This is a genomic window from Vibrio sp. 1457, from assembly GCF_033340195.1.
GTDB classification, from domain to species: domain Bacteria; phylum Pseudomonadota; class Gammaproteobacteria; order Enterobacterales; family Vibrionaceae; genus Vibrio; species Vibrio alginolyticus.
Window position 1 is genome coordinate 1 of sequence record NZ_JAWOWA010000004.1, and the last position, 57,671, is coordinate 57,671.

53 protein-coding genes (1 of these 53 running past the window's edge) are annotated in these 57,671 nt (G+C 44.2%); 16 read left to right on the forward strand and 37 right to left on the reverse strand.

What is annotated here, in order from left to right; all coding sequences use genetic code 11:
• Positions 1-156 precede the first annotated feature (156 nt).
• Positions 157-573 carry a lysozyme inhibitor LprI family protein gene (locus tag R7Z41_RS05280; protein WP_020838908.1) on the reverse strand — a complete coding sequence of 139 codons (417 nt, stop codon included), beginning with the start codon at positions 571-573 and terminating at the stop codon, positions 157-159.
• 148 nt (positions 574-721) lie between these two features.
• Positions 722-1,198, reverse strand: coding sequence for a GNAT family N-acetyltransferase (locus R7Z41_RS05285; protein WP_086459309.1), 477 nt, complete (start codon positions 1,196-1,198; stop codon positions 722-724).
• A gap of 234 nt (positions 1,199-1,432) precedes the next feature.
• Between R7Z41_RS05285 and R7Z41_RS05290 the strand changes: the two genes are divergently transcribed.
• Positions 1,433-2,395 (forward strand): integron integrase, encoded by a 963-nt coding sequence (locus R7Z41_RS05290; protein ID WP_017636093.1) that lies wholly within the window; start codon positions 1,433-1,435, stop codon positions 2,393-2,395.
• Positions 2,396-2,438: 43 nt separating this feature from the next.
• Here R7Z41_RS05290 and R7Z41_RS05295 read toward each other — a convergent pair whose 3' ends face one another.
• The 8 genes from R7Z41_RS05295 to R7Z41_RS05330 all read right to left on the reverse strand — a co-directional run bounded on the left by R7Z41_RS05295 (position 2,439) and on the right by R7Z41_RS05330 (position 10,327).
• On the reverse strand, positions 2,439-2,912 hold the full coding sequence (locus tag R7Z41_RS05295) for a DUF2947 domain-containing protein (RefSeq protein ID WP_017636094.1): 474 nt from the start codon (positions 2,910-2,912) through the stop codon (positions 2,439-2,441).
• A gap of 13 nt (positions 2,913-2,925) precedes the next feature.
• Positions 2,926-3,513: an HD domain-containing protein gene (locus R7Z41_RS05300; RefSeq protein WP_005376917.1), complete on the reverse strand. Its 588-nt coding sequence runs from the start codon at positions 3,511-3,513 to the stop codon at positions 2,926-2,928.
• A gap of 1 nt (position 3,514) precedes the next feature.
• Positions 3,515-4,099, reverse strand: coding sequence for a ribosomal protein S5-alanine N-acetyltransferase (rimJ, locus tag R7Z41_RS05305; RefSeq protein ID WP_005388271.1), 585 nt, complete (start codon positions 4,097-4,099; stop codon positions 3,515-3,517).
• Positions 4,100-4,135: 36 nt separating this feature from the next.
• Entirely contained in the window at positions 4,136-5,680 is a 1,545-nt protein-coding gene (gene tyrR, locus R7Z41_RS05310; protein ID WP_017820442.1) for a transcriptional regulator TyrR, read from the reverse strand.
• A 100-nt stretch (positions 5,681-5,780) separates the two neighbouring features.
• Entirely contained in the window at positions 5,781-6,821 is a 1,041-nt protein-coding gene (locus R7Z41_RS05315; protein WP_065274660.1) for a YcjF family protein, read from the reverse strand.
• A complete protein-coding gene (locus R7Z41_RS05320) occupies positions 6,818-8,194 on the reverse strand; it encodes a YcjX family protein (protein ID WP_065274661.1) in 1,377 nt (458 codons plus the stop codon). Before R7Z41_RS05320 ends, R7Z41_RS05315 begins: the two co-directional genes overlap by 4 nt.
• Before the next feature lie 255 nt (positions 8,195-8,449).
• Entirely contained in the window at positions 8,450-8,635 is a 186-nt protein-coding gene (locus R7Z41_RS05325) for a hypothetical protein (RefSeq protein WP_005376906.1), read from the reverse strand.
• Between the two features lie 174 nt (positions 8,636-8,809).
• Positions 8,810-10,327 carry a fumarate hydratase gene (locus R7Z41_RS05330; protein ID WP_005376905.1) on the reverse strand — a complete coding sequence of 506 codons (1,518 nt, stop codon included), beginning with the start codon at positions 10,325-10,327 and terminating at the stop codon, positions 8,810-8,812.
• A gap of 270 nt (positions 10,328-10,597) precedes the next feature.
• Here R7Z41_RS05330 and pabB point away from each other — a divergent pair, with 270 nt between their 5' ends.
• Positions 10,598-11,962 carry an aminodeoxychorismate synthase component I gene (gene pabB, locus R7Z41_RS05335; RefSeq protein WP_186584874.1) on the forward strand — a complete coding sequence of 455 codons (1,365 nt, stop codon included), beginning with the start codon at positions 10,598-10,600 and terminating at the stop codon, positions 11,960-11,962.
• Positions 11,963-12,327: 365 nt separating this feature from the next.
• Here pabB and R7Z41_RS05340 read toward each other — a convergent pair whose 3' ends face one another.
• Positions 12,328-14,028, reverse strand: coding sequence for an ATP-binding protein (locus tag R7Z41_RS05340; RefSeq protein WP_206970694.1), 1,701 nt, complete (start codon positions 14,026-14,028; stop codon positions 12,328-12,330).
• 7 nt (positions 14,029-14,035) lie between these two features.
• The gene (locus tag R7Z41_RS05345; RefSeq protein ID WP_005388282.1) at positions 14,036-14,575 is read right to left on the reverse strand and encodes a heme NO-binding domain-containing protein; all 540 of its coding nucleotides are present in this window, start codon (positions 14,573-14,575) and stop codon (positions 14,036-14,038) included.
• A gap of 231 nt (positions 14,576-14,806) precedes the next feature.
• Between R7Z41_RS05345 and R7Z41_RS05350 the strand changes: the two genes are divergently transcribed.
• The 5 genes from R7Z41_RS05350 to R7Z41_RS05370 all read left to right on the forward strand — a co-directional run bounded on the left by R7Z41_RS05350 (position 14,807) and on the right by R7Z41_RS05370 (position 20,954).
• Positions 14,807-15,406, forward strand: coding sequence for a CoA pyrophosphatase (locus R7Z41_RS05350; protein ID WP_005376901.1), 600 nt, complete (start codon positions 14,807-14,809; stop codon positions 15,404-15,406).
• A gap of 345 nt (positions 15,407-15,751) precedes the next feature.
• Positions 15,752-17,005 (forward strand): aromatic amino acid transport family protein, encoded by a 1,254-nt coding sequence (locus tag R7Z41_RS05355; RefSeq protein ID WP_225477575.1) that lies wholly within the window; start codon positions 15,752-15,754, stop codon positions 17,003-17,005.
• A 97-nt stretch (positions 17,006-17,102) separates the two neighbouring features.
• A complete protein-coding gene (locus R7Z41_RS05360; protein WP_005376899.1) occupies positions 17,103-18,464 on the forward strand; it encodes an L-serine ammonia-lyase in 1,362 nt (453 codons plus the stop codon).
• Positions 18,465-18,676: 212 nt separating this feature from the next.
• The gene (locus R7Z41_RS05365; protein WP_017820447.1) at positions 18,677-20,392 is read left to right on the forward strand and encodes an EAL domain-containing protein; all 1,716 of its coding nucleotides are present in this window, start codon (positions 18,677-18,679) and stop codon (positions 20,390-20,392) included.
• A 94-nt stretch (positions 20,393-20,486) separates the two neighbouring features.
• The gene (locus tag R7Z41_RS05370) at positions 20,487-20,954 is read left to right on the forward strand and encodes a GNAT family N-acetyltransferase (protein WP_025767296.1); all 468 of its coding nucleotides are present in this window, start codon (positions 20,487-20,489) and stop codon (positions 20,952-20,954) included.
• A gap of 89 nt (positions 20,955-21,043) precedes the next feature.
• Here the strand turns inward: R7Z41_RS05370 and queD are convergent, their stop codons facing one another.
• Complete coding sequence (gene queD, locus R7Z41_RS05375; protein ID WP_005376896.1) at positions 21,044-21,406, reverse strand: 6-carboxytetrahydropterin synthase QueD; 363 nt, start codon at positions 21,404-21,406, stop codon at positions 21,044-21,046.
• 293 nt (positions 21,407-21,699) lie between these two features.
• Here queD and R7Z41_RS05380 point away from each other — a divergent pair, with 293 nt between their 5' ends.
• Entirely contained in the window at positions 21,700-23,325 is a 1,626-nt protein-coding gene (locus R7Z41_RS05380) for a methyl-accepting chemotaxis protein (RefSeq protein WP_213870738.1), read from the forward strand.
• A 189-nt stretch (positions 23,326-23,514) separates the two neighbouring features.
• A complete protein-coding gene (asnS, locus tag R7Z41_RS05385) occupies positions 23,515-24,915 on the forward strand; it encodes an asparagine--tRNA ligase (protein WP_017636101.1) in 1,401 nt (466 codons plus the stop codon).
• A gap of 91 nt (positions 24,916-25,006) precedes the next feature.
• On the opposite strand, the gene R7Z41_RS05390 is transcribed toward asnS, so the two are convergent.
• Both R7Z41_RS05390 and R7Z41_RS05395 read right to left on the reverse strand, forming a co-directional pair.
• Positions 25,007-25,231: a hypothetical protein gene (locus R7Z41_RS05390; protein ID WP_017636102.1), complete on the reverse strand. Its 225-nt coding sequence runs from the start codon at positions 25,229-25,231 to the stop codon at positions 25,007-25,009.
• A 98-nt stretch (positions 25,232-25,329) separates the two neighbouring features.
• Positions 25,330-26,721, reverse strand: a complete 1,392-nt coding sequence (locus tag R7Z41_RS05395) for a PLP-dependent aminotransferase family protein (RefSeq protein ID WP_062730527.1) — start codon at positions 26,719-26,721, stop codon at positions 25,330-25,332.
• Between the two features lie 258 nt (positions 26,722-26,979).
• On the opposite strand from R7Z41_RS05395, the gene R7Z41_RS05400 reads away from it, so the two are divergent.
• The 3 genes from R7Z41_RS05400 (at position 26,980) to R7Z41_RS05410 (ending at position 29,278) form a co-directional block, all read left to right on the forward strand.
• Positions 26,980-27,210, forward strand: coding sequence for a hypothetical protein (locus R7Z41_RS05400; protein WP_017636104.1), 231 nt, complete (start codon positions 26,980-26,982; stop codon positions 27,208-27,210).
• Between the two features lie 245 nt (positions 27,211-27,455).
• Complete coding sequence (locus R7Z41_RS05405) at positions 27,456-27,755, forward strand: hypothetical protein (RefSeq protein WP_005376885.1); 300 nt, start codon at positions 27,456-27,458, stop codon at positions 27,753-27,755.
• 332 nt (positions 27,756-28,087) lie between these two features.
• The gene (locus tag R7Z41_RS05410) at positions 28,088-29,278 is read left to right on the forward strand and encodes an amino acid aminotransferase (protein ID WP_017636105.1); all 1,191 of its coding nucleotides are present in this window, start codon (positions 28,088-28,090) and stop codon (positions 29,276-29,278) included.
• Between the two features lie 89 nt (positions 29,279-29,367).
• Here R7Z41_RS05410 and R7Z41_RS05415 read toward each other — a convergent pair whose 3' ends face one another.
• A complete protein-coding gene (locus R7Z41_RS05415; protein WP_054574733.1) occupies positions 29,368-30,009 on the reverse strand; it encodes an outer membrane beta-barrel protein in 642 nt (213 codons plus the stop codon).
• A 314-nt stretch (positions 30,010-30,323) separates the two neighbouring features.
• Between R7Z41_RS05415 and R7Z41_RS05420 the strand changes: the two genes are divergently transcribed.
• Both R7Z41_RS05420 and R7Z41_RS05425 read left to right on the forward strand, forming a co-directional pair.
• Positions 30,324-32,213: a DUF294 nucleotidyltransferase-like domain-containing protein gene (locus tag R7Z41_RS05420; RefSeq protein ID WP_053306567.1), complete on the forward strand. Its 1,890-nt coding sequence runs from the start codon at positions 30,324-30,326 to the stop codon at positions 32,211-32,213.
• A gap of 8 nt (positions 32,214-32,221) precedes the next feature.
• Positions 32,222-32,941, forward strand: coding sequence for a 3'-5' exonuclease (locus R7Z41_RS05425; protein ID WP_005376881.1), 720 nt, complete (start codon positions 32,222-32,224; stop codon positions 32,939-32,941).
• A 72-nt stretch (positions 32,942-33,013) separates the two neighbouring features.
• Here the strand turns inward: R7Z41_RS05425 and R7Z41_RS05430 are convergent, their stop codons facing one another.
• Both R7Z41_RS05430 and R7Z41_RS05435 read right to left on the reverse strand, forming a co-directional pair.
• Positions 33,014-34,897, reverse strand: a complete 1,884-nt coding sequence (locus R7Z41_RS05430) for a methyl-accepting chemotaxis protein (protein ID WP_005376880.1) — start codon at positions 34,895-34,897, stop codon at positions 33,014-33,016.
• Between the two features lie 230 nt (positions 34,898-35,127).
• Entirely contained in the window at positions 35,128-36,699 is a 1,572-nt protein-coding gene (locus tag R7Z41_RS05435; RefSeq protein WP_005376879.1) for a BCCT family transporter, read from the reverse strand.
• A 387-nt stretch (positions 36,700-37,086) separates the two neighbouring features.
• Between R7Z41_RS05435 and R7Z41_RS05440 the strand changes: the two genes are divergently transcribed.
• Positions 37,087-37,563 (forward strand): MarR family winged helix-turn-helix transcriptional regulator, encoded by a 477-nt coding sequence (locus R7Z41_RS05440; protein WP_005376877.1) that lies wholly within the window; start codon positions 37,087-37,089, stop codon positions 37,561-37,563.
• Positions 37,564-37,603: 40 nt separating this feature from the next.
• Here R7Z41_RS05440 and R7Z41_RS05445 read toward each other — a convergent pair whose 3' ends face one another.
• From R7Z41_RS05445 to R7Z41_RS05470, 6 genes are all read right to left on the reverse strand, one after another.
• Entirely contained in the window at positions 37,604-38,242 is a 639-nt protein-coding gene (locus R7Z41_RS05445; protein ID WP_005376875.1) for a response regulator, read from the reverse strand.
• Positions 38,235-39,590, reverse strand: coding sequence for a cache domain-containing protein (locus tag R7Z41_RS05450; protein WP_005376873.1), 1,356 nt, complete (start codon positions 39,588-39,590; stop codon positions 38,235-38,237). Before R7Z41_RS05450 ends, R7Z41_RS05445 begins: the two co-directional genes overlap by 8 nt.
• Positions 39,591-39,741: 151 nt before the next feature.
• Entirely contained in the window at positions 39,742-41,028 is a 1,287-nt protein-coding gene (locus tag R7Z41_RS05455; protein ID WP_005376871.1) for a TRAP transporter large permease subunit, read from the reverse strand.
• Between the two features lie 12 nt (positions 41,029-41,040).
• Entirely contained in the window at positions 41,041-41,580 is a 540-nt protein-coding gene (locus tag R7Z41_RS05460; RefSeq protein ID WP_005376869.1) for a TRAP transporter small permease subunit, read from the reverse strand.
• Positions 41,581-41,695: 115 nt separating this feature from the next.
• Positions 41,696-42,787: a TRAP transporter substrate-binding protein gene (locus tag R7Z41_RS05465; protein WP_054577022.1), complete on the reverse strand. Its 1,092-nt coding sequence runs from the start codon at positions 42,785-42,787 to the stop codon at positions 41,696-41,698.
• A 414-nt stretch (positions 42,788-43,201) separates the two neighbouring features.
• Positions 43,202-43,606 (reverse strand): hypothetical protein, encoded by a 405-nt coding sequence (locus R7Z41_RS05470; protein ID WP_005376863.1) that lies wholly within the window; start codon positions 43,604-43,606, stop codon positions 43,202-43,204.
• Positions 43,607-43,879: 273 nt separating this feature from the next.
• Between R7Z41_RS05470 and R7Z41_RS05475 the strand changes: the two genes are divergently transcribed.
• A complete protein-coding gene (locus R7Z41_RS05475; protein ID WP_005376857.1) occupies positions 43,880-44,545 on the forward strand; it encodes a DUF2982 domain-containing protein in 666 nt (221 codons plus the stop codon).
• Between the two features lie 18 nt (positions 44,546-44,563).
• Here R7Z41_RS05475 and R7Z41_RS05480 read toward each other — a convergent pair whose 3' ends face one another.
• The 13 genes from R7Z41_RS05480 to nrfD all read right to left on the reverse strand — a co-directional run.
• Positions 44,564-45,220 carry an MBL fold metallo-hydrolase gene (locus tag R7Z41_RS05480; RefSeq protein WP_005376855.1) on the reverse strand — a complete coding sequence of 219 codons (657 nt, stop codon included), beginning with the start codon at positions 45,218-45,220 and terminating at the stop codon, positions 44,564-44,566.
• 129 nt (positions 45,221-45,349) lie between these two features.
• The gene (locus R7Z41_RS05485; RefSeq protein ID WP_225477571.1) at positions 45,350-45,898 is read right to left on the reverse strand and encodes a DUF882 domain-containing protein; all 549 of its coding nucleotides are present in this window, start codon (positions 45,896-45,898) and stop codon (positions 45,350-45,352) included.
• Positions 45,899-46,064: 166 nt separating this feature from the next.
• Entirely contained in the window at positions 46,065-47,606 is a 1,542-nt protein-coding gene (locus R7Z41_RS05490; protein ID WP_005376852.1) for a murein L,D-transpeptidase, read from the reverse strand.
• Positions 47,607-47,759: 153 nt separating this feature from the next.
• Positions 47,760-48,842 (reverse strand): DUF1513 domain-containing protein, encoded by a 1,083-nt coding sequence (locus R7Z41_RS05495; RefSeq protein ID WP_025998733.1) that lies wholly within the window; start codon positions 48,840-48,842, stop codon positions 47,760-47,762.
• Positions 48,823-49,860, reverse strand: coding sequence for an imelysin family protein (locus R7Z41_RS05500; RefSeq protein WP_017636116.1), 1,038 nt, complete (start codon positions 49,858-49,860; stop codon positions 48,823-48,825). Before R7Z41_RS05500 ends, R7Z41_RS05495 begins: the two co-directional genes overlap by 20 nt.
• Before the next feature lie 10 nt (positions 49,861-49,870).
• Positions 49,871-51,253, reverse strand: a complete 1,383-nt coding sequence (locus tag R7Z41_RS05505; RefSeq protein WP_206970697.1) for a di-heme oxidoredictase family protein — start codon at positions 51,251-51,253, stop codon at positions 49,871-49,873.
• A 92-nt stretch (positions 51,254-51,345) separates the two neighbouring features.
• A complete protein-coding gene (locus tag R7Z41_RS05510) occupies positions 51,346-52,608 on the reverse strand; it encodes an imelysin family protein (RefSeq protein ID WP_206970698.1) in 1,263 nt (420 codons plus the stop codon).
• A gap of 174 nt (positions 52,609-52,782) precedes the next feature.
• A complete protein-coding gene (locus tag R7Z41_RS05515) occupies positions 52,783-53,379 on the reverse strand; it encodes a GTP cyclohydrolase II (protein ID WP_025767283.1) in 597 nt (198 codons plus the stop codon).
• Between the two features lie 271 nt (positions 53,380-53,650).
• Complete coding sequence (locus R7Z41_RS05520; protein WP_020480909.1) at positions 53,651-53,827, reverse strand: hypothetical protein; 177 nt, start codon at positions 53,825-53,827, stop codon at positions 53,651-53,653.
• A 146-nt stretch (positions 53,828-53,973) separates the two neighbouring features.
• Positions 53,974-54,384, reverse strand: a complete 411-nt coding sequence (gene nrfF / locus R7Z41_RS05525) for a heme lyase NrfEFG subunit NrfF (protein ID WP_053306573.1) — start codon at positions 54,382-54,384, stop codon at positions 53,974-53,976.
• Entirely contained in the window at positions 54,371-54,904 is a 534-nt protein-coding gene (locus R7Z41_RS05530) for a DsbE family thiol:disulfide interchange protein (RefSeq protein WP_017636120.1), read from the reverse strand. The genes nrfF and R7Z41_RS05530 overlap by 14 nt, the downstream gene beginning before the upstream one ends.
• Complete coding sequence (locus R7Z41_RS05535) at positions 54,882-56,789, reverse strand: heme lyase CcmF/NrfE family subunit (RefSeq protein ID WP_225477569.1); 1,908 nt, start codon at positions 56,787-56,789, stop codon at positions 54,882-54,884. The genes R7Z41_RS05530 and R7Z41_RS05535 overlap by 23 nt, the downstream gene beginning before the upstream one ends.
• Before the next feature lie 9 nt (positions 56,790-56,798).
• Positions 56,799-57,671, reverse strand: the 3' portion of a protein-coding gene (gene nrfD, locus R7Z41_RS05540; protein WP_225477567.1) for a cytochrome c nitrite reductase subunit NrfD. The gene runs 99 nt beyond the window's last position; the window shows 873 of its 972 coding nt (coding positions 100-972); its start codon lies off the right edge, out of view — the gene reads right to left on this strand; the stop codon is at positions 56,799-56,801.

Consider the following 57,671-nt stretch of genomic DNA (forward strand, 5'->3'; position numbering starts at 1 on the left):
CTCATTTTTCCTCAAACAGCTAACGCCCTGTTAAGGGGTGAGCAACGCAATACCGAAGCCGCCGCATACCACCTTAATCACTAAAAACAACGCATAGTAAAAATGCCACGCGTTGCGAATCCCTCTTGAACAGTTTGTTATGTGCGTGGTTGAAACCTACTCTACACTTGGCTCCGGTAAAGCTGGTGGTGCACTGTCCATATAAGTTAAAAAGTTTTCCCATAACTCGTGCGTTCTTTGCTTAGTTAACTTAGTTTTGCACGATATCGCCATAATTCCACGAATAGTCCCATCACGCCATTGCGTATAAACCGAATCACAGTGAGAGGAGATATATGCTTGCCAATCCTGTTGCGCAAGCTTAATTGCTACGATCAGTTCTGGGTCATGAGAGTTATGCTCGAAACTAGCGCTTAGATATTTGTCTAATTTAACTTGTGCTGACTCTAGTTCAATAGCGGCACATTGGTTTATCTCAATTGTGGTCATCGCATTATTACAGTCAGTGGGCTCTTCTTCAGCAAGAGCACCAAATGAAAGACTAGCTAATATGATGATTAGACACTTATTCATCGTTTTCTCCGAAAGCACATAACGCCCTGTTAAGGGGTGAGCAACGCGATACCGGAGCCGCCGCATACCACCTTAAGCACTAAATTCAACGCATAGTGAAAATGCCACGCGTTGTGAATCCCTCTTGAACAGTTTGTTATACGATGCCTCACACCAAGCGCTGAAACTGACCGTTTTTAGCTTTGAAACCTAGCTTATTAAACAAAGCTTGAGACCGAAAGTTACCCTCATCAATATCTGCATACAGTCTTTCAATGCCCAAAGATTTAGCATGAGAAAATAATAAACTAAGAGCTTCCGACATATACCCTTGTCGCCAGTACGATGAATTTAGTAAGCATCCGACCTCACAGGAATCACTGTTATCACTAAAACTATGTAAGCCGCAGGTTCCAATAACTTTGTTTGTCGCTTGATCCATAATCGCCCATTCCAACGATTCACCTGATTTCTCCAGCCGGACGACGCTTTCTAGCATCTGAACTATCATATCTTTCGATGTAAAAACTGGGTCTGAGGCAAATTCCATTGTTTGAATATCACCATAAATTTCAAACAAATCATCAGAATCATTCGTTTGAATTGACCTCAAAACAATTCTACCTCCGTGTAAATCAGGCTTCATTTCTCTCCTTAATCGTATAACGCTTTCTATACGGCGACTTGCCGTCTTTCTGGCAGGCTACCGCCTTCTTTCTTATCAAAAGCGCTATCAATCGTAGCACTTATCTGTATGAAACAAATAGAAAAACAGTATGAATATGTGTGGTGGCGCGCGCAATTAGGCGGCGCACAGCACGCTAATTTCAAAAGTGGTGATACATTAACGGAACTGTGTAAATAAACAGGTTAATTTATCATGAAAAGTCAGTTTTTACTTAGTGTAAAAGAGCACATGCTTACTCGTCATTATGCGAATAAAACTATCGAAAGTTATCTATTTTGGATAAAACGTTTTATCACTTTTCACCAGCTCGCCCACCCATCAACACTAGCAGAAGATGATGTCATTCAATTTCTGAGTTACTTAGCGGTAGAAGAAAAAGTTGCGGTAAAAACGCAAGCTTTGGCGCTGAACTCAATATCATTTTTATATCGTGATTATTTTAAAACCCCACTATCACTTGATATGAGATTTCAGAAATCCTTGACCGAAAAGAAACTTCCCGTTGTGTTAACCAGGGAGGAGATCCGAAGATTCGTTCAGCATATCGACCCGAGGTATAGACTCCATATTCAGCTACTTTACGGCTCCGGGCTTCGAGTTATGGAATGTTTACGCTTAAGAGTTCAAGACATCGATTATGATTATGGTGCAGTTCGCGTTTGGCAAGGAAAAGGAGGTAAAAATCGTACAGTCACATTAGCCAAAGAACTACATGAACCACTCAAAGCTCAAGTTAATTTAGCAAGAAACTACTACTTTAAAGATAGGCACATGCCTGGTTATGCGGGCGTATACATCTCTGAAGGTTTACGACGTAAATACCCAAAAGCGGAGCTAGATTTTAACTGGCACTTTTTGTTTCCATCAACAAAGTTAAGCGCAGATCGAGACACTGGTGAATTGAGAAGGCATCATATCAATGAAAGCGCAATACAAAGAGCAGTAAAGCGCGCGGCAAGCGACGCAAGCATTGAGAAAACTGTAACTTGCCACACACTAAGACACAGTTTTGCCACGCACTTATTGGAATCTGGCGCAGACATTAGAACTGTTCAGGAACAATTAGGGCATACTGATGTAAAAACCACGCAGATCTATACTCACGTTATCGAGCGCGGGGCTGGTGGTGTGTTGAGTCCATTATCCAGCCTTTAGAAAAACAAAGCCACCTCGAAAGGTGGCTTTGTTTTATAACTCTTTATTGACGAACACCGAGTTTCACATTGCCTTTTGAATCAAACCAAAGTGCTTGCGAACGGCGACGTCCTATTAGTATCGGACCATCGTCATAAAAGAGAAAGTTCTTCCAGTGCTTTTTAAAAATAGACCATTTCGTTTCGATGACATTGTACTTCTCGTAGCAAAAGTAAACGGTTACATCGTCTTGCCAATCGATATGTGCCTCAGCTTCCGCTGGCATGTCAGGATCATCCGACTCCCACGCAGCCATCCAATCCACAGTTTCAGACCAATTCGCCTCATTCATTGGCCAGTCTTGGGAACTAAGTCTATCCATATCAGGGCTTTGAGCACTGATATTTTCTTTCCAAAATTGTGCTGAGCGGGCTTGGCTCATCGGCTTAATAAAAGCCAAATCTTCTTCTGGCACAGGCATCGACTGATGCGTAAAAATCCATTTTCTTTGGTATTCGTCCAAAGGCAAATAAGACATTCAGTCTCCTTTATTACGATTTCAGCCAACCTTTCTCTGTGGCTTCTTCAATCAACTCTTTCGCTTTGTCCCATAAGGTAACAGAGCCAAATTCAATTCGTTTATTAATGGTAAGTGCTTGTTCGCGTGAGACACCATGTTCCTTCCAACTCTGACCATTATTATGGTAGTTCAAGAGCATTGGAATTAACCGATCGAGTGCTTTTGCATACTTAGCATCATCGGTCTGCGCGGCTTCAAATTCATGCCAAAGCGCCAATAGCTCTTGCTCCTGATCGCTGGGTAACATACCAAACAAGCGCTCTGCGGCTCTAATTTCTTTTTCTGCTTGCTCTTGAGACGCAGCAGTATCATAAACAAAGGTATCGCCCGCGTCGATCTCTACTACGTCATGTATCAATAACATTTTCATCACTCGGCAAATATCAACAGGTGCATTCGCATGCTCTTCCATCAATATTGCCATCAGTGCGACATGCCAACTATGCTCACCACTATTTTCGAGGCGCCCTTCAGCACTTTTAACTCGAGTTCGGCGCAAAATGCTTTTGAGTTTATCGAGCTCGATTACAAGTGCTAACTGCTTTTCCAATCGTTCCATACTATCGCCCTTCTGGCTGCCAATTCGGATTAATAAGCGACGTTAGGACGTGGTCTTGCCACTCACCATTAATCAAAAGGTAATCTTTTGCATACCCTTCTCGGTTGAACCCTACATGCTCTAGCACAGATTCACTACGTTTATTGTGAGGCATGTAGCCAGCTTGAATACGATGCAGTTTCTGGACATTAAACATGTAGTCGCAAGCCATGGTTAATCCACGACGCATATAACCATGCCCTTGCGCTTTTTCAGCGAGAGAATATCCGACGTTACAAGAATAAAAAGGGAAACGACTCAAACTACTAAAGGATATCGTACCTAGCATTTCACCCGAAGAGGCTCTGACTAAAAGGCAATAATACCCCAATCCCATTCGATGCAGCTCATTGAGCTTGATAAGCTTTTGCAACCAACCGTTCACTGAGAAAAAAGCCTCTTCACGTTTCGGTTCAAACGGTTTCAGGTATTCTCGGTTCGCTTGAAAATATTCGGCAATCATATCTGCGTCACCGATTTCAGCGGTACGAAGAAGCAAGTCACCGTCCAACTTATGAACGGCGATAGATGAGCTGTTATCTTCCATTACAAATGATTAATTCCGTCTTTTCGTTCAATTCGATTAATTCTTACGTATACCGTAATCACGCAGTTTATTAGCGATTGAGGTATGCGATACATTCAAGCGCTTAGCAAGCTTGCGGCTTGATGGGAATGACTGATACAAACGTTCCAGAACTTGAGATTCATAATCACGCATGATCTCATCCAAAGAACCGTCGATGTTAAGCGTTGCACTACCAGCGCCGACTGACTGAGGCTGAGGTAAATTGAAGTGATCCGCGTTTAGTATATCACCATCCATTTCCGTGAGCGCTCGAAGAACCATGTTATCCAGCTGGCGCATGTTTCCTGGCCACTGATAATTTGCAAGGGCATCAACTAGACCATCATCAAACTCTGGCTTATCAATCCCAAGCTGTTGAGCATGTTTCGCCACAAACAACTCAAGCAATGGTGCAACGTCGTTTGAGCGCTTACGTAACGGAGGAATGCTGAGCGTAAGTACGTTGAGACGATAATACAAATCTTCACGGAACATTCCTGCTTCAGAAAGCTCGGCAAGGTTATGTTTTGTTGAAGCGATGATACGAACATCGACATGCATCTCATCTTCTGCACCGACACGACGGAAATTACCATCCTGTAGAAAACGTAACAGCTTGATTTGAAGGTGCGAACTCATTTCACCGATTTCATCAAGAAATACCGTGCCGCCATTTGCTTGCTCAAAGATGCCTTTGTGGCCTTGTTCATGATTGAATGAACCCGGCGCATGACCAAAAAGTTCGGTTTCTGCTACATCGTCAGGCATCGAAGCACAACTCAAAACTAGGAATGGCTTGCTCGCGCGGCTAGAACGGCTGTGGCAAGCTTTAGCAAGCATTTCTTTACCGGTCCCCGTTTCGCCCTCAATCAACAATGGTTGGTCAAGCACAGACAGCTTCTTAGCTTGGTTCATTAGTGCTTTATGACGGTTCGATATACCAACAAAGTGTTCAAAACCCAGAGGATTATGCAGCGGTAGCGCTTCTTCAATTCTGGCAACTTGCTGACTAGAGCGAATCGTCATTAGAGTACTCGCTAGAGTCGAGTTTTGCGCTTCGTCTCGGATATAAACGGGCATCAACTCTAGAACATAGTCCAAGCCATCAATCACAAGGTTTTCCCGCGTTCGACCATTAACACCTTCAGACCAACGAGAGAAACGAACACTTGGTAACAAAGCACCGATTTGAGTACCAATCACTTCTTGCTTGTGAAGGCCAAGCAATGAAAGTGCAGACATGTTTGCCATGTCTACGGCACCTTTAAGATCAATGGCAAAAACCGGATCGGGCAAGTTATCAACTAACGAGAGCAGCTCCGTATTGTGGCGCTCCATCGGCATAAACTGGATTTTACGTACGTCTTTCACCCCCGGAATACGGCGGATTTCAGCCATCAGCTCACTAAACGTATCAAAATCAATATCCGGGCAATTCAAATAGATAATACCGCTAATATCGATTTCGATACCACGCAAGTCGATGCTTTTAGACGCTAAAATATCGAGCAGTTCTCGGGTCAAGCCGAGTCGATCTTCACATAAGACTTCAAGACGCACTTAAAATATCCCAATTCACAACTGTCAGGAAAAGTTGACAGTAGTTTCTATCATGCTTGGAATGGCGTCAAGCAATCCTATCCATCAAAGTTGATATTCGTTACGGTTTCATCGTAATTGATGCAACTTTCGCCGCCACAGCCTTGCGTATGGTGCCCAACTTAACCTGACGGTCAGGATACCAGGGTAGTGGACGCAATAAGGTCATCGCTTTCAAGCCCAAACGTGCCGTTAGAATACCAACACCTAGTCCCTGCCCCGCACGAGCAGAAACTTTGCCAGCAAGATCCATCGACATCAAATCCATACTGGCATCAATAGCGATCTCACTGGCACCAGCCGCCGCCATATTGACAAATACCGCTCTTAGTAACTTGATGCGAGATGCATAACCTAGCTCTACCCCATATACCTTGGAGAGGTTGTCGATCATTTTGAAATTTCGCCAAGCCACCAGCAACATATCAGCGGCAGCCAGAGGGCTCACGGCGACTAGGGCCGCACACTCGGTTGCGTGCTGTGATACGATTTTCGTTGCCAACTTGTCTTGTTGGCTCACCACCATCGAGTCATACATATCAAGAATTTCAGCGTCACTATGAGCAGGGTTAATACTGTTCTGCCAACGATCAAAGCCCGGATTCTCTGCCATCACACCACTTTGTTCTGCTACGGTTTCGCAAAAGGCTTTCCCTTTCCCAACGCTCTCACTATTAACAAGTGCTTCTGCTTCTTCTTGAACACTAAAATGATTTCGTAGTTTTCGCAGTTTCCAAAGCTCTTTACCCATAGCTCCTAAACCAAGCGAAGCGATCGCAGCAATAAACCCCGTCCAGCTTAAGGCTAGCCAATCAGAAGCCTGAATTGCGGTTATAACCGAGTCCACCGCTTGCCAGCCAACCAGACCAGCAAAAGTTGCAAATGCGCCAGTCGCGAGCCATTTTCTGCCCGATTTTGGACGAATGACATGCTCGAGTTGCAATTCCTGTTCGGTCTCCTGGTGCGCTTCTTTAACTTCAACAGGTACAAATGTTTCTTTTTCGCCGAATGTTTGCTGCGCCGTCAATTCCGGTTGATTCGATTGCTGCTCTTTTTCCATTACCTTTTCAGAGAAAACTTGTTTTTGCTTCAACTCACTCATTTCAATTTATCTCCAATCAGGTAATCCAATGCTTTGTCTAAGCGTATGTGCTTCACTGGCTCATCATTCGGTGAGGGCATCGGACGAAACGACGTAAAATCAAACCCGTTGTTTTGCCAATACGCTGCATTTGGTAGCTTTTTCGGCACCTCTCCGGGAAACATAGTCATCGGCTCACCACCCAATGTTGTTCCTTGTAACGCCGGGATGGTCTTATCTCCAGAGGAAATAAACCCCGTCGTGGTTGCTTGGATGGAAGCGATACTCATGCAGCTCATCTCAATATTCTCGTAGGCTGCCGTTTGCCATGCTGGATGCACCATTTGTTGGAGCAGAGACACCAAATTTGGGTGCTGATCGGGCGTGATATGATCCGCTTTTGTAGCAGCAAACAACACTTTGTCGATTTTTGGTGAGAACAAACGACGCAAAAAGCTACTACGACCATAGCGGAAGCTATGCATGATCTGTTCTAGCGCTTGGCGCATGTCGTAAAACGCTTCATCACCGGCATTGAGAGGCTGCAAACAATCCACCAGTACAATCTGGCGATCGAAGGTCGCAAAATGATGCTTATAAAACGCTTTCACGACTTTCTGTTGGTATTCCTGAAAACGGGCTTCTAACATCGCTAAGTTACTGCCCTTGGACGCTTTGCTTTCCGAATCAACACGACACGGAAAAAACTGTAGCACCGGCGCGCCTGCTAGCTCACCAGGTAATACAAAGCGGCCAGGCTGAACCCAATGAAGGCCAGCGTCTTTACAGGCATGAAGGTACTCGGTGTATGTGTGTGCAACTTTCTCAAGTAGTTTCTCATTCACTTCTGCAAAGAGATCCACTTTCTCCAGTTCAGAAAGCCAAGCTTTGGCTAAATCGCCACGCTGGCCTTTAAGTGCATCAAACTGAGTTTGCGACCACGTTGCAAAGTCCATGTCCAATAAAGGCAGGTCGAGCAACCACTCTCCTGGATAGTCGATAATATCAACATTTAAAATTGCGGTTTTACTCAACAGCTTTTTCGTAGTTTTATTTGGTTTGTACTTGAGCGCTAAGCGAATCTCACTCACATCACGTGTCGGTACTGGCCACTGAGGTGGAGTGGCATGAATTTGGCTCATCGCCTCATCGTAAGCAAAGCGTGGCACCATCATATTCGATTGAGGCTCACGCTTCGCCCCAATAAGGCGCTTATCTCTAGCCGCAGTCAAAAGAGGCAAATTGTCATGGGTTGCAGTATGAAGAAGCTGATTCACTAATGACGTGATGAATGCCGTCTTACCGGCACGAGAAAGTCCGGTGACAGCAATTCGAACATTAGAGTCCATACCTCTGTTGATAAAGTCATTAACTTCTTTCTTTATTCTCTTCATTACGCTTCTTTATCTTACTCCACTTTAAAACAACGTTGTCAGCGACTTCGAATTTCGATCTATGAATACTGTTCTATCCCGAATTCTATGAGTTTAACTTTATATACCTTAATAAAAGATGAACAAAACATCCGGCTTAATGCTGTGTTAAAAAAGAAAAGCCCCTGAGTGGTTCAGAGGCTTACTTAATCTACAGCATTAGTAACTCTATATGCGCTGATTACTATGTTAAACAGGAACCCGCTTTCTTTAAGCCTAGTCGTCTTCGATTAACTTATAGATAACAAATAGAGCGATTTCCAAAATCAACCACAACACACATGTGATGGTCACGTACTTTTCATCAAAGATGCTGATACCGTGAAGAATCAAGTCATAGCCAACAAAGCCACCTATCACTACAGCAAGAATAATTTGTAGAATCTGAATAAAACGAGGCATGCCGTCTCCTAATTATTGTTCGCATAACGTTTGATTGCTATGCCTAAAGGTTTATATCCTTAATTATATAGACAAAAAGTGCAGGTTTCGCTGCACTTTTGTCAATTGTTTGCTAGGTAAATCAGCACCTTGTCACATTCTCTCTACTGAGACGCAGCAAGATTGCCCTTTGCCTTATGCTTCCATCTCTTGAATTTTCACTTTCCAAGTGTCTGGACCAATTTGGTGCGCGTTAACACCATTTGAGTCGACGGCCACTGTTACTGGCATATCTTCAACTTCAAATTCGTAAATCGCTTCCATACCTAAATCTTCAAATGCGACAACGCGAGCTTTCTTGATCGCTTTCGCCACCAAGTACGCAGCGCCACCTACAGCCATTAGGTAAACCGCTTTGTGATTCTTGATAGATTCAACCGTTGCAGGGCCACGCTCAGCTTTACCGATCATGCCCATGATGCCGGTCTTTTCTAGCATCATGTCGGTGAATTTATCCATACGCGTTGATGTTGTTGGGCCAGCAGGACCAACGACTTCATCACCAACTGCATCGACAGGGCCTACGTAGTAAATGAACTTACCGTTGAGATCTACGCCTTCAGGTAGACCTTCACCGTTATCTAGCATGCCTTGAATACGTTTATGCGCAGCATCACGACCAGTCAGAATTTTACCTGATAGAAGAACCGTTTCGCCTGTCTTCCACTCTTGTACTTCTTCTTTAGTAATTGTGTCTAAGTTTACGCGACGCGTATTTTCGCCCGCTTCCCAAGTGATATCTGGCCAATCTTCTAGTTTAGGTGGTGTTAGCTCTGCTGGGCCGCTACCATCAAGCGTGAAGTGTACGTGACGAGTCGCCGCACAGTTCGGGATCAAACAAACAGGCTTAGAAGCCGCGTGCGTTGGCGCAGTTTTGATTTTAACGTCGACAACAGTCGTCAAACCGCCAAGACCTTGCGCACCGATACCAAGTTTGTTCACGCGATTGAAGATATCCAAACGAAGCTCTTCTTCTGCGTTTTGTGGGCCACGGTCAATAAGTTCTTGAATATCGATGTGTTCCATTAGAGATTCTTTTGCCAATACCGCTGCTTTTTCAGCCGTACCGCCGATACCAATGCCAAGCATGCCAGGAGGACACCAGCCCGCCCCCATTGTTGGTAGCGTTTTTTCTACCCACTCAGCAATATCGTCAGATGGGTTTAGCATCACCATCTTAGTTTTGTTTTCGCTACCGCCGCCCTTCGCAGCGATCTGAATTTCAACTTTATCGCCCGGAACCATGTTGATATGTACGACGGCAGGCGTGTTGTCTTTGGTATTAATACGTTTACCAGCAGGGTCCATTAGTACTGACGCACGCAACGGGTTATCAGGGTTCGTGTACGCTTGTCGAACACCTTCATCTACCATCTGCTGAACCGTCATGTCGGTCGAATCCCATTGCACGCCCATACCGATGTTGACGAAACACGTCACAATACCAGTATCCTGACAAATTGGACGGTGACCTTCTGCGGACATTCGGGAGTTAATTAAGATCTGAGCAATCGCGTCTTTAGCGGCTTGGCTCTCTTCGCGGTGATAGGCTTTTTCAAGAGCTTGAACAAAGTCTAGCGGGTGGTAGTAAGAAATATACTGTAGCGCATCAGCGACACTGCTGATCACATCCTGCTTGCGTATTACCGTCATTACATGCCTCGTTATAGTTATGCTTCCATTATTGGCTTGGCTTCAATCGTGTTTGTTGAGCTTATTGCTCTTTTGAGCTTCGTTTTTTATAAACAATTGTCGAACGGCTGATATCGACACACGAAATGCTGAAGTTGCCTACTTGTAAACCATCTCAAAACCCTATGAATAGAGGGAGTTTGGCTATACAGAGGAATATGATACTCTTGCTGCCCATGACATGCCATGCAGTGAACGATCTCTTTGTCACAAATTACACAAATGAACAACATGGACAATCAATTCATTGATTTTAAAGCGCTGGAATACGCACCAGAGTTTACTCTTCACCTTTTTTCTCGCATTCAACACCTACCTTGGGCGATGTTGCTGCGTTCTGCATCAGAAACGCATATCGATAGCCGCTTCGATGTGTTGGTCTCCAACCCAATTGCAACGTTAGAAACCACTGCCGACAACACACAAGTTGAAACGCCATCGAATGCCTATTCAACTCAAGATGACCCATTTGCGCTGCTTCATCAGTTGCAAGAACAGTGGCTTCCTCACGTAGAGTTAAATAAAGAATTGGATCTGCCTTTTGTCGGCGGTGCGCTCGGTTACTTCAGTTACGATTTAGGTCGCCGCGTAGAAACGATGCCAGAAGTGGCAGAAAAGGACCTCAACACGCCGGATATGGCGGTAGGTCTGTATGAATGGGCCGTTGTTGTTGACCACCACCTAAAAAAAGCATGCTTAGTCGGTCAGAACATCGAGCAAGCTTGGCAATGGTTAAACGAGCAAAAAGCAGAACAAACCGTTGACTTCGCTTTGTCTGGTGATTGGCAGTCAAACATGACGAAAGAGAGCTACGCCACTCGCTTTGACAAGGTGCAAGAATACTTGTTGAGCGGTGACTGTTATCAGATCAATTTGGCGCAGCGCTTTAACGCACCGTATCAAGGCAGCGAGTGGCAAGCGTATCTGAAATTGGAGTCCGCCAACCAAGCGCCATTCTCAGCGTTTATCCGTATGCCTGAGTCTTCGATTTTGAGTATCTCTCCAGAGCGCTTTTTAGAGCTCAAAGATCGCGTCATTGAAACGAAACCAATCAAAGGTACTCGACCACGCAGCGAAGATCCAAAGCAAGATAACGCTAATGCTCATGACTTGCAGACAGCGGAAAAAGATCAGGCAGAAAACCTGATGATTGTCGATTTGCTGCGTAATGATATTGGTCGAGTTGCATCACCGGGTAGCGTTCACGTTCCAAAGCTGTTCGATATTGAAAGCTTCCCTGCCGTGCATCATTTGGTGAGCACCATTCGTGCAAATTTGGATGAACAATACGCTCCTGCGGATTTGCTGCGAGCGTGTTTTCCAGGCGGTTCAATTACGGGCGCACCTAAAGTTCGCGCAATGCAGATTATTGAAGAACTGGAGCCGCATCGACGCAGCGCGTATTGCGGCAGTATTGGCTACATTTCACGCCATGGTCGTATGGACACCAGCATTACTATCCGAACTCTTGTAGCGGAAAAAAACAAACTTTACGCTTGGGCTGGCGGCGGCGTCGTGGCAGATAGCGATTGCGCCTCTGAGTATCAAGAAACGTTGGATAAGCTTTCAAAGATTTTGCCAGCGCTGCAATCGTAGGTTTCAACAGCACACAACGCCGCTTTAATGCTATTGACGAAAACAATCTAAAACGCTTCCAGAACGGATAATGCCGCTCATTTAACAGCGAGTGGCATATTTCTGTATCTCATCACCCTGCACAGCGACGAAAGAGCGTGATACAGGTTCTTCTATTCAAGCACTTTGTGGTCAAATTTGTTTCATTATCCGCTCGGCGTGCTGCTACTAGATTCTTAGTCTAGCCAAGGCTCGCTAGAATGACCCAAAAAACATCGTTAAATGATCGGCATTATCCGGTGTGGTGCGCTTTTTTGTGTGTTTTATTTGCATGTACTTTAGCTTTTAGCCGTTGGCCAACAAACATACTTTTTAAGAGGCAGCGTCTACTGCTCAAGCCACTTACACATAATCTGTTCGATATCGGTTGCGGTGTACGGCTTAGTGAGGATGTCGTCCATGCCTGAATCAATACACTTTTGACGCTCTTCGATGGTAGTGCCAGCGGTTAATGCAATAATAGGATGAGTAAAGCCACGCTCTCTCAGATACATCGTCGCCTCATAACCATCCATTTCTGGCATTCGGCAGTCCATGAATATCAGTTCGTAGTCTTTACTTTTCACCGCTTCTAATGCTTCTTTGCCGTTGGCTTTTAAATCAGGTGTAATGTCGAGTTTTTTCAGCATTTGAGTAACAATGACTTGATTCATTCTGATGTCATCAACCACTAATATTGAGCGTCCTGCTAAATCGCTTCGCTCTATGGTGACCAATTCCCCCTCTGCTGTGCCTTGTGCTTGCCCTTCCTCAAGAGGAATAGCAACTTTAAAAGTTGTCCCTTTGCGCTCTTCACTCTCAAAGCTAATTTGACCTTGCATCAAATCCACGAGGTTTTTACAAATCGCGAGACCTAAACCTGAGCCTTCAAAGCTGCGTTTCGCCGAGCGATCAACTTGGACAAATGGGTCAAAGAGTGACGGCTGTGCTTTTATTGGGATGCCAATACCAGTGTCTTCAACCTCAAAATAAGCCGTGCCGTTAAGCCATTCCACCCGTAACACGACGCCACCCAAGTGCGTAAACTTAATCGCGTTTCCCACCAAGTTAACCAAAATTTGTGTAATGCGCTCTAAGTCACCGACTAAAAATTCCGGGATCCCCAGCTTTTTGTCGATAGAGAAATGGATACGTTTTTCCGCAGCCTTAGCTGCAAATACACCCATGATGGCTTTTTCAAGTTCCTCCCAGGCAAAGACTTTATGTATGATTTCCATCATACCGGCATTCATCTTACTGAAATCAAGAAGATCATTAATGATAACTCTCAATAAGTCCCCTGATTGAGTCAGATTGCTCAAGTATTGACGCTGCTCTTCTTCTAATTGGGTTCGACTCAATAACTCCGCACTACCCAATACGCCATTGAGAGGAGTTCGCAGCTCATGGTTAATCATGGCGACAAACTCCTTCGTCGCTTTTTCTGATTCCTCAGCCCGCTTTCTCAGCTCGACCTCTCGCTCTAAACTTAAGTGTCGACCAATAACACCATGAACTAAGTCAGACACGAGCTCCATCTGTTTGGAAATAAAAGACTGATCGATTTGATCTTGCAACACAGAGAAAATCAACTCCCCAACCGTTTCCCCATCAATGATAACTGGCAAATGCAAACTCTCTCCCTGCCAATTAGGAGAGGTTAAAATCTCGTTGTTATGACGAAGCTGTAAGTGACCAAAGTGATGACGACGCAATGAGCTCAGCTTTGTAGCGTCAAGAAACAAGTAAGCCGCAGAAATGATCGAGTTAGAAGTGAGCTGCTCAATAAAGCTCGCTATCATTGCTTCATCGAACGTGCTCGATAAAAAAGTACGACCGAACTTAATCAACGTGGCATCAATTTGCTCTTCAAACTCAAACTTACGAAGATCCTTTTTAGATTTCAGCTCCAGCTTTTTCAATGCAACACTGAGTTGCTGGTTGGATTCATATAACTCTAAGCTTTTCTGTTCCAACAGCTGCTCAGCTGCTTTTCTTGATGCAACTTCTCGTTTGAGTTTCCTTTCTAATGAGGAACTTCCCGTCATATCGTTCTTATTGAGCCTCTAACCAAAAACGTACTTTGCTGCCATCTTCTGACTGGTTTTGATGTTTGATATGAACTACCTCACCAAAATGTGCAGCACAACCTTTTATCAATCCTAAGCATACGTGAGACATACATCTTGCGCTGTGGTAGTCAAATACCAATTGGGATTGGTTTTCACTAATGAAATCAAATTGCGGAGGGTTAGCATCAGGATAGAGCTTCTTAACTTCGACATGAATAAAGTCTTCAACATGGCGAACAAATTGAAACGTCGTTTCACACTGTTGCAAACTGGCGTGACTAGGAATAGAGCGAAGTAAATTCAAAAAGACGCACTCTCCAAACACCTCTTGCAGTTGCTCGGGGGGAACACCAGATACTTTACTGAGATTCACGATCAACTTAACCAAGTCTTTGTGATCGTAACTACCAACAGCAGTGTAAACACCTTCATCGTTAGAAAGATCGAGAACTTGGTCTAACACATCAAGACCGAATTTCTCTTCCACTAACTCCATGAACTCGGTGAAAATAATCCCTTTCATTGGCCAATACTTGCCCTATAGTGACGTCCTAAAATAAAGAATGGTGTATAACCTTATAAGTTTCAAATTAATATGTTCAAGTAGAGTGAGACACACAACACAAAGAGGGAAAGTGCTGGCGAGTGCTTTAATGCGAATGTTTTATTTGGTAACCAGTAACGATAACGCCATACGCTTTGCCGTCTTTGAGTATAATAAATAATGGTTAGGCACGATAAATAAGGACTCAGTTTGGTTATCGACAAAACTCATTTACTACAGAACTTTCAATTTCGGCTTCCAACGGGCTACCACAAAGAGTCCCTTGCACGACTGAAATGGATGAAAGAAAAGTCCCTGAGAGATGCGGCAGTCTTAATCGGTTTTGTGGAACGCGATGACGGGTTACAAGTCATTCTGACTAAGCGTGCAGCCCACTTACGCCATCATCCGGGACAAATCAGCTTTCCCGGTGGCAAATATGAGCAGGAAGATATTCAGCTCGTGAATACCGCTTTAAGGGAAACCAAAGAAGAAGTTGGGATAGAAGATGAGCATATTCATGTGTTTGGTCAACTGCCTACACTACCAACGATTAGTCAATTTAATGTGACACCTTTTTTGGCTTTTGTTTCTCCGGAATATAAAACGCATATTGACCCAAATGAAGTAGAGTCAGTTTTTGAGGTTCCTGCCAACCATATTCTGAACCCCAAAAAATTGTATAGCACCAAATTTGACCTAAAAAGAAGCAGTCATCGTGTATTTGCTATCCCATATAGACAGCATTTCATCTGGGGCATGACGGCACAAATTATCGAATCAATGCAAAAACATATTATTTCACATTAAATAGTTGTTGATATCGGTGCTTTTATAGGCGCGATCATTATGCGCATCAATATTAATAAAACGTTGCTTCATAAACATTCATTCACATTAGATTAATTTTCCATTTTCACCGCAAACGCTTGCGGTGAAATAAATTTATACAAACAGCCCTATTGATAAGTTTTTCTAATTTTACTCATTAGCAGAAATCACGAGTAGCACATCATTTTCGTGATAAAAAGCAGGTTTTTGACATATCATTCAATAAGCGTAAGCAATAAATGATTTAGATCTAATTTTCCTAGTGTAAAATCTTGCAAAATTACTCCCGACTTATTTCCTGTTCCCAAAATGAGTAACTAAAAAATGAATACAACTACTTCTGCGGTTTCTACCGCACAATCGTCTAGTAAGTTTTCTTACAAAGACTTTACCTGGTGTCTGTCCCTTTTTGGTACGGCAGTAGGTGCAGGTGTACTGTTCCTTCCTATTAAAGCAGGTGCAGGTGGCTTTTGGCCATTAGTAATCCTAGCCCTAATCGCAGCACCAATGACTTGGTTCGCACACAAATCTTTAGCTCGTTTCGTTCTTTCTGCGAAAAACCCTGAAGCGGACATCACCGACACAGTAGAAGAGCACTTTGGTAAGACTGGCGCAAACCTTATTACGTTCGCTTACTTCTTCGCTATCTACCCAATCGTACTTATCTACGGTGTTGGTATCACAAACACAGTTGACTCTTTCCTAGTTAACCAAATGGGCATGGAATCTATTCCTCGCTGGCTACTTTCTGGTGCACTTATTGCTGCAATGACAGCAGGCGTAGTATTCGGTAAAGAGCTTATGCTGAAAGCAACTTCAGCAATGGTTTACCCTCTCGTGTTCATCCTACTAGCACTGTCTGTATACCTAATTCCTGGTTGGAACACTTCAATGATGGAAGTGTCACCTGACTGGGGTGCAATGCCAGCTATCGTTTGGCTAGCAATCCCTGTTATTGTGTTCTCTTTCAACCACAGCCCAATCATTTCTCAGTTCTCTAAAGAGCAACGTCGTATATACGGTGATGACGCAGTTAAGAAAACTGACGCTATCACCGGTGGCGCAGCAATGATGCTGATGGGCTTTGTTATGTTCTTCGTTTTCTCTGTTGTACTTTCTCTGTCTCCAGAGCAACTAGCAACGGCGCAAGAGCAAAACATCTCTGTTCTCTCTTACCTAGCAAACGTGCATGAATCTCCACTGATCTCTTACATGGGTCCATTGGTTGCTTTCGCAGCGATCACCTCTAGCTACTTTGGCCACTTCTTAGGTGCGCACGAAGGTCTAGTTGGTCTAGTGAAATCTCGTTCAAAATCACCAGTAAGCAAGATCGAGAAGATGTCTCTAATCTTCATTGTAATCACAACTTGGATCGTTGCTATCGTTAACCCAAGCATCCTAGGTATGATTGAAACAATGGGTGCACCGATGATTGCCGCAATCCTATTCTTGATGCCAATCTTCGCAATGCAAAAAGTTCCTGCGATGGCTAAGTACAAAACTTCAGCACCTGTGCAAATTTTCACAGCAATCTGTGGTCTTGCTGCAATTAGTTCTGTAATCTACGGCGCTCTTTAATCATCTCTGCCCAGTGCAGTATGATTAATCCAAAAATATAACGATAAAATTAAGCCTCCCAACTCCCCTTGGGAGGCTTTCTTCTGAGGTAATCGATATGATTAGTGTTTTTGATATCTATAAAATCGGTGTTGGACCTTCAAGCTCACACACTGTAGGCCCAATGAAAGCGGGTAAAGAGTTTATTGATGATCTTCGTGCAATGGGAAAACTGCGCGACATCACTAAAATCACCGTTGACGTTTATGGATCACTATCACTGACAGGGAAAGGTCACCACACAGATATTGCTATCATCATGGGTCTTGCAGGCAACACTCCTGAGAAAGTTGATATCGATTCTATCCCGGGCTTTATCGCTCGTGTAGAAGAAACTGAACGCCTTCCTGTTGGCATGCACTGTCACACAGTATCGTTCCCACGTGAAGGTGGAATGAACTTCCACAAAACAAACCTAGAGCTACACGAAAACGGCATGCAGATCCACGCTTGGATTGATGACGAAAAAGCGTACTCAAAAACTTACTACTCTATCGGCGGTGGTTTCATCGTTGATGAAGAAAATTTCGGTAAAGAAGCTGAGAACCCAGTAAAAGTACCTTACCCGTTTACAACGGCAGAGGAACTGGTTAACCAATGCCATGAAAGTGGATTGTCCATCAGCGCACTAACCATGAAGAATGAGCATGCGCTTCATTCAGATGAAGAAACTCGTACTTATTTCGCAAACATCTGGCGCACAATGCGCGAGTGTATGGATCGCGGTATGAATGAAGAAGGTATTTTGCCAGGTCCATTGCGTGTGCCTCGCCGTGCAGCAGCACTTCGCCAGCAGCTACTTACTTCAGAAAAGACAACAAACGACCCAATGTCTGTTGTTGATTGGGTAAACATGTTTGCTTTCGCAGTAAACGAAGAGAACGCAGCAGGTGGCCGCGTTGTTACAGCACCAACTAACGGTGCGTGTGGCATCATCCCTGCGGTACTGGCTTACTACGATAAGTTCATCCAAACTGTGACTGAAAAAGATTACATCCGTTACTTTGCAGCTTCTGGCGCAATCGGTGGTCTTTACAAGCGTAACGCGTCGATCTCTGGTGCAGAGGTTGGCTGTCAGGGTGAAGTTGGCGTGGCATGTTCTATGGCAGCAGCAGGCCTTGCTGAGCTTATGGGTGGTAGCCCAGAGCAAGTATGTATGGCAGCAGAAATCGCAATGGAGCACAACTTAGGTCTAACGTGTGACCCAGTTGCAGGTCAGGTTCAGGTTCCATGTATCGAGCGTAACGGTATTGCGGCAGTAAAAGCAATCAACTCTACTCGTATGGCACTACGTCGCTCTTCAGCTCCAACTGTTTCTCTAGATAAGGTTATCGAAACCATGCTAGAAACAGGTAAAGACATGAACGCGAAATACCGCGAAACATCTCAAGGTGGTCTAGCAATCAAAGTGATTTGCTAACACGCCTTTCTGAATACCAATCAAAACCCGAGTTTATGCTCGGGTTTTTTTATACCCCAAAAACCCAGGAGAATGCGTTATCAGGACAAGTAAAAAAAAACCTAAAACGTTGAATATATCCAAATATTATGGATATCTCAGTAAAAAATCACATCTCTTCCCTAGCTTTATTGATAACGTAGCCAAAAATTAAACTTGGAGCACATCAACACATGATTAGGTTTGAAATTGGAAACCAAATCTGCGTTTGCTTGTCCGAAAACGAAATATCTCTAGAGCTCAATCAGTCACTCCACCACTCCATTCCTGTCAACCCAAATGAGTACGCCATTCTGTCAACTATCGCCACATACGGCAGTTTAAATACGCCGATTAGTCAGCGGTTAATAGAAAGCAAAATCACTCAACAATACAAAATGACACTGCCTGAAAATGGCTTTAAAAACGCGGTGGCCGCTCTAAGAAAGAAATTTCGCAAGCTCACGGAAGAACATTTAACCACTAACAAAAACATTATCGAAAACATTCACCGGACCGGATACTTCATCCCTTTTACTATGCAAAACAACCATCAGAATGGCATCGAACATCAACAGAAGATCAATCAATACACAACCAATAGTCTTCGCAAAGCGCTTCGTATTTGCCTGCGTAATAAAAAGATCTATTCAGAAGCAATGTGGGTTGTGTTGATCACTGCGATCATTTTCTTTGCTATCTGTTACTACGCGATAAACAGCATCGTTAAACATAATTATCTGGATAACGCCTTCGAAATTGCAGAGAACCTTTCCCGCAGGAGTTGCTTTGCTAATGAAAGCGAACTGAAGTCACTATTTGATAATGTGAAGTTGGTGGAATCGAGCATGATGCTAGATCGTTTCAATATTCGATGCTTAGTCACTCCAGAAACCGTTGTCCCTGTCAGCAAAAAAGCCTTTGAAGAGTGGAGTAACAATAACAATTACACCACCCAATCATTTGACTTAAATAACGCAACCGTTTTGGTTCGTGTTAAAAACATTAACTTATCCGACAATGTTGAAAATCATATTTCACGTTTTTTTCTTTCTGGTATGAAGCTATCAACGAATACCGGAACGTCGTTAGAGATTGGTAACACCAATGAACGCTTTTTCAATTATCACGTAAAGAATAGTGGCTATAAAGAGGTGTATTACATCTCTGGACCGTTTCAAAGTATCATTCTACTGAGCTTACTTTTTCTCATTATACTGCGTCACCGCTCCCTACAAGCCTTTATGGCTTACTTGTGCGCAATTCGACAATTCAAAATAAAACTGGAACCGATTTATAACACTTCGGCACAAAAGATTGTGCACTACGAAGCCCTCTCCCGGTTTAAGGTAAAAAATACGCAACGGTTTATTGAAACACTGATCCGCAATGGATTGCTGCTAACTCATACCTTACTGGTGATTGATTCCATCTACACCAAACAAAAAGCGTTGCCCATCCCTATCAGCATTAACGTTTGTCCTTCTTTGCTGCGAGGGCGTAACTTTTCAATCCTATATAGAGAGCTATCTAATCGGGATTGCCGTTTGCTGACAATCGAAATCACAGAAAATGCATCGATGTACTATACCTCTGAGATTTATGGCAATGTCGCGAAACTAAAAGCACTGGATTGTAAAATCAGTATTGATGACTTTGGCACCGGCAATAATAATGTGGCGCTTATCAGCAAGCTGAATCCTGACTACCTCAAAATAGACCGAGAATTTGTTATTGGCCTAAAATCTGATGATAAAAAGATAGAAACCTTGCGTCAGTTAATTGCTATGGGCAATACGTATCGCTGCACGGTCATTGTTGAAGGCGTAGAAACGGCAGACAGTGCTCACTTACTCACAACATTGGGCGCCTATATTCACCAAGGTTATTATTACCCTCTTCATTGCTAGCTTTTCTTCACTCGGTTAGTTACTTAAAATAGATTTAATACTCTATAAAAACTCGTGGTGGCATAACGGTATGCCGCCAATTTGTGATTGAGCGATGATTGCGATTAAACCCACCAAACTGAAAGATTTTTCAAGTTTGATGCAATTGGATGTGCAAGAAGAGCAAAAAGGATTTTTTACACCGTTTGAAATGGCTTACCAAAAACGCAGTAAGTCAGAGGCGTTCTTTACGATTTATTCTGATGACCTATTAGTAGGCTATCTTGTTATCGATAAAGGTTTCTCCCAACATGCGCCGTTTGCTAAACGATACGAACTGGAGCTTAAATACTTGATGATTGATCAACGTTTCCAACGTCAAAGGGTTGGGAGTGAGGCATTGCGTAAACTGTTCCTTTATGCGTATACCATTAACCCTAAAAGCACCTCTCTTTGCGCCACTGTCCCACAAAGTCAGCAATACGCTATCAGTTTTCTTGATGCGTGCGGATTCATTAATACAGAGGAAACAACATTGGGTGATAATGAAAAAGAATGGATTCTACGACACCCATTAAGCTAGCTGGTGAAGCATAATCAAAATTGGGCCATTCAGACACAACAAAGGCAAGCTTCTCGCTTGCCTTTGTTTAATGCTCAATAGAAAGTGACTTATTCGCCTTTGTAAATACAACCCGCTGTGCACGTTTCTTTGATTTCTACTTTACTTAGCAGTGGTAAGCTTGGCTTAAGCTGCTGCCAAATCCATTTCGCTAACACTTCGCTAGTCGGGTTCTCTAACCCTTCAATGTCGTTTAGGTAGTAATGGTCTAAGCGATTGTAAATTGGTTTAAATGCAGCTTTGATCTCTGCAAAATCCACTACCCAACCTGTATGTGGATCAACTTCACCTTCTACATAAAGACGAACAAGGAAAGAGTGTCCGTGCAAACGACCACACTTGTGACCTTCTGGTACGTGTGGCAAATGGTGTGCTGCTTCGAACATAAACTCTTTGTATAATTCTGTTTTCATCTTGATTCTCAGGCTTTAAAAAGACAGGCAATACTAAGGAATTCGCTGCCAAGAGACAAGCGTTACCCCATACAAGCGTAGCAAAAACTTCCGCTGGTTCCTGGCCTCTTTGCTATCACTCACACCAAAGCGCCGTATTTCTGTCACGCGCCAAACATTTGATTACACAGCACTCACATCACAATTACATATCCCCAACATGTGTGGGGTCACAATCATTCATTTCGTTGTTCGCAGTGCGCATTTGTGCACATTAATATTGTGCAGTTCGTTCCAATTACACTTATAAATTTATGCGCTCAACTATCACTTTTAAGCTCTTACTGGCGTTAATTGCTGTCTTCAGCTGCGTTCTAGCTGCCTCTACGGCTTACCAATACCATCAACAAAAAACCTTAATCAATGATGTTCTTAGTGAACAACTCCATGATAAGGCTAGTAATTATTTCGATAGCCTAAATATGATGATGCTTACGGGCACCATGTCGCAAAAAGAAACCTTACGTCAAAAGGCCCTGGCCCAAGAAGGCATTGAAGCAGTTCGCGTGTTGCGAGCTGATACTGTGACCAAACTTTACGGACCTGGGCAACAAAACCAGCAGCCTGTCGATGATATTGATCAACGAGCGTTGAATGGTGAACTGGTGATTGAACCAATCTCAGCCGATTGGGGCAAAGGGTTAGTAGTCGCACTACCAATGAAATCGAGCGAAAATTACCGTGGCACCAACTGCGTTTCTTGCCACGTTGCACCAGCAGGAGAAGTGTTGGGCGCGATTCGCTTGGAATACAACATGAATCATGTCAATTCAATGATCAGTAAACAGGCAATGTTTGCGATGGGAATAATGGCCGTAATCGCATTTGTGGGCTTCATCATAACGATGAGTTTGATTCAGAAAATCATTGTACGACCAATTCAAAGAACGTCGAAATTCATGTCGAATGTGAGCCATAGCAAAGATCTATCTCAACGACTTATGCATCACCAACAGGATGAAGTGGGCCAACTTTCTACTGCAATCAATTCATTCATGGATACGGTCTCCGAAAGCTTAGAACGTGTGCAAGACACCTCTCACTCACTTGCCGACTCCGCGAGTAAACTAACTGCTGTCGCGCAGTCCACAGATAAAGCGGCCAATAACCAACAGCTAGAGACCAACGAAGTACAAAGTAATATCACCGATATGTTGCAGCAACAAACTGCGGTTGAGGACTCGACTAACAACGCTACTGTTTTGGTCAATCACACCGTTGATGTCGCCACTCATAGTGCAAGCCAAGCACACAATGTAAGTGAAGACATCAAACAACTAGTGAGTAACATTGATACTGTACGGGAAAAAATCAGCTCTCTAAACCAAAGAACCGAAGAAGTGTCGTCCATTCTTGTGGTTATTAAGGGTATTGCAGAACAAACCAATCTGCTCGCGTTGAATGCTGCTATTGAAGCCGCCCGTGCCGGAGAGCAAGGACGCGGTTTTGCGGTCGTCGCGGAAGAAGTGCGTAACCTGGCTTCTAGGACGGCTGAAGCCACTGGTAATATTGAACATATCATTTCTCAATTCCAGCAAGGAAGTGAAGAGTCATTAACTTCTGTTGATACCGTCTGCCAGTTTGCTCATCAACGCTCTGTCGATGTCGAGGCACTATCAGCCACAATGCATAACGTTGTTGACGAAATGCGCCAAGTGCTCAAACATGCAGAAGATATCCAAAACCAGACGCAAACCACATCTGATGTAAGTCAGCATATTCAATCTAAAATAGATGTGATCACACTGCATGCTAACGACACATCGCAATCAGCATCGCACACGCGTGATATTAGTGTTGATTTAGAGCATCTATCCGAACGTTTAGAGCAATTACTAAACCAATTCACACTTTCAGAGCACAAAAGAGTGAATAAATAGAGAGATTCTCCCCATCAAAACGAATATAAAGGTTGATGCGAGCGAATTGACAGGTAATATGTCTCGTTGAATCTGTAAAATGCTACCCAACTCAGCGCTTAGCTTGTTTTTTGAACAAAAATGTTATCAGACAAGTACTTTAAGTAAGCGTTGAGTTGAATTTTTACCTCAATGGAGAATATTGAAAACATGACTTACGCGCCTGTATCAGACGTATTGAAAGGTCAGCTAGCAGTAGACAGCGAAGTGACTGTTCGTGGCTGGATCCGTTCACGTCGTGATTCCAAAGCTGGAATCTCTTTCCTTGCCATATATGACGGCTCTTGTTTCGACCCGATTCAGGCCGTGGTCCCAAATAATCTTAATAATTACGAAGACGAAGTATTAAAGCTAACGACTGGCTGCTCTGTTGAAGTAACTGGTAAGATTGTTGAATCTCCTGCAAAGGGTCAAGACTTCGAACTTGCTGCCACTGACGTTAAAGTGGTTGGTTGGGTTGAAGATGCTGAAACTTACCCAATGGCAAAAACTCGTCACTCAATCGAGTACCTACGTGAAGTTGCGCACCTACGTCCGCGCACAAACGTAATCGGTGCAGTAGCACGTGTACGTAACTGCCTATCTCAAGCAATCCACCGCTTCTACCACGAGCAAGGTTACTTCTGGGTATCTGCGCCGTTGATCACGGCTTCAGATGCTGAAGGCGCTGGTGAAATGTTCCGCGTATCTACGCTAGACATGGAAAACCTTCCTCGCACTGACGCTGGTAAAGTGGACTACAACGAAGACTTCTTCGGTAAAGAGACGTTCCTAACCGTATCTGGTCAGCTAAACGCAGAAGCTTACGCTTGTGCGCTAAGCAAAGTTTACACTTTCGGCCCTACTTTCCGTGCTGAAAACTCAAACACAAGCCGCCACCTAGCAGAATTCTGGATGGTTGAGCCTGAAGTTGCGTTCGCAGAACTGGATGATGTAGCGAAACTGGCTGAAGACATGCTCAAGTACGTGTTTAAAGCAGTGCTTGCAGAGTGTCGCGATGACCTTGAGTTCTTCGCTCAACGCATCGACAAAGAAGCAATCACTCGTCTAGAGCAGTTCGTTTCTTCTGACTTCGCGCAAGTTGACTACACTGACGCAATCCAGATCCTTCTTGATTCAGGTCGTGAGTTCGAATTCCCAGTTGAATGGGGTATCGATATGTCTTCTGAGCACGAGCGTTTCCTTGCTGAAGAACACTTCAAAGCACCTGTAATCGTTAAGAACTACCCGAAAGACATCAAAGCATTCTACATGCGTGCTAACGATGACGGTAAAACAGTTGCAGCGATGGACGTTCTAGCACCGGGCATCGGCGAAATCATCGGTGGTTCTCAGCGTGAAGAGCGCCTAGACATTCTAGATGCACGTATGCGTGAAGTGGGTATCGATCCTGAACATATGAGCTGGTACCGCGACCTACGTAAATACGGTACAGTGCCACACGCAGGCTTCGGTCTGGGCTTCGAGCGCCTAGTATCTTACGTAACTGGTATGGGCAACGTTCGTGACGTGATCCCATTCCCACGTACTCCTCGCTCTGCGAACTTCTAATCACTTTTTAGTGATATGGAATTAAAAAGACCTCCCATGTGGAGGTCTTTTATTTTGTACGAATGATTTTCTAGCAACCGATGTATGCACTCTAGTTGTTATTTTCGTCGTCATCCTCATCTGCTCGCGCTGCGTATTTTACTCCAACCACACACAAGCCAAACATCACAAATGGGATAACGGCAGCAGTGTATTCCGTCCAAACCATATGAGAAAAAGATTTCGCCAATATCAAATGTGCAAACACCAACAAAAATGCGCTAAAAATAGCAACACCCATCAACCTAAGTTCATGCTTTACCAACTGCTTTTTCATTACGGCTCCTAACCTAAATGGTTGTTTGCCCATGATTGAAACACAGCTTCGGTATCGTCCACTGATACAGTTTGAGCAAAAAACAGGTAAACAGTTGGCTAATGAAGTAATTCTCCGACCGTCTTCACGGCTTGTTCTAATTCATCATTTACAAGTAACGATGTATTAAGCCTCAGGTAGTTCTCATAATTTGGAGCGATAGAAAACAACTGACCAAATGCTACAGTGATGTTCGCTTCCAATAACTTCTGATAAATCGCTTTTCCGCACTTTGTTTTCGGCAGTTCTATCCAAAGAAAATAGCCGCCTTCCGGTTGCGTGTAACGAATCGATTGGGGAAAGTACTTATCAACCAGTTCAATAAACGCCAATTGCCGCTGCTCAAGATTCTTTCGCAGTTTTCTAAGATGGCTATCATAACTATCGTTTTGCAAGTAATGCGCGATACCCTGCTGGATTGGTGCACTGCCTGACAACGTCGAGATAAGTTGCAGCTTTTGAAGTTGCTCATTGAAGCGTTTGTTTACCACCCAGCCCAGCCTATAGCCAGGGCAAAGACTTTTTGAAAATGATCCACAATGCAACACGCGCTCTTGTGTATCAAAAGCTTTAAGTGAGCTTGGCTTTTTTTCAGAAAAATAAAGCTCTGAATACACATCATCTTCGATCAAGTACACATCGTATTTGTCAGCCAGTTCGACGATACGTTGCTTCTGCCCGTCACTTAATAAAGTTCCTGTTGGATTGTGAAAGTTAGTCATTAACCAACATGCGCGAACATCATTGCCGGCAAAAGTCGCTTCAATTTGATCCACTGAATGTCCAGTTAACGGATCCACCGTTATTTCTATCGCCTTTAGACCTAAACGTTCAATCGCTTGAAGTGCGCCATAAAACGTCGGTGATTCAACTACAACAGTATCTCCAGGCTGGGTCACGGCCTGAAGGCTCAAATTCAACGCTTCTAATGCGCCAGAAGTAACGACAATATCATCATGGGTAAACACCATACCTTGTTGGATGTACCGTTGAGCAATCAAACGGCGTAGAGACTCACAGCCCGGCGGCAAGTTATCCAATAACGTCTCTGCCCCCATCTTCCTGCCTGAGCTGGCTAGGTTGCGGTTTAGCGCTTCTAATGGGAACAATGCTGGGTCTGGAAACGCGGAGCCAAACTTCACCGCATTCGGTGAGGCCTGATTTTTGAGGTAGTCGTAAAGTTCATCGTTGATGCTAGAGCGATAAACGGAAGTGGCTGGAGAACTCGGTTCGAAGCGGTCCAACTCCGCAGTAACAAAGTATCCAGACTGAGGTTTCGCTGCGACCCAACCTTGTGCTTCGAGCAGCTGATAAGCTTGTAATACCGTACCTGCGCTGACAGAATGGTTTCGGCTTGTTACACGCACTGATGGCAGCTTTTCCCCTGCTCTCCAAGTATTTTGCTGAATCTGCGTTTTGAACAGCTCAGCCAGTTGACGGTATCGGTTCATGTTTCCCTCATTTCACTTACAGCCGCACCATAGCATACTTCGCGCCAGCATTCTGATATGGGAGTATTCAATTTAGCAACGTAATTTATCAAGCTTATAATAGATATTTCAGCCACGAAGTGAGCGTTTATATCTCATACTTTGACCGTTACACACATATTGCCTCACATCTTTGCAATACCTAAAAGCCAAGGTTTTACGTTGGACTGAGTGCGTTAAACTCACTTCGAACTACTGTCTTTAAATCAGGAGGAAGCGATGAAAGTTTTTACAATGGACGATCTCTCGTATCGCGGAAAACATAAAGGTGTACATAGTTGGGACCATCCTGGCAGTACCACCCCTTATTATTGGCATCCTGATTGGCTGCATATCGCTGAAGATGCTTTGGGTGAACACAAAAAGGCTGACCTTGAAGTCCCTGATGGAGAAACAGCGACAGAAGAGCATGCAAAAGCGGCGATTCTCAAACACTTGAATGACGAGTAGTTTAGGCTCTATCACCGTTCAAGAATAGCATTAGGTAGGCGAATCCATCGTTGTATGCTTTAAACACAAATAAAGCTAAAACCTGCCAAATAGTAAATTCTTCTGAATGAGAAGTACGCATCTTCTATAGCGTTCAAAGGGCAAAATAAGTCGATTGTTATCACATTAATTTTCATTACATCTGTTACATTTAAATAGTAATGGTGATGCACACCTCAACTCATGGATTATGAGAGAAAACAATAATGGCGAAATACAACGAAGAAGATATTAAATACAAAGGTGAATCCAACGGCGTACATTCTTGGAGCTCTCCTTCCGGCCAACCTTATTACTGGCACCCAGATTGGCTACACGTTGCGGAAGATGCGACGGGTACGCATCCGAAGCAAAAACTTGAAGTTGAAAAGACAGAAGTACCAACCGAAAAGCACGCATTAAAAGCGATCTTAAAGCATATGAACGACTGGGCGACTGAAAAACTTTCTTCTAACCCTGACATCGAAACCAATGCGGTTGAGTCGGAAATCAATCTGAAGAAATAACCCCAACCGATATCCATACTTCTAACAGTAAACGCTCCACCTTTGGTGGGGCGTTTTTGTCTCAACAAACCCTCACTAGACAATTATAAACGCGTTAACGCAAAGCACTGAATTGAAACGATTGGGATGTGTGCAAAACTTCTCCAACCATGGCATAAATGCCCTTCAAACTCTGTGTCTACCAAACGTTTTCATGGCAAAAACTTTAGTTATGTTAGAATTCTGTTTCAAATCGCAACTTTTTTAGGTTTTCTTTTCAGTAACGGTTGTAACCAATATTGCTGAAAGGTATAAATGTTAGCACACCCCTTCGATTAACATGGATGAAGATTATGTTTGAAAAAGTAGTTGCCGCTCCGGCTGACCCTATTCTTGGCCTTACTGAAGAGTTTAAAAAAGATGCTCGCGCAGACAAAATTAACCTTGGCGTAGGTATTTACAAAAACGAGCAAGGCGAAACTCCCGTTCTTGCGACAGTAAAGAAAGCTGAAGCAGCACTTGTTGAAACTGAAAAAACCAAATCTTACCTAACCATCGAAGGCACAGCAGAGTACGGTATTGCAGTGCAAAAACTGCTTTTCGGCTCTGATGCAGAAATTGTAAACGAAAAACGCGCTAAAACAGCGCAAGCTCCGGGTGGTACTGGTGCACTACGTGTTGCCGGCGAGTTCATTAAACGTCAACTAGGCGATGTAAAGATCTGGATCAGCAATCCTACATGGGCGAACCACAACGGCGTATTTACTGCTGCTGGTATCGAAACGGCACAATACAGCTACTACAATGCTGAAACAAAAGACAAAGACTTCGACGCGATGCTAAATGATCTGCAATCTGCATCTGAAGGCGACATCGTGCTTCTACACGGCTGCTGTCACAACCCTACAGGGATCGATCCTACAGCTGAAGAATGGGAAACATTGGCGAAACTTGTCGCAGAGAAGAAGTTGCTTCCTCTGTTCGACTTCGCCTACCAAGGCTTTGCTAAAGGTGTGGAAGAAGATGCTGCAGGTCTTCGTACTTTTGCTAAATACAACAAAGAAATCCTAGTCGCGAGCTCTTTCTCGAAAAACTTTGGCCTATACAATGAACGCGTAGGTGCCTTCACGTTAGTAGCTGAGTCAGAAGAAGTCGCAACAACCGCTTTTTCTCAAGTTAAAGCCATTATTCGCTCTATCTACTCTAACCCACCTGCACACGGCAGCGCTGTCGTGACTCACATTCTTGGCAACGCCGAAATGCGTGCGGAATGGGAAGCTGAAGTAGCAGAAATGCGTGACCGCATTCAAGAAATGCGTGAACTATTTGTAGCGACACTAAAAGCAGAGGGTGTGGACGCAGACTTTAGTTTCATCGAACGTCAAAATGGTATGTTCTCTTTCTCTGGTCTTTCTAAAGAGCAAGTTAACCGCCTTAAAGAAGAGTTCGGTATTTACATTGTCGGTTCTGGCCGAATCAGTGTTGCTGGTATGACGAAGTCAAATATGGGCCCTCTGTGTAAAGGCATTGCAGCGGTTTTATAATCGACTGTCGCATACTTTATTAAAAGGAAAGGTCAGCATAAGCTGACCTTTTTTGTTTTAACTTAACGCCAAAAACGAACCCGTCCGATCTAGTAGACAAACTTCAAACTCAGCCCTACTTCATTGACGTAATCTGAGCTTTCACCGCTGTAATCAGTATCTCTAAACTGATAAAAAAGACCAGTGCCGATGACTTTATGCCATTGGTAGTTAAAACCGATCTTAAAATTGTTCTCATCAACGATATCACTACGGTTAAACTCCACTTCAGCTGTCGCAATAAGCTTTTCACTGAGCAAGTAATTCACCCCAACAGTTACAGCTTGAATCAATTCGCTATCGGAAGACAACGTATTATCCGTTTTGTCGTCCGTCGCTTTCGCTTTGATTGCGCCTATTCCATATATCCCGTAGATATCGAATTGCTCTGTAACTCCATAACGGTAACCACCACCAAACAAAAGGCGGTCAATGCGAAGAGTAAAATCATCCGGATGGAAAAACTGCGCTGAGTAATCAACATTAAACAACCAGTTCTCAGTAAACAAATAGTTACCACCGAGTCCAACTGTGGTCGCATTAGAGTTATCTAACCATTCTTCGTTTGTCGTTCCGGCACCAACATCCAAATGAATGTGTTCGTACCCAAATTTTTCTGCTTGGTCCATGACCGCTGCGCTTGATATCGCCGGCAAAGCAGCTAAAGAAACAAGCAATAAATTTCTCACCATTCGACTTCCTTTCATGAGAATTATCTAAACACTGTATTCCATCGCCTGAGCTACTTGGCTCAAAAAGAATAGCGTAATCTAAAGACGTGATAACGATCTGAAACAGCCAAAGAGCTAATCATTCATCACGAAGAAAACATATCGACGACGTCTTTTTCAATTGAGGTGATCATATAGTAGTAAAAATGAAGCTCCCTTATCGTGCGATATGTCAGAATCTTATGACTGAGCACGAAAATCTCGGTTCAGATAAGACTCTGTTTTAAAACTAAGTTAAGATTACTTTATTATTTGCGAACTAAAAGGCGCCTTCGATGGATGCAGAACTTCTCGAGATTTACAACTTTCTCGCCAAGTATCCCCCGTTCAATGAACTCCCTGAAGAAACACTAAACAAGGTGACAGAGAGTGTCGAAATCTCGTACTACCGAGAAGATACCCCCATCATCCATTTTGGAGACTATATCCAAGATTTATACGTGGTGCGAAGCGGTGTTGTTGAAGTTTATCGACGCAAAGGTGAGCTGTATAACCGCCTTGACGAAGGTGACCTATTTGGCCAGATGGGCATGCTCACCAATAACAAAGTCCGCTTTCCGGTAAAAGCCATTGAGGATACCCTGCTCTACTGTATTCCTGGTGACATTTTCCAAGAAATTTACGATAACTTTGATTCCTTTGCGGATTTTGTTGAAGTTGAAAATAGCGCTCGTTTACGCCAAGCCATTTCAGAAAACAAAGACGCCAATGACCTGACGACGTCGAAAGTGAAAACCTTGCTAACTGGCGATGCTCATACGATTGATCGTGGTCAGACAATCCAGCAAGCCGCGCAGCAAATGGCGAATGACAACGTATCGGCTTTACTTATCGTCGACCCAGATTTCCTTCGTGACGAAGACGATCCACAGTCCCCAGTACTTGGTATCATTACTGACCGTGACTTGTGTACCCGTGTGTTAGCTGAAGGTTTGTCCCCACAGGACGATGTGTCTAGTGTGATGACCACGGAGGTCATGTCTCTTGACCACAACGCTTACATCTATGAAGCAATGTTAACGATGCTGCGTTACAACGTACATCACCTACCAGTGGTAAAAAACCAATTACCAATCGGTATTATCGAAACTACCGACATTGTTCGTTATGAATCTCAGAATTCGTTGTTGTTGGTGAGTAGTATTTTCCAACAACAGACTATCGAAGATTTAGCCGTTGTTGCCGAAGAAGTGAAAAGCAGCTTCGTGCGTCTGGTCAATGAAGATGCCAACTCTCACATGGTGGGTAGCGCGATGTCGGTCATTGGCCGAAGCTTCAAACAACGTCTGCTAGAAATGGCAGAAGAAGAGCTTGGCCCACCGCCAATTCCTTATTGTTTCCTTGCACTTGGCTCAATGGGGCGAGATGAGCAACTGTTGGTGACTGACCAAGATAACGCCATCATTCTAGATGAGACCTATCAAGAAGAGAAACATGGTAAATACTTCGAAGCCCTAGCAAAATACGTCAGCGATGGGTTAGATGCCTGTGGCTACAAATATTGCACAGGCGATATTATGGCAACCAACCCACTATGGCGCATGACTCGTTCAGAGTGGGAAGAATGTTTTGCTGACTGGATTGATAACCCGAACCCGAAAGCACTACTCAACGCCTCTATCTTTTTCGACTTAGATGGCGTCTATGGCCGCTTAAAATGGGCAGAACAGTTAACTAGCTTTATTGTTCGTCGCGCTCGAAAGAACAACCGCTTCTTAGCGTGTTTGGCTCGTAACGCACTAAACAGAACACCACCTCTAGGCTTCTTTAAAGACTTCGTGATGGAAAAAGATGGCAGACACAACAACTCCATCAACCTCAAACGTCGCGGTACTGCTCCTCTGGTCGACTTAATTCGCGTTCACTCTCTGGCGGTTGGTTCACGTGCACAGAACTCGTTTGAGCGTCTTGACGACATTATTGATGCTGGCATTTTGCCAAAAGGTCGAGCACAAGACTTAAAAGACGCGTTAGAATTTATTTCCATGGTACGTATTCGTCACCAAGCGACGGATGTGGAACTAGGCATTGAGCCTGATAACAATATCGAACCGGAAAACCTCTCTGAGTTTGAACGTCGCAACCTAAAGGATGCATTCCAGATCCTAAGCAATGGTCAAAATTTCCTTAAGTTCCGCTACCAAGCGAACAAGAGCTTTAAGTGAGGTTTAGCATGATTAAAAAGCTCTTTCAGAAGCCAACCATTCAGTGGCCAACGAAGTTTGAACAAAAGCTGGAGATGGCGAAGGATGAGAATTTAATTGCGTTTTATAGCAACAAGCCGCCTGCTCCAGAAACACCGTTATCTGAGGTGGAGTTCGTGGCGTTAGATTTCGAAACGACGGGTTTGAATCCTGAAAAACATGACATCATTACTATTGGTTTGGTGCCGTTTAACCTGAAGCGAATTTTCCTACGTAACTCGCGTCATTGGAAGGTACGTCCACAGCGTGCACTCGATGAAGATTCAGTCATTATACACGGTATTACTCACAGCGAATTGATCGATGCACCTGACTTAGGCGATATCTTAAGCGAGCTGCTACCATGCTTAAGCGGGAAAATCATTGTTGTTCATTACCGTCGTATCGAGAGAGAGTTTCTGGATAAAGCGCTCAAAAGCCGTTTAGGGGAAGGTATTGAGTTTCCTGTTTTAGATACGCTGCACCTTGAAGAAACGATTCAACAGAAACGTTCAGGCTCTCTCTGGGAGCGTTTAAAAGGGAAAAAACCAGAATCGGTTCGGCTAGCGCAATCTCGACGCCGTTATGGGCTGCCAGACTATACGCCTCACCATGCATTAACCGATGCAATTGCTACCGCAGAGCTACTGCAAGCGCAAATCGCCCATCATTACAGTGAAGAGCAACCCATCAGTGAGTTCTGGCTGTAGTATACTTCACGCTTAATAGCGATCAAAAAAGGAGCCAGATGGCTCCTTTTTTTTGCTTAGCTTGAGACAAGATTACAGCTTAAAGCGTTGAATCTCTTGTTCAAGTTCGTGTGATAGCTCAGACAGGTGAGCAGCTTGTTCTGCTGCTTGATGAGCTTCGACTGACAACTCGTTAGACACGTCACGAATACCTTCAGTGTTACGAGTGATCTCAGTGGTTACCGATGCTTGCTCTTCTGCTGCTGAAGCAATCTGCGTTGCCATATCACTGATACGCTCAACAGCAGTGTGGATTTGCGTCAAGCTCGCTGCAGCCGCATTGGCATCATCAACACTGGTATCAGCTAGACGACGACTGTCACCCATAATACCGACCGCTTTGGCTGTTGTGCCTTGTAGCATCTCGATAGTTTCTTGAATCTCTTGCGTTGAAGCATGAGTACGTTGGCTCAATACGCGGACTTCATCTGCAACCACAGCAAAACCACGGCCTTGCTCACCTGCACGTGCCGCTTCGATCGCCGCGTTAAGTGCAAGTAGGTTCGTTTGCTCTGCAATGCCTTGAATCGTTGATAGAATCGTATTGATGCTATTTCCGTGTGCTTCTAGCTCTTGAATCACATCAGTAGCAACTTGAACTTCTTGCGCTAAGTTCTGAATAGAGCCTTGCGTTTGAGTTACTTGGCTTGAACCGTGTGAACAAGCTTGAACCGCTTCTTCTGAGTTACTTGCCGTACTATCAGCATTACCTGCAATTTCTTGTGTCGCTGCTGCCATTTCGTTCACAGCCGTCGCCACCATGTTGATTTCATCTTGCTGGTAAGAGATACGCTGACTACGCTCCTCAGCTTGCTGTGCTGTCGTGCGTGCTTGCTCTGAAAGCGCAGAAGATACGTGGCTAAGCTTAGTAACCATTGTGTGCATGTTGCCAACAAAACGGTTGAAGTTTTCCGCCAGTTTACCTACTTCATCATCACTGCGTGGTTCTAGGCGTTGCGTTAAGTCACCTTCGCCAGATGCAATTTCTTCCAGTGCATTTGATACGCGGTTCAAGTCACGGAACAAGAAACCAACTAGCCAAGAAACTGCAAGAATAACCACAATCGTGATCGCCACAGCAGTGAACAATAGATCTCGTAGCAATACCGCATGACCTGCTTCTTCTGTTGCGCGATCCATTTCAATCGCAAACATCCAATGCGTACCAGGAACTTTATTGAAGTAGTAAAGCTTCTCTTTTCCTTTGATTACCGTATCTTCGATACGACCTTCATCGGCGGCGCGCTCAATTGCCTCTTCTGAAAAATCTTTTAGAACACTGGTGATAGGCTTAAGCGTCAAGCTTTTATCTGGATGCGCTAAGAAGGTGCCTTCATTCATGTCGATTAGCATCGCATGCGCGTTTTCACCTGCATCTAAGTTAATCACATCGCTGATAAGCTGATCGATCAGTACGTCCGCACCAACAACACCAACAAACTGACCATTTTTCATTACTGGCTCAGCAATGGTCACAAGTAGTGCATTCGTGATTGCGTCTTGATATGCGGCTGTGATGATTTGCTTACCCGCGGCATCAGCATCCTTGTACCAAGGACGTGTGCGAGGGTCATAATCAGCACGGTTACGCTCCGGATGAGAGCGGTACATATCACCGTTTGGTGTACCAAGGAAGATGTCATCGAAGCCACCAGCCTTGCGAGCTTGTTGTAGGAAAGGAACAACGTCTTGCTCGGTCGAGTAGTCGTTGAACGCAGTGGCAATATCTTTACGGATATTGACCCAATCAGAAATTCCCTCTGACGCAGTAGTACTAAGACTTTGCGCACGTGAATAGACACCTGAACGAGTCTGATCAAATAATTGACCAGCCGACAACCAAGTAAGTGCTGTTGCCATCACAACAACAGCAGAAAGGCTTGCGCCTATAAGCTTTTGTTTTAATGATAATTTCATATTTATAGTTTTTTGAGTTGGGAGAACAGTTAAGGTGCATGAATATTACACACTTTTTTACGACTATTCACTAATTTTTAAAAAACAAAATAGCACATTAACTCTTTGTAAAATATGAACTTTCATGTGTCATTTTTTTGTCTCAAGCGTCATAAAAACCGCACAAAAAAGCCAGCAAATTGCTGGCCTTTTGATTAATTGTTAGTCAGACGGTTTTATAAAATGCCGAATTACTGACGCTCAGTTCGCATACCCATCAATAAGCTCACACACATTGCAAGCAGAATGAAGGTAAATGGCAGTGCTGTAGAAATGGCACCGGCCTGAAGAGCTTGAACAGCCTCGGAGCCACCAATCCATAGCAGAGCAACCGCAATTGCACCTTCCATGAATGCCCAGAAGACACGTTGAAGTACAGGTGCATCGACTTTACCACCTGCCGTGATACTGTCGATAACAAGTGAACCAGAGTCAGAAGACGTAATGAAGAACACAAGTACCAGCACAACAGCGATGATAGAAAGCATGCTACCAAATGGAAGAACATCAAACATTTGGAACATAGCAAGTGATACGTCAGTCAAGCCATTTGTGCCCAGCTCACCTACTTTATCAACAACTTGCTCGATCGCAAGGCCACCAAATACAGACATCCAAACAACGGTAACCGCAGTTGGAACCAGCAGAACTGCTGTGATGAACTCGCGAACGGTACGGCCACGAGAAACACGCGCGATGAACATGCCTACGAATGGCGACCATGAAATCCACCAAGCCCAGTAGAACACTGTCCAGCCTTGGAACCAAGCTTCGTCCGTACGACCAAACGGGTTACTTAGTGGGATGATATTCTCTACATATGCCATAAGTGTGGTTGGAATCGAACCTAGGCTCGCCGCCCAACCGATAAGACCAACAAGGAGAAGTAGCAAGAACGCCACAACCATGTTGATGTTACTAATGACTTTAACACCACCATCGATGCCGCGTACGACTGAAACAACAGCAAGTAAAGTCACCACGGTAATAACGACGATTTGCAGACCTAGGCCTGGCTCAACACCAAATACGTGATGAATACCACTTGCTGCTTGCTGCGCACCTAGACCTAGGGATGTAGCAAGACCAAATAAAGTCGCAAGCACAGCCAGAATGTCCACAATGTGGCCAGCCCAACCCCATGCACGATCACCCAGAAGTGGGTAGAAGATCGAACGCATAGATAGCGGTAAACCTTTGTTGTAGGCAAAGAATGCTAAAGAAAGTGCTACAACACCGTAAATTGCCCATGGGTGAAGGCCCCAGTGGAACATCGTTGCACCCAGTGCCAATCTCGCGGCTTCTGGTGTATTTGCCTCAACACCAAGTGGCGTTTCATACCAACCGGTGAAGTAAGCGACAGGTTCTGCAACACTCCAGAACATTAAACCGATACCCATACCAGCTGCAAATAGCATTGCAAGCCATGACATAAACGAGTAATCGGCAACAGCGTCTTTACCACCTAGTCGGATCTTACCCATTGGTGAGACGATAAGCGCCAAACAGAAAATAACGAAAATGTTACCTGCAATAATGAACAACCAATCGAATGAACCAATAATTTTCCACTTCAGCCCATCAAGTGCCGTCTTTGCGGTATGTGCATCTAGAACTAATGCAGCGACAAGAAACAGCGCAATTAAACCTGCACTAATACCAAAAACTGGGTTATGAACATCAAAACCCCATTTTTGAACGTTGTCCTGACCTACCGTATAGTCGGTACTATCGATACTGTACTTATCTATACCCTTTGTCATCGTTCCTCTCTATTTTTGTAGTGTTTTTACGTACCAAACAAAAAAATCTTTCGAACACGATACGTTTTGCATTCCGTGAAGGCGCAAGATCCTATCATTTGACACGTTTTTGTCTATCTTTTTGCTATTAAAAAATCCAATAACTTACTTTTCACTGTGTGATTACGGCCTTTGATAGAACAAATCACTACTACAATAGTTAGACCACAAACATTTATTGCTATAATAATTTTAGCTCTTCTTATTTTGTCGAAAAGGCGCGACAAAATGGTATTGAGGACACGGCGTAAAATTGTAGGGGTAATTTTTGATTTCCCCCCTTTAAATAAGGGCGCATTTAAGTTAGTGTCGCCTCGATAAATGTTCCCTACAGACTGGATGAATAAATTGGAAAAGTACGAAGAAGTATTGGTCTCGATTCGTCAGATCATCCGCGCTATTGATTTACATTCTAAAAAGCTGAGCAAAGAGTCTGGATTGACTGCTCCACAGTTGATTTTGATGCGCGCTATCAATGACTTAGATAACGTGACGATTAAACAGTTGTCTAGCCACACTAACATGAGCCAAGCGACCGCAACGACCATTCTAGATAGACTAGAACGAGGCCAGTTTGTTGAGCGTCAGCGCAGTGTTCAAGACAAGCGTAAAGTGCATGCTGTACTTACGAGCAAGGGCCAAGAAGCTTTAAAACAAGCACCAACGCCGCTGCAAGAGCACTTCATTAATCGATTCCAAAAATTGGAAGAATGGGAGCAATCCCTTCTACTATCTTCCGTTCAACGCATCTCGACGATGATGAATGCAGAGGACATCGATGTTGCTCCAATGCTAGAGCTTGGTAGCATTACCAAAGCCGATTAGTTTCGCTCCCACGTGCTCGCTTTTTGCGGGCACTACTCTCCTACTCAGTCAACCCAGTTTCAAACGCATATTTTGCTAACTCTGCCGTCGAATGTAAGTCCAACTTGTGCTTAATGTTATGGCGATGCGTCTCTACCGTTCGATAACTAATATTGAGTAAAGTGGCGATTTTCTTGCTGCTGTTTCCTTGAGCAACCAATTTAAGTACCGCTTCTTCCCTGCGGCTGAGAGGATTCGTTTTTTGCGTGGCAGGCACCACTTCTTGGGTAAAGAGTGTTTGTGTGACGGACTCACAGAAATACGTCGAGCCTTGGTTCACCGTTTTTATTGCTTGCACCATTTTCTCGGCCGAGATTTCCTTGAGCATATATCCTACGGCACCAGCTTGCATGACCTTCATGATGTACTCGCGATTATCGTGCATGGTCAACATAAGTATTTTGCTCTCTGGACGCGCTTCTTTAATTACACCTGTCGCTTCAATACCGTTCATTATTGGCATGCTGATATCCATCAATATGACGTCCGGTTGCAAGTGCTTTGCGACCTCTATCGCTTCCAAGCCATTACTTGCTGTACCCACCACTTCGATGTCAGGCTCTAACTCCAAACGAGCCATGAAGCCATCCAATACTACTTGATGATCATCGACAATCACTACACTAATCGGTTTATCCATAAACTATTTCATCCAAATTAAGCAGCACAGTAATCTCTGTTCCCAAGCCAAGCTCACTCATTAGCTCAAATTCACCACCGATGAACTCTACACGCTCTTGCATGTTCCTTAACCCAATCCCTTGTTGGTGCACTGCATGGTTAACCACAAATCCAACCCCATCGTCACGTATGAGTAATTGCAGCATATTGCCCATTTTTTGCAAAGTAACCGTTACTTTTTTCGCTCGCGCATGTTTTTCAATGTTATTCAAAGACTCCTGAGCGACGCGATATAGCGTCGTTGCGACTTCCGAAGTCAGTTTGTGCTGCTGAGTATCGAAATTGCTCTCGATATCAATCCCAGAATGGGAATGAAAATCCTGTAGCAAGGTCGTCAGTGCTGCTTCTAAACCGATATCATCGAGGGCGCTTGGACGGAGCTGATGAGAAATATGCCGCACCTCATTTATCGCGGTGACGAGCGATCGTTGTGATTTATCTAAGTGGGATTTGAGTTTTTCGTCTTCAAGTCTATGACTCATTAAGTCTAAATGACATTTACTGGAGACTAACAACTGATTGATTCCATCGTGCAGTTCTCGCGCTAAATGCTTTTTCTCATCTTCTTGGAACATCACGGTTTTATGTGCCAATTCTTTCAGGTTCTTATCAGCGAGGCGATGCTCGTGCAGATTGATCGCCAAAGTGAGAACAATGATTACAGCAACGGTCACCGCTAAGATCACGACGACTGAGAAAAATGTCGTTTCGATATTTTTGTTCACTGCCGCGCGCATATTGGCGACTTCTCGGCTGACATCCTCAATATACAGCCCAGTCCCTATCATCCATTCCCACTTATCGAGCCATGCAGCGTAACTAAGCTTAGGGACAACTTCACCTGTAGATGGCTTTTGCCACAGGTACTGATGAAATCCACCACCTGATTGCGCTTGATACAATAAAGCTTCGATTAAGCGATCGCCATTTTCGTCTTCAAGATAGAGTAAGTTTTCCCCGACAAGCTCCGGAAGAACTGGGTGTACAAGGTTGGTACCATATTTATCATAAGCAAAAAAATAGCCGTCCGACCCATAACTCAAACGATTTAAAATCGCTTTCACACGCGTTTTGGCAACACTCTCTTCTAAAGTCGGATCGTTGTAGATGTAAGAAATGGAGTCAAAAGCGACGTCGACCGTATCTTTCAGCGCCGCTTCTTTTGATTGGATCAAGTTTTGATGAAAGATCTCCACCTCCCTTTTGCCAAGGGTCTTGGTTTGATAGATAGAGATCCAGCTGATACTCGCTGACACCAATACCACGGGTATCAGTGTCAGCAGAATTAACTTTGCTTTGAGAGGCATCCCTTCCCTCCATGAAACGCTGCCTTTACAGCTTACTATCTTAGCAGTACAAACGAATCGATTGTGTCTGCATAGACATAATTAACAGCTTAACAACTTGTCTCAAAAGGTAAAAACTCTCAGTTCACAAAATCTCTTTATTATCGAGTGATTAACTCATACCGTAAAAACCTGGGAAAAACAGCAAAGACGCCAACACAACAATCTGAATCGCGATGAATGGCATCACACCTTTGTAGATATCTCGCGTAGTAACCCCTGCTGGAGCGACACCTTTTAGATAGAACAAACTAAAGCCAAATGGCGGTGTGAGGAACGACGTCTGTAAGTTCATCGCAATAAGAATCGCAAACCACGTCATATTAATGCCCATCAATTCAGCGACTGGCGCAATAATTGGCACGATGATAAAACAGATTTCAACGAAGTCGATAAAGAAACCTAAAATCAGAATCACCACCATGGTAATAATAAGGAATCCCCACTTTTCACCCGGCAGTTCTAACATCCACTCTTCAACTAAATAATCACCACCAGTGTAGGTAAATGCCATTGAAAAGGCGGTCGCACCAAGTAAGATCGCAAAGACCATTGCGGTTACTTTAACTGTCTCTTTTGATGCATCATAAATCATCGACCAACTAAACTGTTTATACAATAGTGATAAAATTATCGCACCTGCACCGCCCAGTGCCGCTGACTCTGTTGGTGTTGCAATCCCTGCAAAGATGGAGCCCAATACCACGATGATCAATGCTAAAGGTGGCAATACAGCTTTCAGTGCGGTGAGCACTTCTTGTTTACGACTGATCGACTCATCGCGCTCTATCGCCTGTGCGGCTTGAGGGTTCAACTTCGCGTAGATGAGAATATAGATCACATAGGCGCCAACAAGTGTAATACCGGGCCAGATCGCAGCTTGAAATAGGTCCCCTACCGGTACGCCAAGTACATCACCCAACAAGATCAACACGATAGAAGGTGGGATAATTTGGCCCAACGTGCCAGACGCACAAATAGTCCCACACGCTAAACCTTTGTCGTAATTGTACTTGAGCATCACAGGAAGAGATATTAAGCCCATCGCAACAACTGATGCGCCTACCACACCCGTTGAAGCCGCAAGCAATGCGCCAACTAACACGGTAGAAATAGCGATACCACCGCGAACGCCACCGAACAAACGCCCCATTGATTCTAGTAGCTGTTCAGCAAGCTTCGTTTTCTGTAGCACTAGCCCCATAAAAACGAACAGCGGTACGGCCATTAGCACCGTATTTTCCATAATGGACTGAATTCGATATGGCATAAAAGCAAACATCTCGATGCCTTCAGCCCAAACACCAAAAATCAGCGCGATACCACCAAAAGTAAAGGCAACGGGAAATCCCAATAGAAGCGCAAAGAGCGCAACAAAAAACATCACTATACCGATCATAATGACTTCCTTTTACGACTTACCGTTATTACCGGCATAGATGAGATGAGGGTTGACAATTTTGTTGATTGAATGAAGTAACAATCCAATACCACTCACCGCCATAAAGAAAAATGACAGCGGAATCATCGCTTTGATAATCCAACGATATGGTAAGCCACCTGGGTCACCAGACGTCTCGCCTAACGCGTAACTTTCCTTGGCGAAATCAATACCAAACCAAGCTACCAGTAGGCAAAAAGGGAATAAGAAAAATAGTGTGCCTATGATGTCGATGATGGATTGTGCTTTGTAAGATAAGCGTTCATAAAAAATGTCGACGCGAACATGGCCACCGGACTTAATTGCGTAAGGCACACCAAGCAAGAACACGGCAGAGAATAGATGCCATTCCATTTCTTGGAATGCGATAGACACATCATTAAACACGTAACGCATGACAACGTCGTACACAACGTTTGCTAACAACAAAATAAACAGGATGCTGGATAACCATCCGAGAAAATCGCTAAAGCGGTTAAATAATCGCTCAATATAAATAAGACTTCTCATTCCGAACTCCGTGGAACGTTTAGATGCGCTCCGCTATAGTGCGGAGCATTCATTATGAAGTTTTCTTGGGCTTCGATAGCAGGCTAAACCTCTTGGCATCGCCTGCTTCATAACGTTATTGTTGAGCTTGACTGTTTAAGTACGCTCGGTGCGAAATATCTGACCATGGTCGAACTTGATTCATATAGTTCGCTTGTGACTCTTGAATCTCTTTCGCCAAAGCATCTTTTTCTGCATGTTCTTTCAACAAACGATCGTTTGCTTCTCGCAACGCAGCTACGACTTCAGGTGGGAAATCTTTTACTTCAACATTTGGGTATTCAGACTTAATAGATGCCCAGTTTTTGCCGCTTTCGTGTTTCGATTGCGTGTACATATCGTAAGCGGCCGTTTTCATGGCTACTTGCAAAATCGCTTTTAGATCATCAGGTAGACGGTTCCAGGTGCGCTTGTTAACGAGGAACTGAAGCTCAGTCGCTGGCTCATGCCAACCTGTGTAGTAGTAAGGCGCGATTTTGTGGAAGCCCATACGTAGATCCAGCGATGGACCAACCCATTCCAAGGCATCAATTGTGCGACGCTCTAGAGAAGTATATAGCTCACCAGGGGCGATATTCGTTGGCTTGGCACCTAACTCAGCCAAAATCTCACCAGCAAACCCTGGGATACGCATTTTCAAACCCTGTAAGTCCTTGACGGACTTGATCTCTTTTTGGAACCACCCGCCCATCTGAGTATCGGTATTACCGCCAGGGAAAGACATCAAGTTATGTGGAGAGTACACTTTTTCCATCAGCTCCATACCACCGCCGTAGTAAAACCATGCATACTGCTCAGTTGGCAACATACCGAAGGGCATAGAAGTGAAGTAAAGTGTGTTTGGAACCTTACCCTTCCAGTAATAAGACGCTGAGTGGCCCATGTCATACTGACCCGACTTAACCATATCAAACACCCCAAAAGGCGCTTTATGCTTGTTTGCGGAATCAATGCGGATTTGCAAACGTCCGTTGGACATCTCTTCCGCCATTTTGGCCATGTTTTTTGTGGTATCACCAAAAATTGGGAAATTAGGCCCCCAAGTTTCAGCAAGCTTTAAACGATAGACTTTTTCAGCAGCGTTTACAGAAGTCGCTGCGAGTGCCATCGCGGCAGCGACAGCGGTTGTTTTGAGCACTCGTTTTAAAGATTTTTGGATTAGACTCATCGTTCACGTCCTTTATCACCAAGGTTATTGTTGTCATCCATTTCATTAGGATTGGCTGTATTCGGTATAAAAGATGTAACAATGTTGTCTAATGCGAAATGGGCATGAACACGGAAGCGAGTAATTCATCAATAAGGCATTAGCCTAAGGTATTACGTATAAGTACGTAGGATAATCGTCATGACAAAAGACTGTTAATAGCAAAATCAATAAATTATATTTTTATCTATGAATAAAAATAAAAAACAATACGTACGTATTTTTCTGCCAAAAAATTTACATAGTATTTAAGAAAATGTGACAAACCACTTATTGGCAGTGTTAAAGTCAGTACTTAATGCATTATTTCCAATGCCAAGATAAAAAAATACCTCGGCATCGGCCGAGGTATTCAATCCAGAACGGTAGCGGTAATTAAACTGCTTTGTAGATAACTTTGTTACCTGCTAACTGCTCTTTTTGAACTAGGTTTTCTTCAAGAAGCTTCTTTAGTGCGCCAGTAGCCCATGATGCCGCTTTAGTATCTTCTTGACCTGCAGCTAGACCGATGCCTTTAGGGTTAATACCTTCAGCATTCGCCATAACGATGTCTAATACTTGTTGTTGCTTAGGAGTAAGGGCAACATCAACTGTTTTCACTGCAGCTACTTTTTTATCAGCTACTACTTTCTCCGCAACAGCTTTTTCAGCAACAGAAGGTGCTACTGCTTTTTCCGCAACAGGCTTCACTGCTTTAGGTGCTGCAGCTAAGTTTGCTACTGTCGCTTTAATGCGTTTTTGCAGTTTCATCTGCACTTTACGCTTATGAGCAAGTCTCATTGAATATTTCTCCAGTTCACTGCATCTCAGCAGGGATGAAAATTTGAAGCGCGTTTTATACCAAAATTCACAAGCAATTTGTAGGTTTTAGCGGCGAAACGCGATGAAAAATGCGCTCAAAGCATAGAACGTCTACTATTTAATCAGATATTTTATGAACGGATTTATTGAATACTGGGTATAAAAACAGAGGTTTGTTTTATTTTAAATGCAAATCAATGCACATAAAGCTACCCACTTATTTTTGGACAAGTATTCGATGAGGTTATAAGCATGGAAACGCTGCACCTAACAAATTCACATTTCAAACCCGACTCCCCTATCAACAGAATACTTTTGTTGCTCGTTGCACTCATCACTTTGTTTTTGGTTGCCATTTCTCCGGGATGGAAGCAAGCCATGTTGTCGGTCATTTTGATGTCTGCAATCGTTGGTTTCGCCATCTTGATGATTAAGAAAAGCCAAGTCACTTTTACGCTGACAGCTTCTCACTTTCAGCAACACCTTTTTAAAGGAGGTTGGGTCGTCCGATGGCGAAATATTGAGTCAATCGGTATTTGTAGCTACCAACAGGAAGGGTGGCACCAACCGCTACCTTGGATCGGTATTCGTCTAAAACACTACTCACCCTACTTAAATTCAATCTGCCCTCGTATAGCGACAGAAATTCTCCTCAGCCAGCGAGCACTGCTTTACTTAGGCGCGAAACAAAATCAGTGTGAAGATAAGTTTGAGGATATGGTGCTTGACCCTAAACCGTATATAAACAGAGATGGGATTGAGTACAAAGGTTTGTTAGCGATGCTCGCCAACCGGATGAAGTATCAGAGAGGCTTTTATGGCTACGATCTATTTATATCAGCAAGTGATCTAGATCGTGAGGCTGAGGATTTTGTGGGACTGACTCGGCGATACTTAGCTGCCGCCGAGCCAGAATAATGCTTAGTACACGCACTTTTAGTAAAGCGGCATCTCGTCAGCAACGAACGGGTTAGTTTTACGCTCATGACCGAAAGTCGATTGAGGGCCGTGACCAGGGACAAACGTGACATCATTGCCTAAAGGCCACAATTTCTCTTTGATAGAGCTAATCAACGTATTGAAATCGCCTTGTGGGAAGTCAGTTCGACCAATGCTACCGTTAAACAAAACGTCACCCACAAACGCTAAACGCGCTTCTTCACTGTAAAGCACAACGTGACCAGGTGTATGACCAGGTGTGTGGAATACGTTCAGCACTTGATTACCAAAAGTGACAGTGTCACCCTCATTTAGCCATTGGTGCGGTTCAAACGCTTCTGTCAGTGGGAAACCAAACATTTGGCTCTGACCTTCCAAACCTTGCAACCAGAAGTTATCTGCCTTGTGAGGACCAACAATCTCTGTACCGCCAAGCAGTGCAGACAGCGGCTCCGTGCCACCTACGTGGTCCAAGTGACCGTGTGTTAGCACTAGGTTTACCACGTCAACACCCAGCTCTTTGATAAGCATAGCGAGCTGCTTTTCATCGCCGCCTGGGTCAACCACAATACCTTTCATGGTTTCGTCACACCAGACAATAGAACAGTTTTGAGAGAAAGATGTTACTGGAACAACTTGGTATTTCAGAGCCATAGATAACCTATACCGAATAAATTTGCGTGAAAACTGCCGCAACTATGACACTAAGGCCTAGCGACTTCAAGCTTTGAACTGTGGGTAATCGACGACGTTCTGAGACTAGAAACCTTGTCTCAACTGGCACTACCAGGAACGAACAGCACCCGTATCGATATGAACAAAGTTACTACCTGGATAATAACCCACGCCACCGGCTTTTAGGCTTAATGCAGCATCACGAACCGTTGAAAGCTTCACGCCATCTAAACGGAAATCAATGGCCTTTCCTTCCATGTGCATGCTCTTTTTCGCTACACGAGAAGACCCGTTGCGCAGCGAGGCGTTAGTGGCAGGAGAACGGTAACCTGAAATGACGATCACCTCTGCTTCTGTACCAATTAACTTTTGAATTTGACTTATTTGATCGAACAAGCGTCTATCCATGGGATGAACCTCATTTCGTCGATGGTCTCGACAAAACTCATTCAGCCTTTGAAGTTCATCATTAATGTATCGTTTTCCATCGAAATAGCATGTTTCGAGGATCTCTCCAGTATTAAGATTGTTCATCGCCAGCGCACGTGGCTCGTCAGGGAGTGAAGCCCAAGAAAATGATGGCAGGGCAGACGCCAACACCACACCACCAGCGGTCATTTTAAGGAAATCTCGGCGGGAAAAGTTACGACCTACCATTTCAAAATACAGTGCTCAACAACTAGACAAGTCGTGGACATTAACCAAACACATTTGTCACGTCAAATGCATAAAACGCTCCATCTTGATTTTCAGATGCAGTAATTATTGCTTAATTATTGAACGAAAAGAGAATTCTTCGTTTTGTAAATTTTCCTTAAAGATTTCAACTGCGGTGATCGTACTTATAGATATCATCACGGTAGTAAAGCGTTCCCTCTTCCAACCATGCTGTTTGATAAATGATGTGTACTTGAATGCGCTCTCCCAAAGGAACTGACGTGTTAGACCGACGAGAACTTTCTCGCTTTTTCGCTAAACGTTCTTCCAACCCCTGAGTTTTGAACAGAAGTTCTGCTAACTGGTCTGCATGTTCTACACGAACACATCCTGAGCTGAATGCGCGTCTGTCCTGTTCAAACAAGTTCTTACTTGGCGTGTCATGCAAATAAATAGCTTGTGGGTTAGGCATATTGAACTTGTACAATCCCAGTGCATTTTGTAAGCCCGACGCCTGTCGCATACGATAAGGAAATGTTCTCGGATTCACCGTTGCCCAATTGATGGTTGTAGGGTCAATAATTTCGTTCGAAGTCCAAGACCGAATGATTTGAATGTTATGGTTAATCAAATACATCGGATTACGTTTTACTTTAGGAATAATGTCTTTAACCATGATAGTCCAAGGCACGTTCCAAGTTGGGTTGAGAATAACTGAATCCAGTGCTACCGACATGATGGGCGTTTTTCTTGATGCTCTCCCTACCACAACTTTAGACTCAAACAAGGGTTGACCGTCATGCCAATACGTGACTTCGTATCCAGGCACGTTAACAAAGACAACATTATCCCTTTCTTTCGACCAAATTCTTGAACGCTCAGAATTCAACGCCAGCAGATGCAATCGCTCTTGAGGAGAAAAGTTGATCCATCGAATGGTATTCGGGCCGATAACGCCATCTTCTTTCAAACCATGAATACGCTGGAACTCTTTTATCGCAAGCTCTAATTGTTCGTCATATTCTTCAGTGACTAAATCCAAGTAAGAAACATCTACGCCTACGATCTCCATTCGCTCAATCAATAGGGGTCTGTTTTCTAATATATCGCCAACACGTGCTAGCCCAGTTTGTTGATAGGCAGGATATTGGTACTGAGAATGTTCCGATAGCGAAGAATAGGCGGAGTAGAAAGCATCATCTGTTTGTAATGGAGACCGGAGACTTGCCAAAAACTGACCAAGTTTGCCAACCGTAATCTCATTACTCAGAACCGATAAAGTATCGATGCTAGGAGCGGGTAACGTAACATGGGCTTTGTCTGTAAATAGCCAATTAATCCCTTCTTCGGGGAGTTGCTCAAGATAACTAAGGTACATCAAGAGTGAATCTGTCATCACTAAATCGAAGTCGAGATTATCTCCCTGCCACCTTACTTGGTTTATCCGGTGAAGTTGATTTTCGAATTCATCGGTGACATCCGCAAGTGCAACCAGGTTTACTTGAAAAAGAAACTGCTCAATATCACTTTCATTTTCCCAGTTCAAACGGTAATTGGTGCTTTGATACAGTTGATCAATAACCTCTGGATAATGGATCATTTTTTCTACAGACAGCTTTTGTACCGCTCCCTCTTGCTCGACTTGCGCTGAAGCTTCGAGAGAAACGACGGTGGAAAAGCTGCAAAACGGCACCAGAAGTGCCGTCATGATTAAAACCCTAGCAAACACTGAAATGATCCTTGCGCTACTTGCCATAATAAAAAGTATGGCAAATATCTCACAGCTTGCAGGTTTAAAATTAAGAATCTGATGCCGAAAACGACAACAAAACTCTCTATAAGTAATTACTCAATGATCTTTCTAGATAATTCTCGACCAATGGTTGTCCCATTGCACTCCGCTTGCGAAGGTACTTTTTGACTCTTCAGGCCTTTGCTCTACCACTTTTCCCGCCCCAGAGCTGACTCGGAACTCATCGCCATAGACCACAACACCGGAGGCATCTGGTAACGCACTTAGCTCGACCAATTTGCCCGTAGATTTAGACCATATACCATAGCAACTGCCCGGAGGCGAAGTGGCTAAGATCCATTCATCGGTTGCTGCAATACTCGCAACGTAGTGATTGAAACGCGCCCACTCTTCAGGCTCAGCTTGAAGATCTTGCATTTCACCACCACGCGTGTGCATGGCGATCAAGGCTGGATACTCGTCCGGCTCACCACGATATTGCTGACCACAAAGCACGGTTTCCGCACCATCATGAGCTAAATGGCGAATACTCAACTTATGATCCGGTAAAGACACTTGATCCAGTAGCTCACCCTTCTGTGAAAGGTAACTCAGGCTGGGTTTCATGCTATCAAGATTGAGAGGTTCACGACCGTTAGTGTGTACGCCACCGACGCCAATCGCCAATACACCATCAGGCATCATGATCACTTCATGAGGACCAAGGCCAAAACCCGTTAACTCATCAATCTTTTGATATTGCTTCTGCACATCATAAACACCAATGATCCCGCGGCTTGTCCCCCTCTCCCCTTCTGTGGCAAATAGCAACGTACCGTCATGGGAGTAAACACCATGTCCGTAAAAATGACGATTTGGCGTTGCTAGTTGCAGTTTGATCATCTGCTCTGAGCGATAATCAAACACCATGAAGAAAGTACCAGGTCGACGACCAAAAACTACGGCGTGGCCTTGTTGGTTGGTTGCTACACCGTGACCACGCTCAGGAATCGGCAATGAAGATAGCGGCATACCATGCTCATCCGCCACCACCGCTGCGAATTTATCTCGACCAATGATAGAACAGCCGATCAACGCAGGTTCACGTGAGCTTGTTGAAGCACAACCAAATGGCATCATAGGTATAGCCGCCCCGAATAGAGCGGCTTTCAGCAAGGTTCGGCGGGTTTGATCAGTCACCATCGGTTGCATTAAATCCTATAACTACGCCAAGCTCGATCGCCACTTCTTCGTGAATCAGGTACTTCAATTGCTCTAGCTTATTGTATTGAGAGAGCACCATGCGATAGCCTTCTTTTGTTTGTAGTGCAGCAAACAAGCTCTTATCTTCTGGCCAAGTTTCTAACGCCATTTCAAACTGATGAACGACACGGTCTGCGAGATCTGCATAGCCTTGCCCTCTAAGTAGCGCATCTAAACCATTCCCGTTAGCAAAGTACAACGCTTCCATCCCTTGAAGGTTGGCTTTTAAGTTTGAAAGCGAGGTCTCGGAACGCCACGATTCTGAGAAATACGGGCGAGGCTTACCAATCTTCGCTAGCGGTCGGCTCAACTTCTTCATGCTGTATTCAAGCTGATTCGAGAGCAGTGAAATGTACTCAGATTCCCATTCCGTCATCTCTAGCGATTTCCAAGGGTTCTCTGCCCAAGAATCCGCGATGATCTGCGCTTTGTCATCAAGGTTTTCAGCAATCGAAACGCCTGTCGCACAAGTATTGCCGTTGCTAGATAAGGTCGACGCTTTATCGTAAAGCAGCCATTCCAATGCACCTAAACCTTGTACGGTGACACTTTGGGTGGAGATATCTTCTACACTCCAAGCTTGATCAGATTTTGTCAGTACGGACATTTTACGACCAGTGGTGTTCTTTTTATCTGGCCAAAACTGAACATTCCAGCTTTGCTCCAGCGCCGTAGCAGGGCCACGTTCTTGACCTTGTAATGCCATCCACGCAAGCATAGTTTGATGCCATTGCTGTTTTACTTGTGCATCATCTTTCGACTCTGATGCGCAGTAATCCGCGAAGCGCTGTTCAAGTTCTGTGGTTTGCGCTAAAAACGTCTGAGCTGATTGAAACTCGACCTCGTACACGCTTTGAGAAATATGACTTGTACTCTCAGGCTTGGCTGAGCTCGAACCGATGGTCGATTGGCAACCAACCAAACTTAACGTTGCGGCAATCGCACTCACTAATAGTGTTTTTTTCATGGTTGCTTCCTTATAGAGAATTCAGAAACGCAATCAATGCGTCACGTTCTTTTTTGTTCAGTGCTAAGACGTTTTGTTTCGCCGTTTCAGCTTCGCCGCCGTGCCACAACACCGCTTCCATCAGGTTACGAGCGCGGCCATCATGTAGAAAGTAAGTGTGTCCGTTTACTTCTTCGGTATAACCAATGCCCCATAGCGGTGCTGTTCGCCACTCGCGGCCGTTTGCTTGATATTCCGGACGGTTATCGGCTAAGCCTTCACCCATGTCATGCAAAAGCATGTCGGTGTATGGGTGGATAAGCTGCTCAGAAAGCGCTGGTAACTCTGGTCGCTTCGCCGTTTTAACACTGGTTTTATGGCAGCTTTCACAACCAGACGCAGCAAAGATTTGCTGACCAAGTTTCACGCTAGGCTCATTGATGTTACGGCGAATAGGTACGGCTAAGTGTTGGCTGTAAAACTCTACGAAGTCGAGAATATTTTCACTCACTTCAGGTTTGCCGCCATTTGGCATGTCGTCACAAATGCTTTGTTTCGAGGTACAGTTTTCATTTGGGAATAAATGGCTCGTAAGACCCACATCACCATTAAATGCTGCTGCATTTTGCTGCATTAGCGTCGGTTGTCCTGCTTTCCAGCCAAAACGACCAATCGAGAAGTCGTCCTTTTCAATATCCCACACCTTATTGACTTTGCCTGAGATACCGTCTTTGTCGGCATCTTGTTCATCAGCCCAAGCAAGTAGCGTTTCGTCGGGAATACTCTCCAACAAACCAAGGCCGATCATTGGTGGTGCCACGCGTGCTGAGAACTCGGTATCTGGGTGCATATCGCCGTAACCCAGATCGGTAATGTTCAAATGAGGTTTTCTTAGCGTCACCGTCGTACCGTCTTTAAATTTCACTGGGACATCGGTGTAAGTGATTTCGATTTTGCCTTCTGGCGTTTGATCTTGCAGAGCGAAATCTTGAAGCTGGCCACCATAAGTCGGCTCAGGTATGCCGCCATCTTTGATGTAAGCTTTCTTTTGTTCTGGCGTCATCGCAGGAATGCTTAAGCGCACTAACATAGACACGGCATGTAAATCATCTTTCTCTGGCGGATGACCACGACCGTCTTTGATGTGACAATTCTGACAACCATTGGTGTTAAAAAGCGGGCCTAAGCCATCACGAGCGTCCGTTGACGCTGGCGCTTGTACCCAAGGGTTACGGAAAAAGCTGTTACCTACGCTAAAGTCGAGGCGTTTGCTCATTGGCAAGTTAGCAGCAGGAAGAGAATAGGCATTCGCGCCGTCTTTTTTAACACTGGTTTTGCCACCGGACTTAACATCGTAAGCCATGGCAGAAGAAGAAAGGATCGCGGCTAGCGCAGAAATTAGGTATGGCTTCATATCATTGCTCTACATAGACAACAAGGGTGATAACAACGAGCTCAAACGGCAAAAGGGCTCACAAAGAGCCCTTATTTATTATGGTTTTCTTATTAAAACTCGTGGTCAGCAGTATCAGGGCTTAGGCTATCGATGCCGACAATGCTTGCCGCGCGCTCAATCGCACCGGTTTGTGCTACCAACGACATGATGGTGTCGTTTACTAGCGCGTTGCCCTGTGCGTTACCCGCTGCAATAAGTTGGTCAAAGTGCTGGTTGTTCTTCTCTGCAGAAGTCACTAGCTCACCAACTTGGCTAAGTGTTGTATCAAACTGCTTTTGAATGTCGGTCGCCGCTTTCTTATCTTTTTGAGCAACAAGATCAGCAATACTTGGACCAGATAACTCTTTGCCGTTTACACCTTTGTATGTACCTGTGTAAACGTTGTAGATGCCTTGCTCATTGTAGTAGTGAGAATTATGCGTGTTGTCTGAGAAACAATCGTGCTCGTCTTCAGTTGAGTTCGCTTCTAGTGCCACCTTCATGCGCTCACCCGCTAGCTCACCTAGAGAAAGAGAACCCATGCCGAATAGCATCTTACGAAGACCATTATCAGCAGATTCGTTTAGTAGCTCTTCACGGTAGTTACCTTTCACTTCAGCAGACCACTGCTTTTCCATCCACTCAAGGTCTTGAACCAGTAGATCAGCGGCTGCTTTTAGGTACTCACCACGACGGTCACAATGACCATTCGTACACTCAGAACCGACAACGAAATCAGTGTAAGCACGTTGACCTGCACCCGCGTTAGTGCCGTTTAGGTCTTGACCCCAAAGCAAGAATTCAATCGCGTGGTAACCTGATGCAACGTTTGCCTCAGAACCGCCTACTTCGTTTAAATCTGCTAGTAATTCTGGCGTAATTTTTGAAACGTCCAGTTTAGAAGCGCCAATCTGCAGACTTGTGTTTGCGATGATGTTGGCAGCCGCGCCCTCGTTACCCAATTCGTATTGGTAATCAGCTGCTACGTAGTCAATCAGACCTTCATCAAGTGGCCATGCGTTCAGCTGACCTTCCCAATCGTCAACAATCGCGTTACCAAAACGGAAAACTTCAGACTGTTGGTAAGGCACGCGAGAATCTAGCCAAGCTTGTTTTACTTCTTCAAGCTTTTTCGCTGATGGTGATTTTAGAAATTCGTCGATTTTTACGTCAAGCGCCTTCGCTGTTGTTACTGAATCAGCAAACACAGCATGGGCAACGTCCGCGTAATGTTCGACTACTTGTTGTTTAGTTACAGTGGCAGCAACGGTAGAACCACTGGCAATGAGGAGTGATGCAGCAATAGATTGGACTAAAACTTTTTTTGCATTCATCTGAAGCATCCTTGTTGAGCTTTTCAATTATCGTATTGGTAGTGCTAATTATTCTTATTTGCACTTTAGTCTCGAGATAATACAAATTTACAATTTATTTGCAACTCCAGATACAAAAAAACCTCATAAAAATGAGGTTTTTCACAGACTTTATTGTCAGTTTTATCTTTAGGATTAAACCTTTAGGTCATGTTTTCCGTGAGAGACTTTTGCCTTCAGATAATTTTCGTTGCCATCTTTGATATGTGCAGAGGTATTGACAACCTCGCCAATTTCAATTCCGTACTCAGATAACTCACGAATTTTCTTAGGGTTGTTCGTCACGAGGCGGATCTTATTCACGCCTAAAGCTTCTAGCATTTGTGCTGCTTCTGTGAAATCACGCAGGTCATCATCAAAGCCCAAATGGTTGTTAGCTTCGTACGTGTTCATGCCCTGGCTTTGTAAGCGGTATGCATCGATCTTATTGTACAAACCAATACCACGACCTTCCTGACGGAGATACAAGATGATACCACCGGACTCGCCCATGCGATTGATCGTCTCTTCTAGTTGCTCACCACAGTCACAGCGTGAAGAGTGAAACACATCGCCTGTCAAACACTCAGAGTGCATACGAACTAAAGGCATGTCCTGAGTTTGGTCCGCTTGTTTAAAGATAATAGCAACATGCTCTTTGTCTGTCTTCAGACCATGGAAAGACAGAATTTCGGCATCAATGTTACTTTTTGCCCCGACTTTAAAATCTACTCTGGCACGTACTTCCGCCATATCTATACTCACTCGATTTATTGCTTGATGCGCTTGATGCGTTTTCGTTATTGCATTCATGGGATTTACTCGTTGCTCTTCAACTATGGGGACTGATACCGCATTTTGCAATATAGAGATCACAATTGAGGGCAGTTATCCACTCAAGACAGCAAAAGAGAAACACTCTCCAACTGAACAATTGTTATATTATAACAATTTAAAAAAACTACAATAAAAAACCCCAGACAAATTTTGTCTGGGGTTTCAAGAAGGTCGTTTGGTCTATCTTTTAATGGGTCTGACTGCGCTTCCAAACGGCGAGTTCAATCCAAACTGCTTCGAGTTCTTGGATTTCCTCGTCGGTCAACACGGCGAGCGTTGAAGTAACTTGAGGCAGGTTCGGTGATTGCAATGCACGAATCTGCGAATAGAAGTCTTTTTTAAGTTGTAATATAACTGAATCCACTGCGTGCACCTGTTTCGTTCTTTTATTACTTATCCAGCTCAAAATTTTTATTTTCTTTATACTGGAAACTTCATAAATTCGGAAAAATGATAACATTCTGCTTGTTAAGTGCACAATTTATTTTTAATAGTGGAATAACGGTCACATTAATTACGCTTCACCATTCGGATCGAATATAAGACAAAAAAGATCAAAAATAGCACAGGAAAGATCCACAACAGCGCCGTGGAATAATTTAATGGTGGTTGGTACAGAACAATATTCCCATAACGAGCAACTAGATAGTCCTTTATTTCTTGATCTGAGCTGCCTTCATTGGCCATCGTATACACTTTCAACCTCAGGTCTTTAGCCGCTTGTGCATTAGACTCGACAAGGTTTTGGTTTTGACACTGCGGGCAGCGTAATGCCTTGGCTAACGAGGTTGCACGCTGTTGCACTTCAACGGAATGAAATTCAAACAGATCAACATTCTGTTCTATATCCGCACTTCTCGTGAAAGGAGAAAATAGTATAAATAGGATTAAAGTGAGGAGAAGATTATTAAATCGAAACATTCAAGTATCCTGAAAATATATCGTTCCATTTATCTGCCGTTAGCTCTCCACGATATTTGATCAATATACGACCATTTGGATCAATCAAGTAAGTTTCCGGCGTTCCGATAACACCTAGCTCCACAGCGAGCTTTCCATTAGGGTCACTAATTACTTCAATATATGGATTTCGTTTAGAGCTCAAATATTCACGAGCGGCTTGTTTTTGATCTCTATAATTCAGCCCAATAATAGGCACACCAAGTTCTGCTAACTGCAATAACTCTTCGTGCTCTCGTTTGCATACCCCGCACCAAGATGCCCAAACATTCAATAATTTATATCCGTCGCTTTTGAACAACTGCTCAGAAACCATGCCATCAGAGATCAGAGAAGTTGAGCGAAAATTAGGTGTCTCTAAATTTCGTTGTGGGGACAATTCAACATGCGGTCGCTCAGACAAAGCCACCGCAGTTACTACTGCAAACACGGCAACAGCCACAACGAGACCTGCGAGTTTAAGCGCATTTCTCGATCGCATTGATAGCCTCTCTCCTTTTCTTTAGGCCGGTTAATAGCGCACCAAACACAGCTAATAACCCACCAGACCATATCCACCAAATACCTGCGCGGTACTGAACTTTAATCGCATAAGCATGAGTGTCGACTTTATCAGCCAATGTCACGTAATAATCGCCATGCCATAGTGAACGAATCGCGGGCTCGGTCATATTCATCACTCGCACAGGGTAATGACGCTTTTGCGGGTTGAAATTGAGCATGCGGCCATCTTCCAAGTGCAAGGTGATCTGTCCTTGTTCCGCGGTATAGTTCGGCCCCACCAGCCATTCGATACCATGATAATCGATAGTGATCCCTGCCCTTTGTTGAGAACTGCCGGGTTCGACACGTAAATTGTATTCATAAGAGTAGTGACTATTGAATACAGCCCCACTCACCGCCAGTGCAAAACCGATATGTGCCTTCACGATTGGCATGAGTTTACGTTTATTGGAACAGCGACACAGCATAACGAGATGCGCCACAATCACCCAAGTAGCCAATGTTATGGTTAGCAATACTTCGAAATGCAGTGCGTGCACTAAGAAGATAAACCCGCTCCCAGCGACAAGAGATAACGCAATACTGATCGCAATATCAGCGCTTACACTCGGAACTGTGCCTTTTGTCCATTTCAGCACCGGCATCAAAGCTAAGGCAATCAGAGCCAGTATGCTTAATGGGAAGATCAGACTATTAAAGTAAGGTGCGCCAACCGAAATGTTCCCTAAGCCGAGCAGTTGATAAACCATCGGATAAAAAGTGCCAAGAAAAACGATGGCAGTCGCAATAACCAGCAGCCCTTTGGCGATATAAGCAGTGTAAGCTCGGCTCGCTAGAGATTGAAGTTTGAAACGAGGGAGTTGTTCTCCTCGCAAAATCAGTACGCCAAAAGTGATAATGACAAGCAAGCTCAATACACCAATCAGCACCAAACCTTTAGTTGGGTCCACCGCAAAAGCGTGCACTGAAGTCAGCACGCCAGAGCGCACCACGAATGTCCCTAAAATGCTTAGGCTGAACGTAGCAAACGCCAGTGCATAGGTGCTCCAAATTGCGCTTCTGTTACGTGTTGCGACAACACCGCTGTGCAACAAAGCAGTACCAGTAAGCCAAGGGAGTAGAGAAGCGTTCTCCACAGGGTCCCAAAACCACCAGCCGCCCCACCCTAGCTCATTGTACGCCCACCATGATCCCACCAAGATACCCAACGTGAGCGTTCCCCATGCAAAAAACGCTGCGCTTCGAGCAACCACATACCAATCGCTCATCGGTTGTTTACCCAATAGCACTGCTAATGCAAAAGCTAATATTGCTGCGTAACCGACATAACCGAGATAAAGCAATGGTGGATGAATGATAAGCCCAACATCTTGCAACATTGGGTTTAGATCTCGTCCTTCCGACGCCAATACTTGGGCATACTCGAACGGGTTAGAGGTCATTAACGTGAACCAAGCAAATGTCGCAATAAGAACGTTCATGATTCCTAAACAGTCACAAGTATATTGGGCGTTGAGCGGTGACTTAAATGCAATAAACGACGCCCATAAACTCAAGGTGACGACCCAAAACAACATGGAGCCTTGGTGCCCACCCCAAGCGGCAGCAATTTTGAACGCCACGGGAAGTTGACTGTTGGAATGCGTAACAACATATTCCAACGCGAAGTTGTCTTGCACGAAGCAGACGATCAGAAGTGCTAAACAAATGATGGAAGCTAAGCTAATGATGTGGGACATCGCGACTTGATGCGGCAATGTCGCCTTCTTACCCATAGCACGACGTAGCCAATGCAGCAACGATGCACAAGTCGATGTTACAGCCACCAATATCAGTAAGAAGAACCCTAGCTCAGCCTCCATTTTTCCCCCTTACACTATGGTCATTTGACCGGCATAGAGAATGAAAGTACGTAGCATAAGTACGCCAACCAAGCTCAACGTCGTGACCACAAAAACGTAACTGCCTTTGTGGCGCACTTCTGAAGGCGTTAACCAATTGAGAGTCAAAGGCGTAATCATGCCGATGAACACTACCCCACCCCAGAACCATTGAGCCCAGAATCCACTCGAAATAGCATTCCAAGCCGCGACTTCGTTCTGACCACCGCTGAAGATCAGTCCAGTAAAGAATGTCACTAAGACAAACAACTCAAACAACACTACAGGGCGTTCAAATCCGTGCACCCAAGACACACTTGGGCTGCTGGTCGACTCTTTAAACACCAAGATGCCGAACATCAAGCATGCCGCTGCACCCGAGGACAAACTAGAGAACAGGAACAAGATTGGCAGTACTGGATTGTTTAGCATTGGGTAAGTCTTCAATGCAGACAATAGAAAGCCAGTGTACGCTGCAAGCACGATGGCTAAGAAGCCCAAGAACAATTCAATTGCGTTGTTGGCTTTCCCCGCCTTAATCAAAATGCCATCGGCAAAATCCAACAGTTTGCTCGGTAACTTACCCTCACAAAAGCTGATGATTTGATGGCGGAAGATAACGCCGATCCAAACAAACAGCACTAGCATGTACACTTGGAACAAGATCACGCCCATCGACATCACAGACGTTGGGTTGTAGTAGATCATGATCTTCCAAAACTCTAAAGGCTTGGTTAAATGGAAAATCAAAATTGCCAACCCAGCAATGATGCCAAATGGCGCAAGCCAAGCCATAGCTTTCATGATGCCGTTGTTTGCGGGATCACCTTCAATCACTTTGCGTTTTAAATAGATAGAAATCAT

Excerpts from the sequence above, each read along its gene's own strand:
- R7Z41_RS05280 (WP_020838908.1), bottom strand. The coding sequence starts at position 573 with ATGAATAAGTGTCTAATCATCATATTAGCTAGTCTTTCATTTGGTGCT.
- R7Z41_RS05285 (WP_086459309.1), bottom strand. The coding sequence starts at position 1,198 with ATGAAGCCTGATTTACACGGAGGTAGAATTGTTTTGAGGTCAATTCAA.
- R7Z41_RS05290 (WP_017636093.1), top strand. The coding sequence starts at position 1,433 with ATGAAAAGTCAGTTTTTACTTAGTGTAAAAGAGCACATGCTTACTCGT.
- R7Z41_RS05295 (WP_017636094.1), bottom strand. The coding sequence starts at position 2,912 with ATGTCTTATTTGCCTTTGGACGAATACCAAAGAAAATGGATTTTTACG.
- R7Z41_RS05300 (WP_005376917.1), bottom strand. The coding sequence starts at position 3,513 with ATGGAACGATTGGAAAAGCAGTTAGCACTTGTAATCGAGCTCGATAAA.
- rimJ (WP_005388271.1), bottom strand. The coding sequence starts at position 4,099 with ATGGAAGATAACAGCTCATCTATCGCCGTTCATAAGTTGGACGGTGAC.
- R7Z41_RS05315 (WP_065274660.1), bottom strand. The coding sequence starts at position 6,821 with ATGAGTGAGTTGAAGCAAAAACAAGTTTTCTCTGAAAAGGTAATGGAA.
- R7Z41_RS05320 (WP_065274661.1), bottom strand. The coding sequence starts at position 8,194 with ATGAAGAGAATAAAGAAAGAAGTTAATGACTTTATCAACAGAGGTATG.
- R7Z41_RS05325 (WP_005376906.1), bottom strand. The coding sequence starts at position 8,635 with ATGCCTCGTTTTATTCAGATTCTACAAATTATTCTTGCTGTAGTGATA.
- R7Z41_RS05330 (WP_005376905.1), bottom strand. The coding sequence starts at position 10,327 with ATGACGGTAATACGCAAGCAGGATGTGATCAGCAGTGTCGCTGATGCG.
- pabB (WP_186584874.1), top strand. The coding sequence starts at position 10,598 with ATGGACAATCAATTCATTGATTTTAAAGCGCTGGAATACGCACCAGAG.
- R7Z41_RS05340 (WP_206970694.1), bottom strand. The coding sequence starts at position 14,028 with ATGACGGGAAGTTCCTCATTAGAAAGGAAACTCAAACGAGAAGTTGCA.
- R7Z41_RS05345 (WP_005388282.1), bottom strand. The coding sequence starts at position 14,575 with ATGAAAGGGATTATTTTCACCGAGTTCATGGAGTTAGTGGAAGAGAAA.
- R7Z41_RS05355 (WP_225477575.1), top strand. The coding sequence starts at position 15,752 with ATGAATACAACTACTTCTGCGGTTTCTACCGCACAATCGTCTAGTAAG.
- R7Z41_RS05360 (WP_005376899.1), top strand. The coding sequence starts at position 17,103 with ATGATTAGTGTTTTTGATATCTATAAAATCGGTGTTGGACCTTCAAGC.
- R7Z41_RS05365 (WP_017820447.1), top strand. The coding sequence starts at position 18,677 with ATGATTAGGTTTGAAATTGGAAACCAAATCTGCGTTTGCTTGTCCGAA.
- R7Z41_RS05370 (WP_025767296.1), top strand. The coding sequence starts at position 20,487 with ATGATTGCGATTAAACCCACCAAACTGAAAGATTTTTCAAGTTTGATG.
- queD (WP_005376896.1), bottom strand. The coding sequence starts at position 21,406 with ATGAAAACAGAATTATACAAAGAGTTTATGTTCGAAGCAGCACACCAT.
- R7Z41_RS05380 (WP_213870738.1), top strand. The coding sequence starts at position 21,700 with ATGCGCTCAACTATCACTTTTAAGCTCTTACTGGCGTTAATTGCTGTC.
- asnS (WP_017636101.1), top strand. The coding sequence starts at position 23,515 with ATGACTTACGCGCCTGTATCAGACGTATTGAAAGGTCAGCTAGCAGTA.
- R7Z41_RS05390 (WP_017636102.1), bottom strand. The coding sequence starts at position 25,231 with ATGAAAAAGCAGTTGGTAAAGCATGAACTTAGGTTGATGGGTGTTGCT.
- R7Z41_RS05395 (WP_062730527.1), bottom strand. The coding sequence starts at position 26,721 with ATGAACCGATACCGTCAACTGGCTGAGCTGTTCAAAACGCAGATTCAG.
- R7Z41_RS05400 (WP_017636104.1), top strand. The coding sequence starts at position 26,980 with ATGAAAGTTTTTACAATGGACGATCTCTCGTATCGCGGAAAACATAAA.
- R7Z41_RS05405 (WP_005376885.1), top strand. The coding sequence starts at position 27,456 with ATGGCGAAATACAACGAAGAAGATATTAAATACAAAGGTGAATCCAAC.
- R7Z41_RS05410 (WP_017636105.1), top strand. The coding sequence starts at position 28,088 with ATGTTTGAAAAAGTAGTTGCCGCTCCGGCTGACCCTATTCTTGGCCTT.
- R7Z41_RS05415 (WP_054574733.1), bottom strand. The coding sequence starts at position 30,009 with ATGGTGAGAAATTTATTGCTTGTTTCTTTAGCTGCTTTGCCGGCGATA.
- R7Z41_RS05420 (WP_053306567.1), top strand. The coding sequence starts at position 30,324 with ATGGATGCAGAACTTCTCGAGATTTACAACTTTCTCGCCAAGTATCCC.
- R7Z41_RS05425 (WP_005376881.1), top strand. The coding sequence starts at position 32,222 with ATGATTAAAAAGCTCTTTCAGAAGCCAACCATTCAGTGGCCAACGAAG.
- R7Z41_RS05430 (WP_005376880.1), bottom strand. The coding sequence starts at position 34,897 with ATGAAATTATCATTAAAACAAAAGCTTATAGGCGCAAGCCTTTCTGCT.
- R7Z41_RS05435 (WP_005376879.1), bottom strand. The coding sequence starts at position 36,699 with ATGACAAAGGGTATAGATAAGTACAGTATCGATAGTACCGACTATACG.
- R7Z41_RS05445 (WP_005376875.1), bottom strand. The coding sequence starts at position 38,242 with ATGGATAAACCGATTAGTGTAGTGATTGTCGATGATCATCAAGTAGTA.
- R7Z41_RS05450 (WP_005376873.1), bottom strand. The coding sequence starts at position 39,590 with ATGCCTCTCAAAGCAAAGTTAATTCTGCTGACACTGATACCCGTGGTA.
- R7Z41_RS05455 (WP_005376871.1), bottom strand. The coding sequence starts at position 41,028 with ATGATCGGTATAGTGATGTTTTTTGTTGCGCTCTTTGCGCTTCTATTG.
- R7Z41_RS05460 (WP_005376869.1), bottom strand. The coding sequence starts at position 41,580 with ATGAGAAGTCTTATTTATATTGAGCGATTATTTAACCGCTTTAGCGAT.
- R7Z41_RS05465 (WP_054577022.1), bottom strand. The coding sequence starts at position 42,787 with ATGAGTCTAATCCAAAAATCTTTAAAACGAGTGCTCAAAACAACCGCT.
- R7Z41_RS05470 (WP_005376863.1), bottom strand. The coding sequence starts at position 43,606 with ATGAGACTTGCTCATAAGCGTAAAGTGCAGATGAAACTGCAAAAACGC.
- R7Z41_RS05475 (WP_005376857.1), top strand. The coding sequence starts at position 43,880 with ATGGAAACGCTGCACCTAACAAATTCACATTTCAAACCCGACTCCCCT.
- R7Z41_RS05480 (WP_005376855.1), bottom strand. The coding sequence starts at position 45,220 with ATGGCTCTGAAATACCAAGTTGTTCCAGTAACATCTTTCTCTCAAAAC.
- R7Z41_RS05485 (WP_225477571.1), bottom strand. The coding sequence starts at position 45,898 with ATGGTAGGTCGTAACTTTTCCCGCCGAGATTTCCTTAAAATGACCGCT.
- R7Z41_RS05490 (WP_005376852.1), bottom strand. The coding sequence starts at position 47,606 with ATGACGGCACTTCTGGTGCCGTTTTGCAGCTTTTCCACCGTCGTTTCT.
- R7Z41_RS05495 (WP_025998733.1), bottom strand. The coding sequence starts at position 48,842 with ATGCAACCGATGGTGACTGATCAAACCCGCCGAACCTTGCTGAAAGCC.
- R7Z41_RS05500 (WP_017636116.1), bottom strand. The coding sequence starts at position 49,860 with ATGAAAAAAACACTATTAGTGAGTGCGATTGCCGCAACGTTAAGTTTG.
- R7Z41_RS05505 (WP_206970697.1), bottom strand. The coding sequence starts at position 51,253 with ATGAAGCCATACCTAATTTCTGCGCTAGCCGCGATCCTTTCTTCTTCT.
- R7Z41_RS05510 (WP_206970698.1), bottom strand. The coding sequence starts at position 52,608 with ATGAATGCAAAAAAAGTTTTAGTCCAATCTATTGCTGCATCACTCCTC.
- R7Z41_RS05515 (WP_025767283.1), bottom strand. The coding sequence starts at position 53,379 with ATGGCGGAAGTACGTGCCAGAGTAGATTTTAAAGTCGGGGCAAAAAGT.
- nrfF (WP_053306573.1), bottom strand. The coding sequence starts at position 54,384 with ATGTTTCGATTTAATAATCTTCTCCTCACTTTAATCCTATTTATACTA.
- R7Z41_RS05530 (WP_017636120.1), bottom strand. The coding sequence starts at position 54,904 with ATGCGATCGAGAAATGCGCTTAAACTCGCAGGTCTCGTTGTGGCTGTT.
- R7Z41_RS05535 (WP_225477569.1), bottom strand. The coding sequence starts at position 56,789 with ATGGAGGCTGAGCTAGGGTTCTTCTTACTGATATTGGTGGCTGTAACA.